This is a genomic window from Pseudolabrys sp. (assembly GCF_035943735.1).
Taxonomy (GTDB): Bacteria; Pseudomonadota; Alphaproteobacteria; order Rhizobiales; family Xanthobacteraceae; genus Pseudolabrys.
In genome coordinates this window covers 282,313-323,509 of record NZ_DASZBV010000006.1, presented here as the reverse complement: position 1 = coordinate 323,509, position 41,197 = coordinate 282,313, and the positions used below count along the sequence as shown (strand labels likewise).

The window sequence follows — 41,197 nt, the reverse complement described above, 5'->3', positions numbered from 1 at the left end:
GGCACGCTCCGCCCATTCATCTTCCGAGCCGATGCCCATTGGAGCCATCCTGTCATATTCGACCCCTGTCACATACGACAGTTTGTGCTTGACGGCAAGCGCCGATCCTGTCATAAGTGACAGCAGTCGAAAACGACAGGTTAGACCGATGGCCCAACACTTCCTCCTCTCCCGCGCTGCCAAGTCCCTCTCGCTGGCCAGCATCTTCACGATGAAGGATGAGGAAGCCGAAATGGCCTTCCGCCGGGTCCGTTGGGCCGATACCGATGGTGCGCCGGTCTGCCCGCACTGCGGCGGCACCGACGCCTATGACTGCCGCCGCCTGAAGGGCGCGCCGCGCTTCCGCTGCCGGGCTTGCGTGAAGGATTTCAGCATCACGTCCGGCACGCTGTTTGCCAGCCACAAGCTGCCCCTGCGCTGCTATCTCGCCGCCATCGCGATCTTCTGCAATGAGGTCAAGGGCAAGTCGGCGCTGGCGCTCTCCCGGGATCTGAATGTCTCCTACAAGTGCGCGTTTGTGCTGCTGCATAAGCTGCGCGAGGCCATGGCGGAGGAATTGAAGGGCCGCGTGGTCGGCGGCGAAGGCAAGGTGGCGGAGGTCGATGCCGGTTACTTTGGCGGCTACGTCAAGCCCGCGAACAAGCGCGAGCACCGCGCAGACCGGCGGCTCGCGGCCAATCAGTCCGGCAAGCGCAAGGCCGTCATCATCGTGCGCGAGCGCGGCGGAAACTCGGTCCCGGCGGTGTTCAAGTCGGAAAAGGCGGCGCTGAATTTCATCCGCTCGCGCATCGCCCACGGGACCCTCGTGAATGCCGATGAAAGCCCGAACTGGAACGAGTTGCATGCCCGCTTCGAAATGAAGCGCATCAACCACGAGGAAGCCTATTCGCAGGATGGTGCCTGCACGAATTGGGCCGAGGAATTTTTCAGCCGTATGCGCCGGGCCGAGATTGGCCACCACCACCATATCGCGGGCCAGTACCTCCTCCGCTATGCGCAGGAAGCCTCATGGCGCGAGGACAATCGCCGCGAGAGCAACGGCACTCAGGTTGACCGTCTCGCCGGGCTGGCGATGAAGCAGAAAAAGTCGGTCGACTTCACCGGCTACTGGCAGCGTCACGAGGTCTGAAATGCCGCGCGCTCACATTGCCACGAAACAGGCTACCTACACCCTCGACATGCTTCACCGCGAACTGGCGGGAAAGGTGCAGCAGAACAAGGCCGAGGCCGAACGGCTGCACGAGGCCATGAAGCACGTCGAGGCCGTGATTAAGCTTCTCAATCCGGCGCACAAGCTCAATCGCATTGCCGTGCGGCGGCGGAAGCCGAACCCGTATTTCAAGCGCGGGACGGTCTTTCGTGCAGCACTGGAGGTACTACGCCGCACAGATGGTCCGCTGACGGCTCATGACGTGGCGCTGGCCATGCTGGACGCCAAGGGCGTCAAAAACGCACCGGCAGAGGCCGTGCGCGATCTGGAAGGGGCTGTGCGGGCCAGCCTGCGCGGCAGCGATGCCGTTGTGGGGATCGGAAAGCATCCGACGCAATGGAGGCTCACAAATGACGCGGATAAGGCCTAATCGTTGGGCTGCGCCAGATCAGATTTCTTGATCTCGATTGACCTCATTCCGTGAGCAAGGATGAGCCATGCCCTCGCAGCGGAGATCAGACGGTTGGCGCGCCGTTTATCGCACTGACGTTCTGCCTCGGCTAATTTCGCTTCAGCTATCGTCTGACATTCGACAGATGTGTACATGCCCACGATGCTATCGATTGCGCGTGGCCGGCATCTGTTCAAAACAGACCACTAGAGGCAAAATAGGCCGGCACCTATCCTTGCATCCGTCGCGCGACGGTCTCGCTCGTCCGCAGTTCCGCCAGCATATGTCTTAATTGGCGTTCGGCGTCGGCGCATTCGTGACCATCGCGCTTAAGCGCCTCGATGGTGTTGCGTTGCTGGTCTATCTTTTCTCGCAATGACAGCAGTCGTTCCTTGGGTAGTTCGCTCATGTCATCCTCCCCGAGCGCCTAATTCGCTAAGGGGACTAGAGCACTCCGGTAGGGCTCTGTCTGTCAATACCTACCGTGGATCGAGTAATTTACGAGTGACCCTTGCTTCGGCCTCCCGGGCGAGGGCGCGCCATTGCGCGGCAAGGTCTAGCCAGCGTGCGCGGTTGGGGTCGCTCGCCGCCGTCTTCGCCATTTGCTCGGCTTCTTCGGCAAGTTTCTGGAAGTCATCCACAGTCTGCATATTTTTCTTATAAACGTGTCGGGTGTCCGACAGAAGCCCTTCGCGGATAATACTTCCTGAAAAGGGTCCACCCCTCATTTCGAAAGAGGCCAGAGAGGATGGAAAGGGGCCAGTACCCAAAATAGGTCGCGGCGGCCTAGAAGAAGCTTGTGGCGTTTGCGCCATAATACCGGGACCACGCACCTTCCGCGAACTGATCAATCATTTCGGCGGCGCCCGCGCCGCACTCGAGGCGCTGCCGCAACTGGCGCGCCGTGGCGGCGCGGCTGGCACGCGCATCTGCTCGCAGGCCGAGGCTGAAAAAGAATTGAGCGCCGCCCGCGCCCGCGGCATCGCCCTCGTCGCGCTCGGCGAGCCCGACTATCCACCGCGGTTGCAGATGATCGACGACCCGCCGCCACTGCTGGCAGTGGATGGCGAACACGCCATCCTCACGCGCCATCTCGTCGCCATCGTCGGCTCGCGCAATGCTTCGGCCGCCGGCATGAAATTCGCGGCCACGCTGGCGCGCGATCTCGGCGCCGCCGGTTACGGCATCGTCTCCGGGCTGGCGCGCGGCATCGACGCGGCCGCGCACCGCGCCTCGCTCGATAGCGGCACGGTGGCGGTGCTCGCTGGCGGACACGAGCGCATCTACCCGGCCGAGCATGTGCAATTGGCGCAGGCGATCGTAGCGCAGGGCGCGACTGTCTCGGAAATGCCGCTCACCTGGGAGCCGCGCGCCCACGACTTCCCGCGCCGTAACCGCCTGATCTCCGGCCTCGCCGTCGGCGTCGTCATCGTCGAGGCGGCGCGGCGCTCGGGCTCGCTGATCACCGCGCGCATGGCCGGCGAACAGGGACGCGAGGTCTTCGCCGTGCCGGGCTCGCCGCTCGATCCACGGGCCGAAGGCACCAACGGCCTTTTGAAGCAGGGCGCGATCATGGTGACCGCGGCCGACGACGTGCTCGCCGCGCTGGCCCCGATCCACGGCCGCGACCTCGATCAGCCGATGGAGGAGCCGGAACGCGAGACCGCGGCGCCGAGCGAGCCGAGCGAGGACGAGCGCGGCCGCATCATCGGCCTCCTCGGCCCCGCGCCCTGCTCGATCGACGACCTGGTGCGGCTATCGCGCTCGTCGCCGGCGATCGTGCGCATGGTGCTGCTCGAATTGGAGCTTGCCGGCCGGCTCGATCGGCACGGCGGTGGCCTGGTGTCGCTGGTGTAAGATACCGCCCGAATCGAGGGACCGCCGGTGAAGCCGATCCGAGGGGCCGTGCTGCTGCTCGCGCTGCTCTGCGCCCTGCCGGCGCGGGCACAGGAGCCGTTTGCCAATTTCGTGCGCGACCTGTGGCCGGACGCGCAGCAAAAGGGCGTCACGCGCGCGACCTTCGATCTGGCGATGCACGGCGTGACGCCCGACGAGCGCGTCATCGCGGCGACCCGCAAGCAGCCGGAATACGGCAAGCCGGTCGGCGATTACATTGCTGCTTTGGTCTCACGCAGCCGCATGACGCGGGGCGAAGCGAAGGCGCGCGAATGGGCCGGCACGTTCGACAAGATCGAGAAGCAGTTCGGCGTGGAGCGCTGGGTGCTGCTGGCGCTGTGGGGCATGGAGACCGACTACGGCGCAGCCAAGGATCGCTGGGACGTCTTCCGCTCGCTGTCGACGCTCGATTACGTCAACTATCGCCACCCCTACTTCCGCAACGAACTGTTCGTGGCGATGCGCATCATGCAGGACGGCCACCTCGCCCGCGCGCAGATGGTGTCGTCCTGGGCCGGCGCCATGGGGCAGACGCAGTTCATGCCGTCGAACTACGTCGACTACGCCATCGACTTCTCCGGCGACGGCCGCGCCGACATCTGGAACAACGTGCCGGATGTGCTCGGCTCGACCGCCAACTATTTGCACAAAGGCGGCTGGAAGCACGGCCTGCCCTGGGGCTTCGAGGTGAGCATTCCGCCGCGCTTCGATTACATGAAGAGCCGCGGCTCCTACGAGGACTGGCGCCGCGTCGGTGTGCGCCGCGCCGACGGCAAGCCGTTCCCGGCAAGCGGCAACGGCATCCTCTTCTTCCCCAGCGGCGCGAAGGGGCCAGCCTTCATCGTCACGCCGAACTACGACGTGCTCAAGGAGTACAACAACTCCGACGCCTACGCGATCGCCGTCGGTCATCTCGCGGACCGGCTTGCCGGCGGCGGCCCGTTCAAAAGCCATTGGCCTGCCGACGATCATCCCCTGTCGCGCGACGCCCGCATTGCCCTGCAGAAAAAGCTCGCCACGCTCGGCTATGACGTGAAGGATTTCGAGGGCCACGTCGATTTCGACCTGCGCGACAACATCCGCGCCGAGCAGAAGAAGCTCGGCATGGTGCCCGACGGCAATCCGACCCCGGCGCTGCTGGAGAAGTTCGGCATCAACCTCCGCTGACGCGGGTGACAGCGGACGATGCTGTCGTCATCATGCACCCCTCGCACGGCTGAGGGGTGACAAGCCATGTTGGAAACTGACAAGGTCTTTGCCGGCTCGATCCCGGAAAACTACGACCGCCATATGGTGCCGTTGATATTCGAGCCTTATGCCGCGGACCTTGCACAACGCGCCGCGTCCTTGTCACCAAGCGCCATTCTGGAAACCGCCGCGGGCAGCGGCGTCGTCACCCGCGCTTTGGCGCCAAGATTGTCGCCCGGCGCGCGCTATGTCGTCACCGACCTCAACCGGCCGATGCTCGACTATGCGGCGTCACAACAAGCGCGCGACAGCCGCATCACCTGGCGCCAGGCCGATGCCCTGACACTGCCGTTCGACGATGCGACGTTCGACGTCGTGTGTTGCCAGTTCGGCGCCATGTTCTTTCCCGACCGCAAATCCGGCTATCGTGAAGCAAAGCGCGTCCTGAAGCCGGGCGGACATTTTCTCTTCAGCGTTTGGGATCGTATCGAGGAGAATATCTTTGCGGACGATGTGACGAATGCTCTTGCCGAGATTTTTCCGAACGATCCACCGCGCTTTCTGGCGCGCACGCCGCACGGCTACCACGATACGGACCTGATCCGTCGCGAGTTGGAAGACGCGGGTTTCTCCAGCGTGGTCATCGAGACGCGGGCCGAACAAAGCCGCGCATCCTCGCCCCGCGTTCCGGCCGTTGCCTATTGTCAGGGGACTCTTCTGCGCAACGAGATCGAGGCGAGAGAGGCGGGAAAACTGGACGCCGCAACGGACCACGCGACACAGGCGATTGCGGAACGGCATGGCAGCGGCGAGGTTGCCGCCAAGATCCAGGCACACGTCATCATGGCTGCGGCCTAGCTTTGAATAGCCCCCTGCTCGTCAGGGCTGCACCACCACTCATGAGCAATCCGAACGGCGCGGGCCGTTCCGTCCTTTCGCGGCCACGCCAGACAGCGGCGCCGAGCGAGAGGCGGGTCGCCGCGCGCCTGGAACCGAACCCGCGGGCGAACCGGAGGTCGGTTTTGAACGCCGTCGGCTCAGGGACGTTGACCGCCGTGACGAGCCAACACATCCGTTCGCTTCCGCACGGAGAGTTTCGACATGTGCGGTTTCCCAAACTGCCTGGTGTTCATGACGTGCGACCTGCAAAGCGGATGCTGGGAATGCGACATCGAAAGCGACGAAAGTCGTTCGGCCCGGCGCCCATCCCGAGGTCTGACCCGTCAGGCCGGCGGCATTCGAAAAACCCAGCATCGAGCCGTCCAACCGCTTCCGGCAGAAGCGAGCGCAGAGTCGCTTTTGCATGGGACCAGCCGATAGGCCTCAATCGAGATCCGAAAGAGCCCAGCTGATCGGGCAGCCTTCGGTTCGGAACGCCAGCCCCGATGGCAAGCCGACCGGCCCTGTGGAGAATCGCGCCAAACCTGTGATGATCAGCGGCGGACCACCGGCCCGCCCTGACGCGCGGCGCTCTCCGCTTCCAGCCGCACCATCTCGAGGAGGTAGCCGATGGTGTCGAGCCCGGAGCGGCGGGCAAGGGCGGCAAGATCGGCGGACAGCGTCGCGACGTAGCTCGCGACCGCCGAGCGGCCGTTCGGTTCGAAACTGTTTTTCGGATTGTTTGTCGACACCCGAGTCCCGCTCCGTTCGACCTTACGTCGCCCTGCAACCGAAGATACACAACGCCGTGGAAAAGTTAATCCTATAAGTCGTATCATATCTAAAATACATCTTATGGTTGTAATCGAGCGTAAAAGATTACGGCCCCGTTTGTGCCAGATTTGACTGCTCTGAGCGCGCCCGCGTCGAGGCGCCCATTTGACTTGAAGGGGGCGCTTCCCCATGTTCCCGGCGGTACCGGCGCCGATTCCGCCCGTTACCGACCCTGGCTTTCGCCAGTAAACCATTGGATTTACATGAATATCGTCGTTGTTGAGTCGCCGGCCAAGGCGAAGACGATCAACAAATATCTGGGCCCCGACTACGAGGTGCTGGCCTCCTTTGGCCATATCCGCGACCTGCCGGCCAAGGACGGTTCGGTCGATCCCGAGCAAGACTTCCGCATGATCTGGGAGGTCGACGCCAAGTCGAACCAGCGCGTCAACGACATCGCCCGGGCGCTCAAGGGCGCCGACAAGCTCATCCTCGCCACCGACCCGGATCGCGAAGGCGAGGCCATCTCCTGGCACGTCCTGGAAGTGCTCCGCCAGAAGAAGGCGCTGACCAAGCAGCCGGTCGAGCGCGTCGTGTTCAATGCCATTACCAAGCAGTCGATCCTCGATGCGATGAAGCATCCACGCGCGATCGACACCGCTTTGGTAGACGCCTATCTGGCGCGCCGCGCGCTCGATTATCTCGTCGGCTTCACGCTCTCGCCGGTGCTCTGGCGCAAACTGCCGGGCGCCCGCTCGGCCGGCCGCGTGCAGTCGGTGGCGCTACGCCTCGTCTGCGACCGCGAGCTCGAGATCGAGAAGTTCGTCGCGCGCGAATACTGGTCGATCGTCGCCAGGCTCGCGACGCCGCGCAACGACGTGTTCGAGGCGCGCCTCGTCGGCGCCGACGGGCAGAAGATCCAGCGTCTCGACATCGGCTCCGGCGCGGAAGCCGAAGCCTTCACCCGCGATCTCGAGAACGCCGCCTTCAAGGTCGTCTCGGTCGAGGCCAAGCCCGCGCGGCGCAATCCGCCGCCGCCGTTCACGACCTCGACGATGCAGCAGGAAGCGAGCCGCAAGCTCGGCTTCTCGCCGGCGCACACGATGCGGCTGGCGCAGCGTCTCTACGAAGGCATCGACATCGGCGGCGAGACCGTCGGCCTCATCACCTATATGCGGACCGACGGCATCGACATGGCGCCGGAGGCGATCACGGCCGTGCGCGGCATGATCGGCAAGCAGTACGGCAAGGATTACGTGCCGGATGCACCGCGCCAGTACCAGAACAAGTCGAAGAACGCGCAGGAAGCCCACGAAGCCGTGCGTCCGACCGATCCGAACCGGCTCCCGAACAACGTGGCACGCAGTCTCGACCGCGATCAGGCCCGCCTCTACGAACTGATCTGGAATCGCGCGGTGGCGAGCCAGATGCAGGGGGCCGAGCTCGAGCGCACCACCGTCGATATCGCGGCGAAGGTGGGCGCGCGCAATATCGAGCTGCGCGCCACCGGCCAGGTGGTGAAGTTCGACGGCTTCCTCACGCTCTACCAGGAAGGTCAGGACGAGGCCGCCGATGACGATGAATCGCGCCGCCTGCCCGCCGTGAATGAGGGCGAGGCGCTCGCCAAGCAGGCGATCACCTCGACGCAGCATTTCACCGAGCCGCCGCCGCGCTATTCGGAAGCCGCTCTCGTCAAGCGCATGGAGGAGCTCGGCATCGGCCGTCCCTCGACCTACGCCGCCATCCTGCAGGTGCTGCAGGACCGCGGTTACGTGCGCATAGACAAGAAGCGACTGATGCCCGAGGACAAGGGCCGCGTCGTCGTCGGCTTTCTCGAGAGCTTCTTTCAGAAATACGTCGAATATGATTTCACCGCCAATCTCGAAGAGCAGCTCGACCGCGTGTCTAACAACGAGGTCGCGTGGAAGACGGTGCTGCACGACTTCTGGACCGACTTCATCGGCGCGGTGAACGACATCAAGGAGTTGCGCGTCACCAACGTGCTCGACGCGCTCAACGACCTGCTCGAGCCGCACATCTTCCCGCAGCCGGCGGACGGCAGCGATCGCCGCAAGTGCCCGAACTGCGAGACCGGCAAGCTCTCGCTCAAGCTCGGCCGCTTCGGCGCCTTCATCGGCTGCTCGAACTATCCGGAATGCAACTTCACCCGGCAGATGACGCCGGGTGCGCAAGGCGGCGTTTCCGGCACCAAGGTGATCGGCGAGGATCCGGCGACCGGCCTCGAAGTGACCTTGCGCGGCGGCCGCTTCGGCCCCTATCTGCAGCTCGGCGAAGCGTCGAAAGAGAAGGATGCGGAGAAACCAAAACGCGCCGGCATTCCGAAGGGCGTGACGCCCGACGACGTCGATCTGGAAAAGGCGCTCGGCCTGCTAGCGCTGCCGCGCGACGTCGGCCCGCATCCGGAAGACGGCGAGATGATCGTCGCCGGCATCGGCCGCTTTGGCCCTTACGTGAAACACGGCAAGGTCTACGCCAGCCTCGAGGACGGCGACGAGGTGATGACCGTCGGCCTCAACCGCGCCGTCACGCTCATCGCCGAGAAGAAGCTCAAGCCCGGCCGCAGCCGCTTCGGCGCCGATCCCGGCAAACCGCTCGGCGACCATCCCGACAAGGGCGGGCCGATCGTGGTCAAGAAGGGCCGCTACGGCCCTTACGTCAGCCATGACGGCGTCAACGCGACGCTGCCGAACGACATCACGCCGGAGATGGTGACGCTCGAGCAGGCGGTATCGCTGATCGATGCGCGCGCCGCGATGGGCGGCGGCAAGAAGAAGGGCAAGGCGAAAGCTGCGCCGAAGAAGGCCAAGGCGGACAAGGCGGAGGCCAAGCCCGAAGCGGCGGCTTCGACCGCCCGTCGCGCCGCGGGCCGCAAGACCGCCTCCGGCAAAGCGGTCAAGGCCGCCGCGCCGAAGAAGGCTGCGCCCAAACCCGCGCGCAAGAAGGCGGCGGACTGAGCCTCACTACACACTCCGCTCGTCCCCGCGCGTAGACATCGGGTTTACCCGATGTCTACCATTAACGGTGCGCAAGTCGGCTGTAGCCGACTTGCGATGGGGACCCAACTGTGAGTCAGCGCTGGATTCCCGCTTGTGCGGGAATGAGTGGTGAAATCAGCGCGCGCTGGCGAACCTTTCAGCCAATCATTACATTACCGACATCGAAGCGCCCCGCCGGCGCCGGACATTCATTTTGAGCAAAACCAAAAGCAACGCGACCTCCCTTCCGCCCAAGGCCGACATCCTCGCCTTCATCCGTGCCCAGCCGGGTAAGGTCGGCACCCGCGAAATCGCCCGTGCCTTCGGGCTGAAGAACGCGCTGCGCGCCGAATTGAAGCGCCTGCTGCGTGACCTCGCCGACGAAGGCGCCGTCGAGACGCGCCACAAGAAGCTGCATCATCCCGGCGCCCTGCCCTCGACCGTGCTCGCCGACGTCGTCGCGCGCGACAGTGACGGCGATCTCATCGCCACCCCGGACGAATGGGACGAGGAGGCGCACGGTGCCCCGCCGAAGATTCGCATCCTCGTGCCGCGCCATGCGCGCCGCGGCGAGGCCGCCGGCCTGGGCGACCGCGTGTTGCTGCGCGTCGAAGAGACCGAAGAGGACGCCGGCATCCGCCACCGCGGCCAGGTCATCCGCGTCATCGACCGGCCGAAGCACCGCGTGCTCGGCATCTTCCGCAAGGGCCCGCGCGGCGGCGGCCGACTCGAACCGGTCGACAAGAAGATGCTCGGCAAGGAGTTGATCATTCCGGAAGGCGCGACCGGCGACGCGCAGGATGGCGACCTCGTCGCGGTCGAGACGTCCCGCATCGGCCGCCTCGGCCTGGCCTCCGGCCGCGTCGTCGAGAGGCTCGGCTCGCTCTCGAGCGAACGCGCGGTCAGCCTCATCGCCATCAACGCGCACGGCATCCCGCACGTCTTCCGCCGCGAGACCATGGCGGAAGCGGAAGCCGCCAAGCCCGCGACGATGGCGCATCGCGAGGACTGGCGCGACGTTCCCTTCGTCACTATCGATCCGCCCGACGCCAAGGACCACGACGACGCCGTGCACGCCGAGGAGCGCGACGGCGGCTTCATCGTCAACGTCGCCATCGCCGACGTCGCGCATTACGTCACGCCTGGCTCGGCGCTCGACCACGAGGCGCTGGTGCGCGGCAACTCGGTCTATTTCCCCGACCGCGTCGTGCCGATGCTGCCGGAGCGCATCTCCAACGATCTCTGCTCGCTGCGCCCGCAGGTGGAACGCCCCGCCCTCGCCGTGCGCATGATCATCGGCGCCGACGGCCGCAAGCGCTCCCACACATTCCACCGCATCATGATGCGCTCGGCGGCCAAGCTCTCCTACGAGCAGGCGCAACTCGCCATATCGGGCCGCGGCGACGAAGAGAGCGAGCCGCTGGTCGAGCCGATCCTCAAGCCGCTTTACGCCGCCTACGAGACCCTGGTGAAGGCCCGCAACGAGCGCGCGCCGCTCGATCTCGACCTGCCCGAGCGCAAGATTCTGCTCAAAGGCGACGGCACCGTCGACCGCGTCATCGTGCCGGAGCGGCTCGAGGCGCATCGGCTGATCGAGGAGTTCATGATCCTCGCCAATGTCGCCGCCGCCGAGACGCTCGAGAAGGCCCGCGTGCCGCTGATCTACCGCGTCCACGACGAGCCGTCGCTGGAGAAGGTCAACGCCCTGCGCGAATTCCTGCAGACGCTCGACATCGCCTTCGCCAAGGCCGGCGCGCTGCGTCCCGAGGCCTTCAACCGCGTGCTGCGCCAGGTGAAGGGCCGCGACGCCGAAACCTTGGTCAATGAAGTGGTGCTGCGCTCGCAGTCGCAGGCCGAATACGCGTCCGAGAACTACGGTCATTTCGGCCTCAACCTGCGCCGCTACGCGCACTTCACCTCGCCCATCCGCCGCTACGCCGATCTCGTCGTGCATCGCGGGCTGATCCGCGCCATGAGCCTCGGCCCAGATGGGCTCGCCGAGAATGCCGATCCGAAGCTGCTCGGCGAGATCGCCGCTGCCATCTCCGCCACCGAGCGGCGCGCGATGCTGGCCGAGCGCGAGACCACCGACCGGCTGATCGCGCATCATCTCGCCGACCGCGTCGGCGCCTCCTTCGACGGCCGCGTCTCCGGCGTCACTCGCGCCGGCCTGTTCGTGAAGCTGCACGAGACCGGTGCAGACGGCTTCGTGCCGGCGCGCACCATCGGCGACGAATATTTCCATTACGACGAGGCGCGCCACGCCATGGTCGGCAAGCACTCGGGCGAGACCTACCGGCTGGGCGACAATGTCACGGTGAAGCTGGTCGAGGCCGCGCCGGTTGCCGGGGCGCTACGATTCGAGCTTCTGTCGGCCGGGCGCAAAGGCGGCGCGCCCCGCCGGCCGCGGTTCGAGGCGCGGCGGGAGAAGCGCGACGACCGGCGTCAGCGCGGCAGCAGGAAGCGGAAGGGACGGAAGCATTCATGAGGGACACTTCGCATCTCGGCCAGGTTTGGGCCGACCGGATGACCAGGTCCGAGCGCGACCAGTCATTTCCCGACAGCGTGCCGCGCGATGCCGCCACCCTGATGCTGATCGACCGCTCCGGGACGCTGCCGAAGGTGCTGCTCGGCCGCCGCCATCACGGCCACAAGTTCATGCCCGGCAAGTTCGTCTTTCCCGGCGGCCGGCTGGAGCCACACGACGCAGAAATGAGCTCCCTCAGCGACTTGCACCCTGACATTCAAGCTAAACTGAATGTTCGGGTCGCCTCCCCGAGCGCCGATTTCGCCCGCGCCCTCGCGCTCACCGCCATTCGCGAGACGGCGGAGGAGACCGGCCTCCTGCTCGGGGCCAAGCGCGACGAGCCGCCGTCCACCCCGGGCGAGATCTGGGCCGAATTCGCCAAGGCTAAAGTCCACCCCGACCTCGGCCAGATCCACTTCATCGCTCGCGCCATCACCCCACCGCGGCGGCCGAAGCGCTTCGACACCCGCTTCTTCACCGTCGATGCCACGGCCATCGCCCATCGCATCGAGGGCGTGGTCGGGCCCGATTCCGAGTTGGTGGAGCTGACCTGGACCCCGATCGAACAGGCGGCGCAGCACGACATGCCGACCATCACCGGCGTGGTGCTGGAGGAGTTACTGGCGCGGGTGGAAGGTGGCCTCAAGCACAGCCTGCCCGTCCCCTTCTACTTCATGGAAAACCAAGTCTACCACCGGGAACTGCTGTGAAGCCGTAGGCCCGCCTTTCCTTGACATTTGGGCCTTAGCCGCTAGTTTCCGCCGCCAAAGGCACCCCTGACATCGCCGCATTCCGTTTTCGAGGACTATAAGCCATGGCCAAAGCCATCAGCCTGAAGATCAAGCTCGTGTCGAGCGCCGGCACTGGCCACTACTACGTGACCAAGAAGAACTCGCGCACGCAGACCGACAAGCTCGTGAAGAAGAAGTACGACCCGGTCGCCAAGAAGCACGTCGAGTACCGCGAGGGTAAGATCAAGTAAGCCGCGCTTACGCGTCTGGCTCGCGATGAAGGGCGCCGCACGGCGCCCTTTGTGTTTTTCGCCCCGGCCAGTGACATTATCGCATCATGAAATTCATGCGGTCGCTAATTGGGCTTTCGCCTGCGCTTCAGTGGCCCGGCTGCGCCGGCACGAGGCGTGCGAAACGGTCGCAGGATGCACTCAACCGGTGCAAAACCCGCTGTATGGTGTAAATTGGTGTCCTGTATAAGGCCGCAGGATGAACGCGACGAGTCGAACGATGGATGCGCAGCTCACGGAAGGTCGCGACCGCAAGCCCGATCTTCAGCGAATGTCAGATAACGCACAGCGCGCCACCGACTTCCTGAAGGCGCTCGCGCATGAGAGCCGGTGGATGATGTTGTGCATTCTCGCGGAAGGCGAGAAGTCGGTCGGCGAGCTCGAGGAGATCCTGTCGCTGCGCCAGCCGACCGTGTCGCAACAGCTCGCGCGTCTGCGCGCCGACGGTCTGGTCGCCACGCGCCGTGAAGGCAAGGCGATCTACTACAGCCTCGCCAGCGAGGAAGCGCGCACGGTCATCGGCGCCGTCTACGAGGCTTTCTGCCGCAAGGCGCGCAAGCGCTGACGCTTCAGGGCGCCGGCAACAGCGCGCTGGTGCGTCCCGTCAGCCAATAGGCAACGAGCCCTCCCCATTCATGCGCGGCCAAATCGGTCCGCGCGAGGCCACCGCCGATACTGCGCGACAGCGCGAAGCGCCAGTGCGGCCTCGTGTGCCAGTCGACCGGATAGGCTTCCACCGCAAAGCCGACGCGGCGGAAACAGCCGATGGCGCGCGGCATGTGCTGTGCCGAGGTCACCAAGAGCCAGCGCTCGCCCGGCTTCGGCTGAATCAGCGCCTTGGTGAAAGCAGCGTTCTCAGCGGTGTTGCGCGAGCGCGTCTCGAGCATGACGCGATCGCGCGCGATGCCGAAGCTCTCCCACAGCGGCAGCACGAAGTCCGCTTCCGGCGGCGCCTGCGGAAAGAGCGCCGCATTGCCGCCGGAAAATACGATGCGCGCCTTCGGATAATCGCGCGCCAGCTTTGCGACGACCGTGACCCGCTCGGCGCTGTCGGCGAGCGCGACCTGCCCGCGCGCCTGCGAGAGGACGGGATTGATGGCGCCGCCCAGCACGATGATGCCGTCCGGCGCGCCGCGCGCCGGGTCCCATACGGGAAAGCGGTTCTCCAGAATGCTATCGAGCGTGGCGCCGACGGGAAGGAACCCGACGATCAGCAACAGGGCGATCGCCAGCACGCACAGCGAGCGGCCGAGCCGCCGATGGTGCGTGAACAGCAGGATCACGCCGGCGAGGCCGATCAGCAGAATGAGATTGGAGGGCAGCAGCAGGAAGGCGACGGTCTTCGACAGGACGAAGAACATCAGCGCGACTTCTTCCAGGCCTCGTAGCGCTTCTTGTTCTCTTCGTTCGGCGGATAGAGGCCGAGCAGCTGATGCCCCTTCTCCACTTCCTGCACCAGCCAGGTCTCGAGCAGTTCGTGCTCGGCGCCTTCGGTGGCGACGAAGTCGGCGAGATCCTTTGGGATCACCACCGCGCCGTCATCGTCGGCGACGATGATGTCGCCGGGAAAGATCGCAGTGCCGCCGCAGCCGATCGGCTCGTTCCAGCCGACGAAGGTGAGCTGGTTGACAGACGCCGGCGCGGCGACGCCCTGGCACCAAACGGGCAGTCCGGTGCCGAGCACGCCGTGCTTGTCGCGCATGACGCCGTCGGTGATCAGCGCCGTGACGCCGCGCTTGACCATGCGCATGCAGAGGATGTCGCCGAAGATGCCGGCGCCGGTGACGCCCATGGCGTCGGCGACGACGACGCAATCCGCCGGCATCGCCTCGATGGCGCCGCGCGTCGAGATCGGTTTCATCCAGCTTTCCGGCGTGGCGAGGTCCTCGCGCACCGGCACGAAACGCAGCGTGAAGGCGGGGCCGACCACGCGCTTGCCGGAGAAGCCGAAGGGCATCGCGCCCTTCATCCAGGCGTGGCGGATGCCCTTCTTCAAGAGCATCGTGGTGATGGTGCCGGTGGTGATGTTTTTCAGCGCATCAAGCGTAGCGGTCATGGGGCGGTCCGGTCAGGCGGGAGAAAGGCCGAGCCGCTCGTCGCGGCGGCGGAGCCAGGCGATGAGCGGGGTGGCGATTAGCACCATCCAGAGCTTGCCGACGATCTGTCCGCCGAGGAAGTCGAGCGAGCCGAAGGCGAGCCACAGGAAGACGATGGAGTCGACGACGAGGCCGGCAACGCTCGAGGCCATCACCGCGAGCACGAGGCGGCGGCGCGCCAGCGGCGTGTAGACGGCGAAGTCGGCGAACTCCGAGAGCAGGAAGGCGGCGGTCGAGGCGATGACCAGCGCGGCCGGCGCCAGCGCCCACGAGATCAGCGCGCCGACGACGATGGCGCCGAGGCCGAAGCCGGCGCCGAGCCGGCGCTGCACCAAGTCGCGCAGCACCAGGGCCGCGCCGACCATCATCACGCCCGAGGGCGCCATGAGCCCGGGCGCGACCGGCAGCACGCAGGGTCCGTTGGTAAGGCAAGCGGTGCCGACATGGCCGATCATCCAGTTCGCGGCCGGAATGGTCAGGCAGAACAGGACGAGGAAGGCGAAGCCCTCGCTGCGGCGTCGATTATCGTTGTCCATCACGTCTGTCGTCGTCTTTCGATATAGGTGGCATAGCCCTGCGCGCGCAGGCGGCAGGCGGGGCATTGGCCGCAGCCATAGCCCCAATCGTGGCGGTGCGTGCGGTCGCCGAGATAACAGCTATGGCTGTCCTCGATGACGAGATCAAGCAAGCCCTGCCCGCCCAGATCCTCGGCAATCGCGAAGGTGGCCGCCTTGTCGATCCACATCAGCGGCGTATGGACGGCGAGATCGCGATCGAGGCCGAGCGTGAGGGCCTTCTGCATGGCCTTTATGGTTTCGTCGCGGCAGTCCGGATAGCCGGAATAGTCCGTCTCGCACATCCCGGCGACCAGATGGGCGGCGCCGCGCCGATAGGCAAGCGCCGCGGCGAAGCTGAGGAAGATCAGGTTGCGCGCCGGTACGAAGGTGGTCGGCAAACCGTTCTCGGCAATCTCGATGGCGACGTCGCGGGTGAGCGCGGTCTCCGAGATCTCGGCCAGCGCGTCGATGCGGATGACGTGGTCGTCGCCGAGGCGGCTCCCCCACGCGGCGTCGAGGGCGGCGATGCCGGCGCGCAGGCGCGGCCGCACGTCGAGCTCGACCGCGTGCCGCTGGCCATAGTCGAAGCCGACCGTCTCGACGCGGGTAAAACGCGTCAACGCCCAGGCGAGGCACACGGAGGAATCCTGGCCGCCGGAGAAGAGGACCAAAGCGGTGTCGGGGGAGATCGTCATCGGCCGGGTTCTAGCCTGCCCGGCCCGGCTTTGTCGCCCCTCGCGGCGCCGGCCTCAATCCCACTTCGGCGACCAGGTCCAGTCGACGATGCGGTCGCCGCGGCGGCCGAGCCCGGCGATCTCGGCCATCTCCGCCTCGGTGAGGGCGAAGTCGAACAGCGCGATGTTCTCCTCCAAGCGCTCGACCTTGCTGGTGCGCGGGATGACGACGATCCCTTGCTGCACCAGGAAGCGCAGCGACACCTGCGCCGCGCTCTTGCCGTGCGCCTTGCCGATGCGGCCGAGCACCGCGTCCTCCGGCGCACCGCCGCGCGCGATCGGGCTGTAGGCGACGACCGCCATGCCGTGACGCCTGCAGGCGGCGATGACCTTCGACTGGTCGAGGAAGGGATGCATCTCGATCTGGTTGCAGACCAGCGGCTCCGGCGACACCTTGTTCGCCTCGTCGAGCAGCGCCACCGTGAAGTTGGACACGCCGAGCGCCCGCACCAGGCCTTCCTGTTTGAGCTTGGCCATGGCGCCGAGCGTCTCGGCAAGCGGCACGCGCGGGTTCGGCCAATGGATCAGCAAGAGGTCGATGTGATCGAGGCGCAGATGCGCCAGGCTCTCCTTGACCGAACGGTCGACGTCGCGCGCCGACAGGAGGCTCGGCTGGATCTTGGTGGTGACCATCACCTCGGCGCGTTTGCCGGAGGCGCGAACGCCATCGCCCACATCGTGCTCGTTGCCGTACATCTGCGCGGTGTCGATGTGCCGGTAGCCGAGCCGGATCGCCTGCTCGGTCAGCCGCGCGCAGTCGCGGCCGCGCAGCATCCATGTGCCGAGGCCGACGATCGGAATGTCGAAGCCCTTGGCTTTCACCACTTGCATCGGCTCACCGCGATCAGTCGTTGAGGAAGCCCAGCAAAAACAGCGCGCGCCGCGCCGTCTCGCGGTTGACGCAGGCCGACGCCATCGGGCTCGCCATCGTGCCCTGGTAGAAGTCCCAGTAGAAGGCGCATGTCTTCTCCCGATCGGCGAGCCAGGCGCGCTGCATCTCGCGCAGCTTAACGCGCTGCGTCTCGTCGAGTTTCTCGCGCAGGCGGCGGAAGGTCTCGTTGAGGATGTCGTCCCAGACTGCGTGCTCGCGGTCGACGCAGGCGTTCATGTCCGCGGTCGACTTCGTTTTGTCGTCGTTGAGGCATGGATTGGAGACGATGCCGATGCAGCGTTCGGCGTCGCTCGCCGGCTTGCCGGCCGGCGCCGCGGTCTTGATGCAATCCTCGATCTTTCGCGTCGCCTTGGCGTCCGGTGCCGCCCGTGCAGCGAGCGGCCACACGAGCAGCAGCGCGGTCGCGACGACCGCGGCGCGGATCACGGCGTATCCCACACCGGCGCGTGCGGCGGGTTGACCACGCGCATATTGGTGTCATTGAGCTTTTTCAATTCGGCCATCTCGGCGTCCGCCAACTTGAAATCGAAGACGTCGAGGTTGGCCTTGAGATGGTCCGGCTTGTCGGAGCGCGGGATGGCGCAGACGCCCATCTGCACCAGATAGCGCAGCGAGACCTGCGCCGCGCTCTTGCCGTGCGCCTTGCCGATGCGCTCGAGCGCGTCGGCGCCCGGCACCTTGCCGCGCGCGATCGGGCAATAGGCGACCACCGCCATGCCGTGCTTCTTGCTGGTCGCCAGCACCTTGTCCTGGTTGATGAAGGGATGCATCTCGATCTGGTTGCAGACCAGCGGCTCGCTCGTCGCCGCCCAGGCGTCGTCGAGCATCTTGGTGGTGAAATTGGCGACGCCGACATGCTTGGCGAAGCCGTCCTTCTTGGCCTGGCAGAGGGCGCCGACAGAGGTCTTGAACGGGATGTCCTTGTTGTTCCAGTGGATGAGCAACAGATCGACGTAAGGCAGTTGCAGGTTGGCGAGACTTTCGCTCAGCGACTGGCGAAATTTGTCCGGCTCGAGATGCGTCTCGCGCACCTTGGTGCAGATGAACACGTTCTCGCGCTTGATGCCGGACTGGCGCAGGCCCTCGCCGACGTCCTTCTCGTTACCGTAGAACCACGCGGTGTCGAGATGGGTGTAGCCGACCTGCAGCGCGGTCTTCACCGCCTGGACGCAGACATCCCCTTTCAGGGTCATGGTGCCAAGCCCGATCTGGGGAATCCGGGCGCCATGTGCTTCGACGAATTGCATCGCGATATTCTCCCTCGGCGGCAGTTTCTGGTCGGTGACGTTGCGGCGGAGAATGCCCGGTCGGTGCCCGGCTGCCAACCGGGGTCACTCCCGGTTGGCCCGCGGCCGGCGGCTCACCAAAATTTTTCGTGACATGGCCGCTGCAACAATCGCCGCAAGCTCAGACCTTTGCCCGATCTCCTGAGATTGGAATAATTAAAGAAAGCGAAATATGTCTTGCATCCGTCGCTTTTGACCCCTTGGTAAGCCCGCAAGGGCACTATTTAAGGCGGTACGACCCGCCCGGACTGGCAAGGCAATGCTCGGCGCACTGATCATCGTATTCCGCGAAGTCATCGAGGCAGGCTTGATCGTCGGCATCGTCATGGCGGCGACCAGAGGCGTCGACGGCCGGGGCCGCTGGATCGCGTTCGGCATTACCGGCGGGCTCGCCGGCGCCGCCATCGTCGCCGCCTTCGCCGGCGCCATTTCCGAGGCCTTCCAGGGCGCCGGCCAGGAGATGTTCAACGCCGCCGTGCTCGGCATCGCCGTGGTCATGCTGATGTGGCACAACGCCTGGATGTCGCGGCACGGCCGCGAGATCGCCGCCGAGATGCGGCGTATCGGCACAGACGTCAGCGAGGGCGCCAGACCGCTCACTGCGCTTGCCGTGGTCGTAGGCCTCGCCGTGCTGCGCGAGGGCTCCGAGGTGGTGCTCTTCCTCTATGGCATCGTCGCCTCGGGCACGTCGGTGGGCGCACTGTTCGTCGGCGGCCTGCTCGGCGTCGCCGCCGGCGCCGCCTTCACGGCGCTGACCTATTTCGGCCTGCTCGCCATTCCGCAGCGCTACATCTTTGCAGTGACGAGTTGGCTGATCGCGCTGCTCGCGGCCGGCATGGCGGCGCAGTCGGTCCAATTCCTCGATAATGGCGGCGTGCTGACCGTGTTCGACCGCACCGTCTGGGACACGTCGTGGCTGCTGACCGAAGACAGCATCCCCGGCCGGCTGCTGCACACGCTGATCGGCTACACGGCGCGGCCAAGCGGCATGCAGCTCATCGTCTACGCCGCTGTGCTCGTCGCGATGTATCTCTTGATGAAACTCGCGCGCCTGCCGGAGAAGCGGCGCGCGGCGACGGCCTAACGCCGACCGCCGAGTGCGGCGAAGGCCGTATCAGGCACGCGGTCGATCAATTTCAGAAGCGCGCGCGCCGGTCCCCGCGGCGAGCGCTTGCCCTGCTCCCAGTTGCGCACCGTCTCGAGCGGCACCTCGATGCTCTCGGCAAACGCCACCTGGGTCAGGCCGCAACGCGCGCGCACCTGGCGCACGAAGGCGGCCGGATCGGAGTGATCCATCCCCTTCTCGCTGCCATCGGCAAGGATTTCGACGATCCGCCCGTCGGCCTTCAGCCGCACCCGCATCATGGCTTCCCCTCCCGCAACCGAGATCGGCCAGAGGCCTAGGTGATTCGCAGAAATGGAACCTTAACGGCGCCCTGAGGGCCGACCGAGCCTACGGTCGGCCTTGACGCACCGCAGCATAAACGCATTCCGGTACCATCATGGCCTGCGATCGCCGTTCCACGATATTGCAAATTGCGAAAAGCGGCGCGCGGAAACCTGACGCATCTTTCAATTTAGAGGCGTCCGGTAACTCAGTGCCGCCGGTCCCCGCCTTGTGATGGCGATAATGCATTGCATCTTGGACGCGGGCCAATCGCGCTGCTAGTCTGGTTCCGACGCGACGTGACCGTAAGTCCGTCGCCGAGCTGCATCACCCACCTCTGAGGAGAGCCACGGTGATCACCATCCAGGTCAACGGAACTTCGCACCAGGTCGACATCGAGCCGGATACGCCACTCCTGTGGGTGTTGCGCGACATCGTCGGCCTGACCGGCACCAAATTCGGCTGCGGCATCGCCCAATGCGGCGCGTGCACAGTGCATCTCAACGGCAGACCGATGCGCTCGTGCTCGGTGCCGATCGGCGCGCTCGACGGCGCCAAGATCACGACCATCGAAGGCCTCTCGCCGGACAACAGCCACCCTGTGCAGCGCGCCTGGGTCGCGGAAGACGTGCCGCAATGCGGTTACTGCCAATCGGGACAGATCATGGCCACGGTCGCGTTCCTGAAGGACTTCCCCAATCCGACCGACGCGGAAATCGATGCCAACCTCACCAACATATGCCGCTGCGGAACTTACGAGCGCCTGCGTCGCGCCATTCATCGCGCCGCCGACATGTTGAAAGCCTGAGGAGGGCACCATGCACGGGACCCGCATCGCTCCGAAGTTGAGCCGCCGCCATTTCATCCTCACCGCCGCCACCGCCGCCGGCGGATTCATGATCGGCATCGGCGGCCTGCCGCGCGCCGCCCACGCTGCCGCCGTCACGGCGCAGCCGTGGAACGACGACAACGCCTCCGCGCCGAACGAAATCGACGCCTGGATCGCCGTCGATCCGGACGACTCCATCCTGATCCGCTACCAGCGCTCGGAAATGGGCCAGGGCAGCATGACCGCGCTGCCGATGATGATCGCCGAAGAACTGCAATGCGACTGGTCGAAGGTGCGCATCGAATACGCCTCGCCCAACCGCAATATCCGCGAGAACAAGGTCTACGGACCGATGTACTCGCACGGCAGCATGTCGGTGCGGTTCTCGCAGAAGAAGATGCAGCAGGTCGGCGCCAGCGCGCGCGAGCGCCTGATCCAGGCGGCGGCGACACGCTGGAGCGTGCCGGCGACGGAATGCGCGGCGGCCAACAGCGTGGTCACGCACAAGCCGTCCAGCCGCACCTTGCGTTACGGCGAACTCGCCGCCGACGCGGCGAAGGTCACGCTGGCCAAGGAGCCGGCGATCAAGACACCGGCGCAGTTCACCTTCATCCCGAAGGCGCTGCCGCGCATCGACGTCGTGCACAAGACCGACGGCTCGGCCAAGTTCGGCATCGACGCGCAGGTGCCGGGCATGGTGTTCGCCGCGATCACGGCGTGCCCGGTCCCCGGCGGCAAGCTCAAGAGCGTCGACGAGACCGTGCTCAAGGGCGCGCCGGGCGTATTGCAGGTCGTGAAGCTGCCCGACGCCGTGGCTGTGGTGGCGACCGACACCTACTGGCGCGCCAAGCGGGCGCTCTCCCGCCTGCAGCCGGAATGGGATGTCGGAGAGGCCGGCAAGGTCGACAGCGAGACGCTGTCGAAGCAGTACCGGGCAGCGCTGAATGATCAGATGCTGACCGCGCGCAACGACGGCGACGTCGACAAAGCGTTCCCGGGCGCAAAGAAGACGTTCGAGGCGATCTACGAGACGCCGTATTTGTCGCATTCGCCGATGGAGCCGATGAACGCGACGGTGCATCTGCAGCCCGACCGGCTCGACGTCTGGTTCGGGACGCAGGACCCCCTCGAAGCCCTCGAGGCGGCAGCGAAGGCCTCCGGCCTCAAGCCTGAACAGGTCTACGTGCACAACGCATTCGTCGGCGGCGGCTTCGGCCGCCGCGACGGCAACGACGAACTCGCGCAGGCCATCGCCATCGCCAAGGTGGTGAATCGTCCGGTCAAGCTGGTGTGGACGCGCGAAGAGGACACGCGACAGGACAAATTCCGGCCGCACGCCGTGGTCGCTTTCAAGGCCGCCACCGGCGACGACGGCACGCCAACCGCGTGGTCGATGCGGGTCGTCACCTCGTCGATCTTCCACTCGGTCGGCCGGAAGTGGCCGGCCAACAAGGTCGAGCCCCAGACCGTCGCCGGTCTGGAGGACAACGGCTACAACGTGCCGAACACGCGCGTTCAGTCGCTGGTCAAGAACACGCACCTGCCGGTGTGGTTCTGGCGGTCGCCCGGAGCCAATCAGCACGTCTTCGCCATCGAAAGCTTCGTCGACGAAATGGCGGCGGCGAACGGGATCGATCCCTACCAGATGCGGCGCAAGCTGCTCGCGGGGAAGTCTGACTGGCTGAAGGTGCTAGACACCGCCGCCGAGAAGGGCGACTGGGGCAAGCCGTTGCCCAAGGGCACCGGCCGCGGCATCGCCATCTGCACCGATACCGACAGCCTCTGCGCGCAGGTCGCCGAGGTCACCGTCACGCCCGATGGGAACGTGAAGGTGAACCGGGTCACGGTGGCGCTCGACACGCGCTACATGGTCAATCCGCAGACCATCGCCGAGCAGGCCGAAGGGTCGGTGATCTTCGGCCTGAGCGCCGCGCTCTACGGCAAGATCACCATCAAGGACGGTGCCGCCGTGCAGGGCAATTTCGACACCTACCGCATGGTGCGTCTGGCGCAGGCGCCGAAGATCGACGTGCATCTCGTGCCAAGCGGCGGCAAGAAATGGGGCGGCGCCGGCGAGCCGGCCGTCCCGCCGATCGCCGCGGCGGTGGCAAACGCCATCTTCGCCGCCACGGGCAAGCGCATCAGGACGTTGCCGATCAGCGATATCGACCTGCGCAGCTCGGTCTAGGCCGGGTTGACCCAACAAACCCTGCGCGCGGAGCGGCACCAAGCCGCCCGCGCGTCCATCGACAAGCCTTCCAGACAAATTAAAGCACGCAGGTCCCGCCCCGGCAGCCGCAGCTCTCAGGAGAGCCAGCCACGCGGTTGCCGGATTTCAAAAAGCGGACGACACCTGCCGGGGAGACCAGGGCCGTGACCATCGTTTCAAAGGCGCTTTTTGGCGCGTTCGCATTGCTGATGGCCGGCGCAGCCGCGCGGGCCGACGAGAGCGTCTCTGCTCCCAAAAGCCAGGGCGAATATCTGGCGCGCGCCGGCGACTGCGTCGCCTGCCACTCGGTGCCGGGCGGCAAAGCCTTCGCCGGCGGCCTCAAGATGGGCACGCCGCTCGGCGCCATCTACTCGACCAACATCACGCCGGACGGCGAGACCGGCATCGGCGGCTACACGCTCGCCGACTTCGACAATGCGCTCCGCCGCGGCATCGCCAAGGACGGGCATCGGCTCTATCCGGCGATGCCCTACCCGTCCTACGCCAAGCTCACCGACGCGGACGTGAAGGCCCTCTACGAGTTCTTCATGAAGCAGGTGCCGCCCGTGCACCAGGCGAATATCAAAAGCGAAATCTCCTCGCCGTGGAACATGCGCTGGCCGCTGGCGATCTGGGATGCGGTGTTCACGACCGGCGGAAGCTACATCAACAAGAGCGATCGCGACGCGGCCTGGAATCGCGGCGCCTATCTCGTGCAGGGCCTCGGCCATTGCGGCGCCTGCCATACAGATCGCGGCTTCGCCTGGCAGGAGAAGGCGCTCGACGAGTCCGGCTCGGATTATCTGTCGGGTGCGGAGCTCGACGCCTGGTACGCGCCGGACCTGCGCGGCAATCCGCGCGTTGGTCTTGGCGGCTGGTCGAAGGCCGACATCGTCGCGTTTCTCAAGGACGGCCATAACCGGCACGCCACCGCCTTCGGCTCGATGATCGACGTCGTCAACAACAGCACGCCCTATCTCTCGGACGACGATCTCAATGCGATCGCGGAGTACCTCAAATCGTTGCCGGCGGCCTCGGCGCAGGCTGCGGTTGCCTATAACGACGCCACCACGGCGGCGCTGCACAGCGGTCACGCGAAAGAGCCCGGCGCGGCAGTCTTCACCGGCACCTGCGCCAACTGCCACGGCTTCGACGGCAAGGGCTTTGCCCCTTACCTCCCGCCACTTGCCGGCAACCCGGTCGTCCTCGACAAGAACCCCTCATCGCTCATCAACCTCGTCTTGAACGGCTCGAACCCGCTGGTCGTGAAGGGCACGCCGGACTCCTACCGCATGCCGCAATTCCGGCAGCAATATTCCGATCAGGAGATCGCCGACGTCGTCACGTTCATCCGCAACGGCTGGGGCAATCAGGCGCCGGCGGTGACGGCGGCGGAGGTCGCCAAGCTGCGCAAGCAGACCGATCCGAGCAGCGATCAGGTCATCGTGCTGAAGATGCGGTAGGGCCCCTACCGCGTCTTCTCGAATATCTCGCGTCCAATCAGCATGCGGCGGATCTCGCTCGTGCCGGCGCCGATCTCGTAGAGCTTGGCGTCGCGCAAGAGACGCCCGGTTGCGGTCTCATTGATGTAACCGGCGCCGCCGAGGCACTGGATTGCTTCGAGCGCCATCCAGGTCGCCCGCTCCGCCGCGTAGAGGATCGCGCCGGCGGCGTCCTCGCGCGTCGTGCGCCCCTCGTCGCAGGCGCGCGCCACGGCGTAGACGTAGGCCTTGGCAGCATTCATCGTCACGTACATGTCGGCGAGCTTGCCCTGCATCATCTGGAAGCGGCCGATCGGCTGTCCGAACTGCTGGCGCTGGTGCATGTACGGCACAACCACGTCCATGCACGCCTGCATGATGCCGAGCGGACCGGCGGCGAGCACGACCCGCTCGTAATCGAGACCGGACATCAGCACGTTGACGCCGTTGCCGATGGCGCCGAGCACGTTGTCCGCCGGCACCTCGCAGTCGGTGAACACGAGTTCCGAGGTGTCGGAGCCGCGCATGCCGAGCTTGTCCAGCTTCTGCGCCGGGGCAAAGCCCTTCATCCCCTTCTCGACAATGAAAGCGGTGATGCCGCGCGAGCCGGCGGTCGGATCAGTCTTGGCGTAGACGACGAGCGTGTCGGCGTGCGGCCCGTTGGTGATCCACATCTTCGACCCGTTGAGGATGTAACGGTCACCCTTCTTGTCGGCGCGCGTGCGCATCGAAACGACGTCGGAGCCGGCACTCGGCTCCGACATCGCCAGCGCGCCGACGTGCTCGCCGGACACCAGCTTCGGCAGATATTTGCGCTTCTGCTCCGCTGTGCCGTTGCGCCTGATCTGGTTGACGCAGAGATTGGAATGGGCGCCGTAGGAGAGGCCGACCGCGGCCGAGGCGCGCGACACCTCCTCCATGGCGAGGCAGTGCGCGAGGTAGCCGAGGCCGGAGCCGCCGTACTCCTCTTCGACGGTGATGCCGTGCAAGCCGAGCGCGCCCATCTCCGGCCACAGGTCGCGCGGGAACTGGTTGGAGCGGTCGATCTCGGCGGCGCGCGGCGCGATCTTGTCGGCGGCGAAATCGGCGACCGACTTGCGCAGCATGTCGTTGTCGGCGCCAAGACCGAAATCGAAGCCGCTCCACGCGTTCGGAATCATGCACCCGCCTCCAGAGGCGCCTCGTCGACGCCATCGCAACCCGCGGAAACTCTAGCCGCTCGTTGTCAGGCTGTCAGCGCCGCACGACCGCCGGGCTTCGACCCCGCGATGAGCCTGTCGATCGCCTTGGGCGGCGCCGGCCGCGCGAACAGGAAGCCCTGCATCTCGTCGCAGCCGGCGAGCCGCAGCAGCACACGCTGCTGCTCGGTCTCGACGCCCTCGACGGTGATCGAGAGGCCGAGCGCGCGGCCGAGCGCAACGATGGCCTGGATGATGACGCCACCGTTGCCGGACTGGCCGAGCACCGCGACGAAGCTCCGGTCGATCTTGAGCTTGTCGAGCGGGAAGCGCTGCAGGTAGCTGAGGTTGGAATAGCCGGAGCCGAAATCGTCGAGTGCGATGCGCACGCCGAGCGCGTGCAGGTCCCCGATGCGCCGGATCATCTCGTCGGGATTGTCGATCAGCACGCCCTCGGTGATCTCGAGCATCAGGCGCGACGGCGGCACGCCGCTGTCTTCGAGCGCCGAACGTACCGTGTCGATGATGCTGCGGTCGCGCACCTGCAGCGGCGACAGGTTCACCGCAACGTAGAGTTCCGGCCAGCGCTTGGCCTCCTGCAGCGCCTTGCGCAGCACAAAGGCGCCGAGCGTGTCCATCAGCCCCATCTGCTCGGCGACGGGCACGAAGGCCGCCGGCGAGATCGGACCCTTGGTCGCGTGCGTCCAGCGCAGCAGCGCCTCGACGCCGAGCACGGCGCTGTTGTCGGCGGAGACGATCGGCTGGTAGTGCAGTTCCATCTCGTTGGCGGTGATGGCGCGCGGCAATTCGCGATGGATGAAACGCTGCTCCGCCGAGAGCGTGTCGAGCGACGGCTCGAAGGCGACGATCGTGCCCGGCCCCTTGCTGTCGGCGGCGCGCAGGGCGATCTCGGTGCGCCGCGCCAGTTCGCCGCGTGTGGCGCCGTGCCCCGGCGCCTGCGCGAAGCCGCAATGCGCGCTCAGCCTGACCACCGTGTCCACCCAGTAAGGACGCGCCAGCGCCTCGATGGCGGCGCGCAGCACCGTTTCCGCATCGATCTCGCCGACCGCCGTGAAGATGACGGCGAATTCGTCGGCGGCGATGCGGCCGCAGACCGCCTGCGGCGGCAGCGACTCCTTCAGCCGCCCGGCCGCCGCCACGATCAATTCATCGCTGCCGAGCACGCCGTGATGCGCGGTCACGTCATCCATGCCGTCGACCTCGATCAAGGCGAAGGTGGTCACCTCGTCCATGGTGCGTTCGGCGAGTGCGAGGTCGAGCAGTTCGAGCACCTTGGCGTGATTGGGCAGCCGCGTAAGCTTGTCCTCGTCGGCGGCGCGGCGCGCCATCTCCTCGCTGGCGGCGAGATCGCGGCCGGCGCGGCGCAGTTGCCACAGGGAGAAGGCGGCGAAGCCGACGAGCACGGCGGTGATGCCGGCGATCAGCGGCGCCAGCCGGTTCATCGCCGTCATCATCGGGTGCGGCCGCTCCCAGCTGAAGAATCCGGCGATGCGGCCGTCGGCGTCGATCACCGGCTGCGACTCGCCGGCGTCAGAGCTCGGCTCCGCCTCGAAAGTCAGCCCGCGGATGTTGACACTGTGCTCGACGGTGCGGACGAAGCGCGGATCGAGCGCGCCGGTCTGGCCAAACCAGGTGCGGAAATCGGCGATCGCGCCGCGCAGCGCCGTGCGCTGGTCGGCCCCCAAGCGCTCGTCGCTCTGCCGCGCGAGGCTGTAGCCGACCCCGGTGGTCACAATGCTGGCGCCGAGCGCGAGCAGCGCCAGGACGACGATCAGCCGCGACCCCGACAGCATGCGCCGCGCGCGCGCCTGCGACGCTCCAGCGGTCTGGATGTGGCTCGCCAACGGCTTCCCCCCGTCCTCACCGCAAAGGGATAGTTCGTCAGCCTTAATGGTCGGTCAGGAAACAGGGTGAACGAAGGGTAATCCTCAGCGCAGCCCGAACCAGAAGGTGGCGATGCTCAGGAAGGAGAAGAACCCGACCACGTCGGTGACCGTGGTCACGAACGGGCTCGAGGCCACCGCCGGGTCGAAGCGCAACCGGTGCAGCCCGAGCGGGATGAGGATGCCGCCGAGCGCCGCCGCCGCCATGTTGCAGATCATGGCGAGCCCGATGACCAGACCGAGCCCCGGCACCCGGAACCAGACATAGGCCGCCGCCCCGGTGATGACGGCGAAGGCGAGCCCGTTGAGCAGGCCGACGAACAGCTCGCGGCGGACGACGCGCCAGGCATTGGCGTCGCGCAGGTCCTGGGTCGCCAGCGCGCGCACAGCCACCGTCATCGTCTGGGTGGTGGCGTTGCCGCCCTGGCTGGCCACGATCGGCGCCAGCACCGCCAGCGCCACCATCTTCTGCAACTGTCCCTCGAACAGGCCGAGCACCGAAGAGGCGAGGAAGGCGGTGCCGAGATTGATCAGCAGCCAGTTGAAGCGGCTGCGGGCGATGGTCCAGACCGTGTCCGACAATTCCTCGTAGCGGGCGACGCCGCCGAGCGCCTTGATGTCCTCGTCCGCCTCCTCCTGGATGACGTCGGCGACGTCATCGAAGGTGATGACGCCGACCAGGCGGTTGGCGGTATCGAGCACCGGCGCCGCCACCCAGTTGTAGCGCTGGAACAGCCGCGCCACCTCTTCCTGGTCCTGGTCGGCGCGGATCAGCGGCCGCTCGTCCTCGAGGATGTCGGCGATCGGCATCGGCCGCTTCGAGCGCAGGAGCTTGTCGAGCGGCACGGCGCCGACGAAATGGCCGCGCTCGTCCATGACATAGACTTCATAGAAGCGGTCGGGCAGTTCCACCGTCTCCCGCATGTAGTCGATCGCCTGACCGACGTCCCAGTGCGAGGCCACGGCGATGAACTCGGTCTGCATCCGCCGGCCGGCGGAGTCTTCCGGATATTCGAGGCTGCGCGCCAGCGCCACGCGTTCCGGCGGCGGCAGTTGATCGAGGATTTCGGTGCGCTCCTCCTGCGGCAGGTCGGCGAGGATCGCCACCGCATCGTCGGAGTCGAGGTCGCGCACGCCTTCGGCAACCGTGCGCGGCAGCAGTTCCTCGAGGATCTCGCCGCGCACCGCATCGTCGACCTCGGTCAGCGCCGTGAAGTCGAAGTCAATGCCGAGCAGTTCGACGAGGCGCGGCCGCAGCTCGCTGTCGAGCGCCTCGACAAGGGCGCCGAGATCGGCCTCGTGCAGGTCCGCGGTAAGCTCGCGCAATTCGTCGACGCGGCCGGCCTCGATGGCCTGCGCCACACGCGTCACGAACTCTTCGCGGATGGCGCCCTCCTCGTCGCGCAGCGACGGCACGCCGGTCTCTTCAGCAAGCATGCGACAGCCCCTGCACAAGCAGTGCGACCGCGCCGCTTGTACGACGCGTCCCCCGGTCCGGCAAACGCTAAACACGTGACTTCGAGATTGACGCGCCGGCGCGCTTGCGGCGCGCGAACCGTTGCTGTCAATTGCCGGCCGAAAGGAATAGTTCAGTGATCCGTCTCGCCGTCGCGCTGCTTTTCGCCGCGCTGCCCCTGCCCGCCCTCGCCGCCCCCTGCTCCAACCCCGACGCGCTGGGCATCGCGCGCGTGCTGACCGTCGACGCCACGGCGACGCCGCGCGTCGGCCGCAAGGAGTTCGCCGAGACGCTGCCGCTCGGGCCGAAGGAGTTGGTGCTCACCTTCGACGACGGCCCGTGGCCGACAACGACGCCGGTGGTGCTGAGGGCGCTGAAGGAGCAATGCGTGCAGGCGACGTTCTTCGTCCTTGGCCGCAACGTCGCCGCGCATCCGGAGCTCGTGCGGCGCGAGTTCGCCGAGGGACATTCGATCGGTCACCACACGTTCAGCCATCCGCTGCTCGACCACATGGCGCCGGCCGCGGCCTGGGAGCAGATCGTCAAGGGCGTCCGCGCGGATGAGCAGGCGCTCACCGGCGCGGCGCGGGCGCAGGCGACCACGCCATTCTTCCGCTTCCCCGGCTTCGCCTCGACCCCGGCTTTGCTCGACCGCGCGCAGGCGGCAGGCCTGGTCGTGTTCGGCGCCGATGTCTGGGCCAGCGACTGGCGCAGCCAGACCCCGGACGAGGAACTGAAGCTGCTGCTGGAGCGCATCGAGAAGGTCGACCACGGCATCGTGCTGCTGCACGACACAAGGGCGCAGACCGCGCGCATGTTGCCGGCCCTGCTGCGCGCGCTGAAAGCCCGCGGCTACCGGATCGTTCACGTGGTCGCAGCCGGGCCCAGCCGGCCGCTCGAATGAGCCGGCCCGCTAAGTTGTGGACATGTCACAATTGGTTAATGTTCGGTTAATGCAGCGTTTCGTACTCAAGAGGCAGCCGTCCCGGCGCGACTCGTTGGTCGCTCTCTGGCCGGCAGGGGGACTATGCGTACCATCACTGCCTTTCTCTGCCTGCTGGCCATCGCCACGGGGCCCGCTCTCGCGCAATCGTGCCCGGGCAACCCGGACGCCATCGGCACCAGCCGCACCATCACAGTCGATCCGAGCGTGCTGCCGCAGATCGGCACCATGCAGTACGAGACCAGCCTGCCGCTCAACGACCACGAGGTGGTCATCACCTTCGACGACGGCCCGCTGCCGCCCTATACCGGCCGCATCCTCGACACGCTGGCCGCGAACTGCGTCAAGGTCGACTACTTCCTCGTCGGCGAGATGGCCAAGACCTATCCGGCGCTGGTCCGCCGCATCTACAATTCCGGGCACGTGATCGGCACCCACAGCCTCGACCATCCGCTCACCTTCAACCACATGAAGGTCGAGCGCATCGCGGACGAGGTCGACGGCGGCATCGCCGCGGTGCAGGCGGCGGCAGGCGACCCGCGCGCCGTGGCCCCGTTCTTCCGCGTGCCGGGCCTGCTGCACAACAAGACCGTCGACGGCTTCCTCGCCTCGAAGTCGCTCACCGTGTGGAGCGCCGACGAGGTCGCCGACGACTGGCATCACGGCATCACGCCCAAACAGATCGTCAAGCTCGCCATCAGCCGCATCGAGGCGAAGAACCACCGCGGCGTGCTGCTCCTGCACGACATCCATCCGGCGACGGCGATGGCGCTGCCGATGCTGCTGAAGGAGCTGAAGGCGCGCGGCTACCACATCGTGCAGGCCGTGCCGGCCGGCGAACGCATCGCCTCGGTGCCGGAACTGCCGGCGAAGACGCACGAGGCCGGCGGCTGGCCGCGCGTGGTGAAGACGTCGGTCGAGCATTCGGCCAAGGTGCGGGTTGCCCGTCACCACCACCGCCGGCATCACAAGCCGGCGACCGACAGCGCCGACGCAGCCATCGAAAAGGCCGCCGCCAGCCGCAAGAAGGCGCAAACCGCCGATTCCGGGCAGAACTGGTTCAACCTGTGGCGGTAGCCGCGGGCGTCGCCGGCGCCTGACCCTGCCCGATCCGAAGAGCGTCAGGCCGCACGACGGTTGTCCGTCGGCGGCACGCCGTTTTCCGGCATCCAAAGAATTGGTGCGGTCGAGAGGACTCGAACCTCCACGGGTTGCCCCGCTGCCACCTCAAGGCAGTGCGTCTACCAATTCCGCCACGACCGCATGGGGAGGAGGACGCGATCTCGCGCGTCCTGCGAAGACGGCGCTGCTGTAACAAATAGCTTCCCGACGGACAAGGCCCGCGAACCGTCCGCAGGGGAAAAAGGCCTGCGGATTCCCCCTGCCCGATCAACCGATTAGGCGCGGCGGGAAAAGTGCCGCCTCAGCGCATGTCGGCTGGCCGCGGCAACAGGCGGGCGACCTCGACGGCGATGCGGTTGCCGTTGACGACCACGGTTCCCTCCGCCACCGGGAGGTTGTTGGCCAGGATCCGGACCGGGTCCTCTTCTGAGGACTCCAGCTCAAGGATGGCGCCGCGGCCGAGCCGCAGCACCTGGTGGATCGGCATGGAAGTGGTGCCGAGCACCACAGTGATATCGACGGCGACCTTGTCGAGTGTGGCCACGTATGCTTCCCGTGCTCTGCGGTGTTCTGGCAAAGACTCTTCTTTGCGCCTATGTCGAGGTCACCACGGCATGGTGAACGGGTGGTTAATATTCGCGACGAATTGACGGTCGGCCTGCCGGCGCCCGCGGACGCGGCGCCGGTGGAATGGCTGATTTCCGACGGGCCGGTCGCCTACGCCGAGGCGCTCGCCGCCATGGATGCGCGCGCGGCGGCGATTGCCGCAGGCAGCGCGCCGGAGCTGGTCTGGCTGCTCGAGCACCCGCCGCTCTACACCGCCGGCACCAGCGCCAACCGCGCCGACGTCATCGACGCGCGCTTCCCGGTGTTCGAGGCCGGACGCGGCGGCCAGATGACCTATCACGGCCCCGGCCAGCGTGTGGCCTACACGATGCTCGACCTCAAGCAGCGCGGCCCGGACGTACGCCGCTTTGTCGCCACGCTCGAGGAATGGCTGATCCGCACGCTTGCCGCCTTCAACGTGCGCGGCGAGCGGCGCGAAGACCGCGTCGGCGTCTGGGTCAGGCGGCCGGACAAGGGCGACGGCTTCGAGGACAAGATCGCGGCCATCGGCATCCGCGTGCGTCATTGGGTGACGCTGCACGGCGTCGCCCTCAACGTCGAGCCCGACCTGTCACACTTCACCGGCATCGTGCCCTGCGGCGTGCACGAAAACCGCTATGGCGTCACCAGCCTCGCCGACCTCGGGCACGTTGTTTCCATGGCCGAGGTCGACATGGCATTGCGAACCGCGTTCGAGGGACTGTTTGGCCCCACGGTGCGCGTTCAGGCTGCCGCGGCGACCGGCGGCGCCAGCCGCGCCGCGATATAGCGCCGCTCCTGCGTCAGCCCGCCATAGCCGTAGGCGTCGCCGCGCACGTCGTGCACGTGCACGTAGCTCTCCTCGTGCAGTGGCCCGAGCAGCCGGCCCATCGCCTCGAACGCAGCGGCGACGAAGGCCGCCTTCTCGTCCTTGGTGTTGGTGCCGTCAGTGATGTGGATGTCGAGCCAGAAGCTCGCCAGCCATTCCTCGGTCAGCGACTTGCCGCCGCAAAACCAGTCGTCCGACGACACGCGCGTGACGATGACGGCCGTGACCTTCGGATCCTTCTTCAGGATCGTGGTCGACAGACGGGCGACCTCGGCGGCGATCGCGGGCCTGTCGAGCACCTTCTGGTGCGGCGTGGCAACGGTAACGGTGATCAGCGGCATGACGGTGGCCTCCATGTGATGAGGCCAATCTAGCGCCGGCGTAGTCATTGCGAAATGCAATAGACAATGATATCAATGATAACGATGCAAAATCATGCCCCTGCCCTCGACGTCGACGCCGTGCGCGCCTTCACCTTGGTCGCCGACCTCGCGAGCTTCACCCGCGCGGCGCAGACCGACGGCACGACGCAGTCGGCAGTCAGCCTCAAGCTCAAGCGGCTGGAGGCGCGGCTCGGCGTGCGGCTGGTCGAGCGCACCCCGCGCTCGGTGCGGCTGACAGCCGATGGCGCCGCCTTCCTGACACGGGCGCGCGACCTGCTCGCCGCGCACGACCGGGCGCTCGCCGGCGCCGAAGCGCCGGAGCGGCGGCTGACGATCGGGTTCAGTGACCACGCCGCCGGGCTCGACCTCGCCCCGCTGATCGCCCGGGTCAGCGCGGTCGACGCCGCCCTGCATCTCGACGTGCGCATCGGCATGTCCAACCAGATCGCCGACGCCTTCGAGGCCGGCGGCCTCGACGCCGCCGTCATCCGCCGCGACAAGGGCCGCCGCGGCGGCGAACCGCTGGTCGAGGACACCTTCGGCTGGTTCGCCACGCCCGGTTTCCGCCGCCGCCCCGGCGACAGGTTGAAGCTCGCGATGCTGGCGGCGCCATGCAGCGTGCGCGCGCAATCGATCCGCGCGCTGGACAAGGCCGGCATTGCCTGGATCGAGGCGTTCACGGGCGGCGGCATCGCGGCGGTGGCCGCGGCGGTGATGGCCGGGCTGGCGGTGGCGCCGCTCGCTGCGCGCGTGGCGCCGGCCGGCACGCTCGATATCGGACCGGCGCTCGGCCTGCCGTCGCTCGGGCGTTCGACGGTGGCGTTGTATTCGCGGGTGAGCGACGCGCGGGCGCGCGCCGCCTTGCGCACCCTCGCCGCGACCTTCCGCGGTATCGCTGCGAAGCGCTAGGCGGTCGGGAGCACGGAGAAGCGCTCGCCGACGCGGCGTGGCCGCATCTCGGCGGCATCGGCGGAGCGGACGTCGAGCGCATCGACGCGCGCGGCGTAAGGCCCGCGCCGGCAAGTGCCGATCATCTTCTCAACGATGTCCGGCGCACCGCTGAAAACAGCTTCGACCGAGCCGTCGTGGGAATTGCGGACCCAGCCTTCGAGACCGGCGGCGAGCGCCTCGCGCTCGACGAAGGCGCGATAACCGACACCCTGCACGCGGCCACGGACCGAGACATGCCTGATGACCTGCGCGCCCATCGTCGGATCATAGCCGACGCCGGTGCGCGCGTCAGCGTTGCGAACGCGTTGCAGCGTCGATGCGGTCGATCTCTCGTTCATAGTCGCTCGGAGTCCGGTCTTCCTGATCTTCGTCGTGCACCGGATGCTGGTCGACGCCGCCGTCGATCTTCGGCGTCGTGCCGCCGCCGACGGTGTCTTCCGCCATACGGCCGCCGTCGATCTGCGGCAGATCGTCCGGCCGTGTCGTTTCCTGGTCGGTGCGGCGATCGTCCGCGGGCATGGCGTCCGCGGCATCGGGAGCGTTGATCTGCCGTGCCGGGGCACGCATCTGCTTCTTCCCAGCCATGGTCGGTCTCCCTCGCGAGTCGGGCTAACGCTCGCAGGCAAGCACGGTTCCGTTACGAGCCGACAACCTCGCCGCCGTTGGGATGAAGCACCTGACCGCTGATGTAGGAGGCGTCCTCGCTCGCCAGGAACACGTAACAGGGCGCGACCTCGTTCGGCTGGCCGGGACGCTGCATCGGCACGCTTGAGCCGTGCCTGGCGACGTGCTCCGGCTCGAACGACGCGGGAATGAGCGGCGTCCAGATCGGGCCCGGCGCCACCGCGTTGACGCGGATGCCGTCCTTCGCCAGGGCCTCCGCCAGCGAGCGCGTCAACGTGACGATGGCGCCCTTGGTGGCGGCATAATCGATCAGCGTCTTGTGCCCCTGATAGGCGGTGACCGACGTCGTGTTGATGATCGTGCCACCGGGAGGCATGTGCCGCAGCGCGTGCTTGGCCATGAAGAACATGCTGAAGATGTTGGTGCGGAAGGTGCGCTCGATCTGGGCGGCTTTGATGTTTCGCACGTCCTCGATTTCGTGCTGCTCGCCGGCATTGTTGACCAGGATGTCGAGCCGGCCGAACTGTTCCACCGTCGCCTCGACCGCCGCCATGCAGAAGTCTTCCTGACCGACGTCGCCGGCGAGCAGGATCGCCTGGCTGCCCTCGCGCGCGACCAGGTCGCGCGTGACGTTGGCGTCTTTGTGTTCCTCGAGATAGACGACGGCAATGCGGGCGCCTTCCCGCGCCATCGCAACCGCCACGGCGCGACCGATGCCGCTGTCGCCGCCGGTCACAATTGCAACTTTGCCCCTGAGCTTGCCGACGCCGGGAAACTTCGGTTCGAAATCCGGCTGCGGCTGCATCGCGCGCTCGCTGCCGGGCTGATGGTCCTGCGTTTGCGCAGGCAGCGGGTTCACGGACATGGAACCTCTCCGCCGTATGATTTTATACGGAGCGAACGCGGCGTCCGCCAAAGCGTTCCTGAGTCACGCGAATTCGAGGATGACCGCGTCGACGGCGAGGCTGTCGCCGGGCTTGGCGTTGATCTTCTTGACCGTGCCGTCGATCTCGGCGCGCAGCACGTTCTCCATCTTCATCGCCTCGACCACGGCGACGGTCTCGCCCGCCTTCACTTCCTGGCCCTCGGCGACGGCGATGGAAACGACGAGGCCCGGCATCGGGCACAGCACATGCTTGCCGGTATCGGCCGCCTGCTTCACCGGCATCAGCCGCGCGTAGGCCGCCTCGCGCTCGGTGTAGACGTAGGCTTTCGTTTCGACGCCGCGGAAGCTGAGCGCAAAGCCGTTGGCGAGCGGTCGCACCTGCACGGCAACGTCATGACCGTCGATGCTGCCGGTCCACAAAGGATCGCCTGGCTTCCAGTCCGACGACAACAGGCGCGCGCCCTTCTCGCCGGCGAGATGGACGGCGATCGTCTCGCCGTCGCGCTTGATGACGAGGCGGTGTTCGTCGCTGCCGAGCCAAACGGCGCGGGCGCTGTCGCGCACCACGTCGTGGCCGTTCATCTGCCCGGAGATCTGCCGCTTCCGCTCGCCGAGCACGAGATCGATCGCCGCGGCGACCGAAGCGATGACCGCGGCACGCTCGCCCTCCGGCGCGTGCGCGTGGAAACCCTGCGGAAACTCCTCGGCGATGAAGCCGGTCGACAGCTTGCCCGCGCGCCAGCGCGGATGCGCCATCAGCGCCGACAGGAACGGGATGTTGTGGCGGATGCCGTCGATGACGAAGGCGTCGAGCGCCTCGCCTTGTGCGTCGATTGCCGCCTTGCGCGTCGGCGCATGCGTGACCAGCTTGGCGATCATCGGATCGTAGTAGATCGAGATCTCGCCGCCTTCGTAGACGCCGGTATCGTTGCGCACGGTGACGCCGCCGGCGCTGGTCTCCTCCGGCGGCCGATAGCGCGTCAGCCTGCCGGTCGAGGGCAGGAACTTGCGGTACGGGTCCTCGGCATAGACGCGGCTCTCCACCGCCCAACCGTTGAGTTTCACGTCGCCTTGCTTGAGTGAAAGCTTCTCGCCGGCAGCGACGCGGATCATCTGCTCGACAAGATCGATGCCGGTGATCAGCTCGGTCACCGGATGCTCGACCTGCAGGCGCGTGTTCATCTCGAGGAAGAAGAAGCTCTTGTCCTGTCCGGCGACGAACTCGACGGTGCCGGCGCTGTCGTAGCCGACGGCCTTGGCCAGTGCGACCGCCTGCTCGCCCATCTTCCGGCGCGTCGCCTCGTCGAGCAGCGGCGACGGCGCTTCCTCGATGACCTTCTGGTTGCGGCGCTGGATCGAGCATTCGCGCTCGCCGAGATAGATGACGTTGCCGTGCTTGTCGCCGAGCACCTGGATCTCGATGTGGCGCGGATCGACGATGAACTTCTCGATGAAGACGCGGTCGTCGCCGAAGGACGACTTCGCCTCCGAGCGGGCGCGGGCAAAGCCCTCCGCCACCTCGACGCGCGAATGCGCGACGCGCATGCCCTTGCCGCCGCCGCCGGCGGACGCCTTGATCATCACCGGATAGCCGATCTCGTCGGCGATGCGCATCGCGGCGTCGTGGTCCTCGATGACGCCGAGATGGCCGGGAACGGTCGAGACCTTGGCGGCGGCCGCCGCCTTCTTCGACTCGATCTTGTCGCCCATGGCGGCGATCGCCCTGGGGTTCGGGCCGATGAACACGATGCCGGCTTTCGCCAGCGCCGTCGGGAAGGCCTCACGCTCGGAGAGGAAGCCGTAGCCGGGGTGCACCGCCTCGGCGCCGGTCGCCTTGCAGGCGGCGACGATCTTGTCGATGACGAGATAGCTCTCGGCCGCGGCCGGCGGGCCGATAGGTACGGCGGTATCCGCCATCTCGACGTGCAGCGCATCCTTGTCGGCGTCGGAGTAGACGGCGACGGTCTCGATCCCCATCCGGCGGGCGGTCTTGATGATCCGGCAGGCGATTTCGCCGCGGTTGGCGATCAGAATGCGCTTGAACATACAGACTCTTAGGTCCCTCGCCCGGCAGGCCTCGGACCTTGCGGCACTGCAGTAGAAAAATCAATCTGCCGCCCGGCGGCTGCTTGTCGCCGGGCCGCAGAGGCAAGCTGTCACTGCGGCGCGCGCACCATCGCGAGGCCACGCGGCAGGCGCCGCGCCTGCATCGCGAGCACCTGACCGGCAGCGGCGCCGAACAGAAGCTTCGAGGTCAGGCTCACGGCGTAGGGCAAGAGATGCGTGAAGGCCGGGCTGACGAGCGGCAGGATGATGAAGAAATTGACGAACCAGACGCCGCAGAGCGCCGCGAGGCTGAAGGCGCGCACGCTCCGGCCGGAGGCCAGCCGACGCGCGACCACGGCGAGCAGCATGCCGAGCGCCAGGGACAGGATCATGTGCACGGCGACGCCGGCACCCGCCGCGGCGCCGGGATAGAGCGCACCGACGCCAGCAGCCGTGGTCACGCCTTGCGCGATCACCGCGGCCTTGCCGCCGGTCATTGCAGCGTACAACGCAACCCATGCAATCTCGGCCACGCCGCCGGCGGCGCCGGCAACGGCGCCCGTCATGATGGTTGCGCCAAGATTCTCTGTCGCGATGGAATTCGCCATGGAGATATTCCCTCTGCTGTGTGCCGCCATGATGAACAGGGTGCGCAGCAGCGAGGGAATGCTCCTTGATGGAAATCAAAAGCGCGGCGAGAACCCGCTTTCGCCGCGATCAGAATTGCAATGCGGCAGTGAGGTCGCCCATCGGCGGCTCGCCGTGCGCCCGCAAAGCCGCGTCGCGCTCGACGATGCCCTTGAGCACCGGCAATTCGTAGCGGCGGGTGATGAAGCGCAGGATCGAGGTGGTGTCGTACTGCGTGTGGTCGACGAAGCCCTTTTTGGCGAAGGGCGAGACGATCAGCGCCGGAACGCGCGAGCCCGGGCCCCAGCGGTCGGCTTTCGGCGGCGCCACGTGGTCCCAGAAGCCGCCGTTCTCGTCATAGGTGACCACGACGAGCATGTGCGTCCATTGCGGGCTCTTCTCCAGATGCGCGATGACGTCGGCGATGTGCTTGTCGCCCGACTCCACATCGGCGTAGCCGGCGTGCTCGTTGAGATTGCCCTGCGGCTTGTAGAAGGTGACCTGCGGCAGCTTGCCGGCGTCGATGTCCTTGATGAAATCGACGCCGTTCATGCCGCCGTCCTTCAGGTGCTCCTTGCGCGCCTCGGTGCCGGGCGCATAAGCGGCGAAGTAGTTGTACGGCTGATGGTGGAACTGGAAGTTCGGCACCGGGTGGCCGTTCTTGCCGTCGAGCACGGCCTGCCACGCGCCCGAATACCACGCCCAGCTCACGCCCTTGAGGCTCAGAAGATCGCCGATGGTGACCTCGTGCTGCGGCGGCAGCACGTTCGGTTTCGACGGATCGGCGAAGCGCGCGTCGCCCCCTTCCGCCGGCTTGATGGCGCTCGGCTGGTATGGCGGTTGCATCGTGTTGACGGCATAACCGTCGGGCGAGATCTGGCCGTTGTTGACGAATTTCGGGATGCCCTGCATCGCCGACTTGGGCGAGTTGTCGGCGATCTTGAGCGTGACGCCGTCCGCCTCGACCGCGGCGATCAGCTTCTTCGCCGGGCTGTTCTCGGCGTCGGGATAGACCGGCGTGCAGGCGCAGGCGAGCCACTGGTGATTGAGGAATGAGCCGCCGAACGCCGCCATGAAGAAATTGTCGGCGAGCGTGTACTGCTTGGCGATAGTCCAGAGCGGCAGCTTGGAGCCGTCATAGTGGCCCATCACCAGCGAGCCGGAGTCGGCATAGGCGACGAACTTGTCGTTCTTGCCGCCGTCGATCTGCATCTGGTTCTGGTAGAACAGATGCCACAGGTCGTGCGTGACGACGCCAAGCTGGGTGTTCAGACCTTTCGCATCGTCGATCGAGAACGGCTGGTTCGGCAGGTGCTCGGTCTGCGCCTGCGTCACCACCGGCGTGACGCCCTTGCCGGTCAGGTTATTCCACACCGGCGGCAGCTCTTTCAGCGGCGTGCCGTCGCGATCAAGCTGGATGGCCTCCCCGGGTTTGACGTTCTGCAGGCCGTTGGCGCCGGGGAACGAGCCGTAGAGATTGTCGAAGGAGCGGTTTTCCGCGTAGATGACGACCACCGTCTGGATCGCGTCGATGCCTCGACCTTGCGCATGAGCCGAGCCGGCGGCGAGGCCGGCCAGAATTGTCGTGGCAAACGCGAGCGACAGAATGGACCGCTTCATGAACCCCCCTGCAGGTGAGCGCCAAGCTGCGCGGCACTCTAGACCGTCTTCTATGGCAGTTACATGAACCGTTCCACAGCGGCGGCGCAGGGCTGTCAGATGGTCGTCATCAATCCTCTGCACATTGCACCCCTCGACCGATGGCCCGATTTCCCCGTCTTCTGATCGTGATCGGCGTAGCCGGCCTGTGCATCGCCGCGGCGCTGGCGCGCGCTGAAGACATCACACTGACCCGGCCGCAGGCCTATGCCCGCGCCAGCGCGCTGGAAGCGCTCGGCCGCAAGCTGTTTTTCGATCCGGCCCTGTCCGCCTCAGGCCAGATGGCCTGCGCCACCTGCCACGATCCGGCGCACGGCTTCTCGCCGGGCAACGACCGCGCCGTGCAGCTTGGCGGCAAGGACATGCGCCAGCCGGGCCTGCGCGCCGTGCCTTCGCTCACCTATCTGCAGGCGGTGCCGCCGTTCACCGAGCACTATTACGACTCCGACGACGAGGGCGACGCCAGCGTCGACAACGGCCCGACCGGCGGCCTGACCTGGGACGGCCGCCTGGACCGCGGCCGCGCGCAGGCCGCCTTCCCGCTCACCTCGCCGTTCGAGATGGCGAACGAGAACGCCGCCGCGGTGGCGTCGCGCGCGCGCAAGGCCGGCTACGACGCCGAACTCAGGGCGATCTATGGCGCGGACGTTCTTGCCGATCCGGACAAGACCTTCGCTGCGCTGACGCACGCGCTCGAGGTCTACGAACAGAGCCCGCGCGACTTCTATCCGTATTCGAGCAAGTACGACGCCTATCTCGCCGGCCGCGCGCAGCTCACGCCGCAGGAGGCGCGCGGCCTGGCGCTGTTCAACGATCCGCAAAAAGGCAACTGCGCGAGCTGTCATCGCAGCGCGCCGGACTTCAACGGCGCGCCGCCGCAATTCACCGACTACGGCTTCATCGCGCTCGGCCTGCCGCGCAATGCGGCGATCCCCGCCAATGCCGACCCCGCCTACCGCGACCTCGGACTGTGCGGGCCGTTGCGCAGCGATTTCACCGGCCGCGCCGAGTACTGCGGTCTGTTCCGCACCCCCTCGCTGCGCAATGTCGCGCTGCGCAAGACCTTCTTCCACAACGGGCTCGTCCACTCGCTGCGCGAGGCGGTCACCTTCTATGTCGAGCGCGATACCGAGCCGGGCAAATGGTACCCGCGCGGCACCGACGGCCGCGTCGCCAAGTTCGACGACCTGCCGGCGCGGTATGTGACGAACGTCAACATGGACCGGCCCTTCGGCGGCCAGCCGGGCGATCGACCGGCGCTGTCGCCACCCGAAATCGATGACTTGGTCGCCTTCCTGAAGACGCTGACCGACGGCTATAGGCAGACAAAATGACGCAGCAAGAACGTTCCGCCATCGCCGACCGCCACGAAAGGCGCATCCTGCCCATCAGCCGCGCGGTGGGCGCATGCTGCTCTTTTGCGTTGCCGCCTGTTCCGGCGGCGCCGGCCCATATATAAGGTCCGGGAAATTCAGAACGGCACACTGTTTGGAGGTCTGCGATGACTTTGGCGATTGGCGATACCGCACCCGATTTCGAGGCGGAAACCACCGAGGGCAAGATCCGCTTTCACGAGTGGCTCGGCAATTCCTGGGGCGTGCTGTTCTCGCACCCGAAGGATTTCACGCCGGTCTGCACGACCGAGCTCGGC

At 66.6% G+C, this 41,197-nt stretch carries 41 protein-coding genes, 1 tRNA gene and 1 pseudogene (1 of these 43 cut by a window edge); 20 read left to right on the top strand and 23 right to left on the bottom strand.

What is annotated here, in order from left to right; translation table 11 throughout:
* Positions 1–148: 148 nt before the first annotated feature.
* Both VGV41_RS04605 and VGV41_RS04600 read left to right on the top strand, forming a co-directional pair.
* On the top strand, positions 149–1,129 hold the full coding sequence (locus tag VGV41_RS04605; protein ID WP_326862477.1) for an IS1595 family transposase: 981 nt from the start codon (positions 149–151) through the stop codon (positions 1,127–1,129).
* A 1-nt stretch (position 1,130) separates the two neighbouring features.
* Positions 1,131–1,580 (top strand): hypothetical protein, encoded by a 450-nt coding sequence (locus tag VGV41_RS04600; protein ID WP_326862476.1) that lies wholly within the window; start codon positions 1,131–1,133, stop codon positions 1,578–1,580.
* Positions 1,581–1,830: 250 nt separating this feature from the next.
* Here the strand turns inward: VGV41_RS04600 and VGV41_RS04595 are convergent, their stop codons facing one another.
* Together VGV41_RS04595 and VGV41_RS04590 are read right to left on the bottom strand one after the other, a co-directional pair.
* Positions 1,831–2,010 carry a hypothetical protein gene (locus VGV41_RS04595; protein WP_326862475.1) on the bottom strand — a complete coding sequence of 60 codons (180 nt, stop codon included), beginning with the start codon at positions 2,008–2,010 and terminating at the stop codon, positions 1,831–1,833.
* Between the two features lie 70 nt (positions 2,011–2,080).
* Positions 2,081–2,251 carry a hypothetical protein gene (locus VGV41_RS04590; RefSeq protein WP_326862474.1) on the bottom strand — a complete coding sequence of 57 codons (171 nt, stop codon included), beginning with the start codon at positions 2,249–2,251 and terminating at the stop codon, positions 2,081–2,083.
* 172 nt (positions 2,252–2,423) lie between these two features.
* Here VGV41_RS04590 and dprA point away from each other — a divergent pair.
* From dprA to VGV41_RS04575, 3 genes and pseudogenes are all read left to right on the top strand, one after another.
* Positions 2,424–3,458, top strand: a pseudogene (gene dprA, locus VGV41_RS04585) (DNA-processing protein DprA); the annotation flags it as partial.
* A 27-nt stretch (positions 3,459–3,485) separates the two neighbouring features.
* The gene (locus tag VGV41_RS04580) at positions 3,486–4,664 is read left to right on the top strand and encodes a lytic murein transglycosylase (RefSeq protein WP_326862473.1); all 1,179 of its coding nucleotides are present in this window, start codon (positions 3,486–3,488) and stop codon (positions 4,662–4,664) included.
* Between the two features lie 66 nt (positions 4,665–4,730).
* The gene (locus VGV41_RS04575) at positions 4,731–5,543 is read left to right on the top strand and encodes a class I SAM-dependent methyltransferase (protein WP_326862472.1); all 813 of its coding nucleotides are present in this window, start codon (positions 4,731–4,733) and stop codon (positions 5,541–5,543) included.
* A gap of 575 nt (positions 5,544–6,118) precedes the next feature.
* Here VGV41_RS04575 and VGV41_RS04570 read toward each other — a convergent pair.
* A complete protein-coding gene (locus VGV41_RS04570) occupies positions 6,119–6,316 on the bottom strand; it encodes a hypothetical protein (protein ID WP_326862471.1) in 198 nt (65 codons plus the stop codon).
* Positions 6,317–6,601: 285 nt separating this feature from the next.
* Here VGV41_RS04570 and topA point away from each other — a divergent pair, with 285 nt between their 5' ends.
* The 5 genes from topA to VGV41_RS04545 all read left to right on the top strand — a co-directional run bounded on the left by topA (position 6,602) and on the right by VGV41_RS04545 (position 13,447).
* Positions 6,602–9,313 carry a type I DNA topoisomerase gene (topA, locus tag VGV41_RS04565; protein WP_326862470.1) on the top strand — a complete coding sequence of 904 codons (2,712 nt, stop codon included), beginning with the start codon at positions 6,602–6,604 and terminating at the stop codon, positions 9,311–9,313.
* Between the two features lie 235 nt (positions 9,314–9,548).
* The gene (rnr, locus tag VGV41_RS04560) at positions 9,549–11,822 is read left to right on the top strand and encodes a ribonuclease R (RefSeq protein WP_326862469.1); all 2,274 of its coding nucleotides are present in this window, start codon (positions 9,549–9,551) and stop codon (positions 11,820–11,822) included.
* Positions 11,819–12,571, top strand: coding sequence for an NUDIX hydrolase (locus VGV41_RS04555; RefSeq protein ID WP_326862468.1), 753 nt, complete (start codon positions 11,819–11,821; stop codon positions 12,569–12,571). Before rnr ends, VGV41_RS04555 begins: the two co-directional genes overlap by 4 nt.
* A gap of 104 nt (positions 12,572–12,675) precedes the next feature.
* Positions 12,676–12,843, top strand: a complete 168-nt coding sequence (gene rpmG, locus VGV41_RS04550) for a 50S ribosomal protein L33 (RefSeq protein WP_326862467.1) — start codon at positions 12,676–12,678, stop codon at positions 12,841–12,843.
* A gap of 310 nt (positions 12,844–13,153) precedes the next feature.
* Positions 13,154–13,447, top strand: coding sequence for a metalloregulator ArsR/SmtB family transcription factor (locus tag VGV41_RS04545; RefSeq protein ID WP_326862465.1), 294 nt, complete (start codon positions 13,154–13,156; stop codon positions 13,445–13,447).
* Positions 13,448–13,451: 4 nt separating this feature from the next.
* Here the strand turns inward: VGV41_RS04545 and VGV41_RS04540 are convergent, their stop codons facing one another.
* From VGV41_RS04540 to VGV41_RS04510, 7 genes are read right to left on the bottom strand one after another with little or no spacing between them, the layout of a single operon-like run.
* The gene (locus tag VGV41_RS04540) at positions 13,452–14,243 is read right to left on the bottom strand and encodes a YdcF family protein (RefSeq protein WP_326862464.1); all 792 of its coding nucleotides are present in this window, start codon (positions 14,241–14,243) and stop codon (positions 13,452–13,454) included.
* Positions 14,243–14,938 (bottom strand): ribonuclease activity regulator RraA, encoded by a 696-nt coding sequence (locus tag VGV41_RS04535; protein WP_326862463.1) that lies wholly within the window; start codon positions 14,936–14,938, stop codon positions 14,243–14,245. Before VGV41_RS04535 ends, VGV41_RS04540 begins: the two co-directional genes overlap by 1 nt.
* A gap of 12 nt (positions 14,939–14,950) precedes the next feature.
* Positions 14,951–15,514 carry a VUT family protein gene (locus VGV41_RS04530; protein WP_326862462.1) on the bottom strand — a complete coding sequence of 188 codons (564 nt, stop codon included), beginning with the start codon at positions 15,512–15,514 and terminating at the stop codon, positions 14,951–14,953.
* Positions 15,514–16,230, bottom strand: coding sequence for a 7-cyano-7-deazaguanine synthase QueC (gene queC / locus VGV41_RS04525; RefSeq protein WP_326862461.1), 717 nt, complete (start codon positions 16,228–16,230; stop codon positions 15,514–15,516). The genes VGV41_RS04530 and queC overlap by 1 nt, the downstream gene beginning before the upstream one ends.
* A 54-nt stretch (positions 16,231–16,284) precedes the next feature.
* Positions 16,285–17,100 (bottom strand): aldo/keto reductase, encoded by an 816-nt coding sequence (locus VGV41_RS04520; RefSeq protein WP_326862460.1) that lies wholly within the window; start codon positions 17,098–17,100, stop codon positions 16,285–16,287.
* A gap of 13 nt (positions 17,101–17,113) precedes the next feature.
* The gene (locus VGV41_RS04515) at positions 17,114–17,587 is read right to left on the bottom strand and encodes a lysozyme inhibitor LprI family protein (RefSeq protein ID WP_326862459.1); all 474 of its coding nucleotides are present in this window, start codon (positions 17,585–17,587) and stop codon (positions 17,114–17,116) included.
* Positions 17,584–18,408, bottom strand: a complete 825-nt coding sequence (locus VGV41_RS04510; protein ID WP_326862458.1) for an aldo/keto reductase — start codon at positions 18,406–18,408, stop codon at positions 17,584–17,586. Before VGV41_RS04510 ends, VGV41_RS04515 begins: the two co-directional genes overlap by 4 nt.
* 298 nt (positions 18,409–18,706) lie before the next feature.
* Between VGV41_RS04510 and VGV41_RS04505 the strand changes: the two genes are divergently transcribed.
* Positions 18,707–19,531 carry an FTR1 family iron permease gene (locus VGV41_RS04505; RefSeq protein ID WP_326862457.1) on the top strand — a complete coding sequence of 275 codons (825 nt, stop codon included), beginning with the start codon at positions 18,707–18,709 and terminating at the stop codon, positions 19,529–19,531.
* On the opposite strand, the gene VGV41_RS04500 is transcribed toward VGV41_RS04505, so the two are convergent.
* A complete protein-coding gene (locus tag VGV41_RS04500; protein WP_326862456.1) occupies positions 19,528–19,812 on the bottom strand; it encodes a helix-turn-helix domain-containing protein in 285 nt (94 codons plus the stop codon). The genes VGV41_RS04505 and VGV41_RS04500 overlap by 4 nt on opposite strands.
* Before the next feature lie 374 nt (positions 19,813–20,186).
* Here VGV41_RS04500 and VGV41_RS04495 point away from each other — a divergent pair, with 374 nt between their 5' ends.
* The 3 genes from VGV41_RS04495 to VGV41_RS04485 all read left to right on the top strand — a co-directional run bounded on the left by VGV41_RS04495 (position 20,187) and on the right by VGV41_RS04485 (position 24,335).
* Positions 20,187–20,642: a (2Fe-2S)-binding protein gene (locus tag VGV41_RS04495; RefSeq protein ID WP_326862455.1), complete on the top strand. Its 456-nt coding sequence runs from the start codon at positions 20,187–20,189 to the stop codon at positions 20,640–20,642.
* Positions 20,643–20,652: 10 nt separating this feature from the next.
* Positions 20,653–22,851, top strand: a complete 2,199-nt coding sequence (locus tag VGV41_RS04490) for a xanthine dehydrogenase family protein molybdopterin-binding subunit (protein ID WP_326862454.1) — start codon at positions 20,653–20,655, stop codon at positions 22,849–22,851.
* Between the two features lie 185 nt (positions 22,852–23,036).
* Positions 23,037–24,335, top strand: a complete 1,299-nt coding sequence (locus tag VGV41_RS04485; RefSeq protein WP_326862453.1) for a cytochrome c — start codon at positions 23,037–23,039, stop codon at positions 24,333–24,335.
* A gap of 5 nt (positions 24,336–24,340) precedes the next feature.
* Here VGV41_RS04485 and VGV41_RS04480 read toward each other — a convergent pair whose 3' ends face one another.
* From VGV41_RS04480 to mgtE, 3 genes are all read right to left on the bottom strand, one after another.
* Positions 24,341–25,513: an isovaleryl-CoA dehydrogenase gene (locus VGV41_RS04480; protein ID WP_326862452.1), complete on the bottom strand. Its 1,173-nt coding sequence runs from the start codon at positions 25,511–25,513 to the stop codon at positions 24,341–24,343.
* Between the two features lie 65 nt (positions 25,514–25,578).
* On the bottom strand, positions 25,579–27,396 hold the full coding sequence (locus VGV41_RS04475; protein WP_326862451.1) for a bifunctional diguanylate cyclase/phosphodiesterase: 1,818 nt from the start codon (positions 27,394–27,396) through the stop codon (positions 25,579–25,581).
* Positions 27,397–27,480: 84 nt separating this feature from the next.
* Positions 27,481–28,872: a magnesium transporter gene (gene mgtE / locus VGV41_RS04470; RefSeq protein WP_326862450.1), complete on the bottom strand. Its 1,392-nt coding sequence runs from the start codon at positions 28,870–28,872 to the stop codon at positions 27,481–27,483.
* Positions 28,873–29,027: 155 nt separating this feature from the next.
* Between mgtE and VGV41_RS04465 the strand changes: the two genes are divergently transcribed.
* Complete coding sequence (locus tag VGV41_RS04465; protein ID WP_326862449.1) at positions 29,028–29,795, top strand: polysaccharide deacetylase family protein; 768 nt, start codon at positions 29,028–29,030, stop codon at positions 29,793–29,795.
* Positions 29,796–29,918: 123 nt separating this feature from the next.
* On the top strand, positions 29,919–30,911 hold the full coding sequence (locus VGV41_RS04460) for a polysaccharide deacetylase family protein (RefSeq protein WP_326862448.1): 993 nt from the start codon (positions 29,919–29,921) through the stop codon (positions 30,909–30,911).
* A 101-nt stretch (positions 30,912–31,012) separates the two neighbouring features.
* Here VGV41_RS04460 and VGV41_RS04455 read toward each other — a convergent pair.
* Positions 31,013–31,097, bottom strand: a tRNA-Leu gene (locus tag VGV41_RS04455).
* Between the two features lie 160 nt (positions 31,098–31,257).
* The gene (locus tag VGV41_RS04450; RefSeq protein ID WP_326862447.1) at positions 31,258–31,500 is read right to left on the bottom strand and encodes a FliM/FliN family flagellar motor switch protein; all 243 of its coding nucleotides are present in this window, start codon (positions 31,498–31,500) and stop codon (positions 31,258–31,260) included.
* A gap of 51 nt (positions 31,501–31,551) precedes the next feature.
* Between VGV41_RS04450 and lipB the strand changes: the two genes are divergently transcribed.
* Positions 31,552–32,331 (top strand): lipoyl(octanoyl) transferase LipB, encoded by a 780-nt coding sequence (gene lipB / locus VGV41_RS04445; RefSeq protein ID WP_326862446.1) that lies wholly within the window; start codon positions 31,552–31,554, stop codon positions 32,329–32,331.
* Here the strand turns inward: lipB and VGV41_RS04440 are convergent.
* On the bottom strand, positions 32,286–32,711 hold the full coding sequence (locus VGV41_RS04440) for a 4-oxalocrotonate tautomerase (RefSeq protein WP_326862445.1): 426 nt from the start codon (positions 32,709–32,711) through the stop codon (positions 32,286–32,288). The genes lipB and VGV41_RS04440 overlap by 46 nt on opposite strands.
* An 84-nt stretch (positions 32,712–32,795) precedes the next feature.
* Here VGV41_RS04440 and VGV41_RS04435 point away from each other — a divergent pair, with 84 nt between their 5' ends.
* Positions 32,796–33,662 carry a LysR family transcriptional regulator gene (locus VGV41_RS04435; protein WP_326862444.1) on the top strand — a complete coding sequence of 289 codons (867 nt, stop codon included), beginning with the start codon at positions 32,796–32,798 and terminating at the stop codon, positions 33,660–33,662.
* Here VGV41_RS04435 and VGV41_RS04430 read toward each other — a convergent pair.
* From VGV41_RS04430 to VGV41_RS04405, 6 genes are all read right to left on the bottom strand, one after another.
* Positions 33,659–33,961 carry an acylphosphatase gene (locus tag VGV41_RS04430; RefSeq protein WP_326862488.1) on the bottom strand — a complete coding sequence of 101 codons (303 nt, stop codon included), beginning with the start codon at positions 33,959–33,961 and terminating at the stop codon, positions 33,659–33,661. The two genes, VGV41_RS04435 and VGV41_RS04430, sit on opposite strands and share 4 nt — an antisense overlap.
* A 31-nt stretch (positions 33,962–33,992) precedes the next feature.
* A complete protein-coding gene (locus tag VGV41_RS04425; protein WP_326862443.1) occupies positions 33,993–34,289 on the bottom strand; it encodes a hypothetical protein in 297 nt (98 codons plus the stop codon).
* 52 nt (positions 34,290–34,341) lie between these two features.
* A complete protein-coding gene (locus VGV41_RS04420) occupies positions 34,342–35,193 on the bottom strand; it encodes an SDR family oxidoreductase (protein WP_326862442.1) in 852 nt (283 codons plus the stop codon).
* A gap of 63 nt (positions 35,194–35,256) precedes the next feature.
* A complete protein-coding gene (locus VGV41_RS04415; protein ID WP_326862441.1) occupies positions 35,257–37,260 on the bottom strand; it encodes an acetyl/propionyl/methylcrotonyl-CoA carboxylase subunit alpha in 2,004 nt (667 codons plus the stop codon).
* Positions 37,261–37,370: 110 nt separating this feature from the next.
* Entirely contained in the window at positions 37,371–37,868 is a 498-nt protein-coding gene (locus VGV41_RS04410) for a hypothetical protein (RefSeq protein WP_326862440.1), read from the bottom strand.
* A 109-nt stretch (positions 37,869–37,977) separates the two neighbouring features.
* Positions 37,978–39,507, bottom strand: coding sequence for an acid phosphatase (locus VGV41_RS04405; RefSeq protein WP_326862439.1), 1,530 nt, complete (start codon positions 39,505–39,507; stop codon positions 37,978–37,980).
* A 140-nt stretch (positions 39,508–39,647) separates the two neighbouring features.
* Between VGV41_RS04405 and VGV41_RS04400 the strand changes: the two genes are divergently transcribed.
* Together VGV41_RS04400 and VGV41_RS04395 are read left to right on the top strand one after the other, a co-directional pair.
* On the top strand, positions 39,648–40,880 hold the full coding sequence (locus VGV41_RS04400; protein ID WP_326862438.1) for a cytochrome-c peroxidase: 1,233 nt from the start codon (positions 39,648–39,650) through the stop codon (positions 40,878–40,880).
* A 167-nt stretch (positions 40,881–41,047) separates the two neighbouring features.
* Positions 41,048–41,197, top strand: the beginning of a protein-coding gene (locus tag VGV41_RS04395; RefSeq protein ID WP_326862437.1) for a peroxiredoxin. 513 nt of this gene lie beyond the right edge of the window; 150 of the gene's 663 nt are visible here — the first part of the coding sequence; it begins with the start codon at positions 41,048–41,050; its stop codon lies off the right edge, out of view.

Bases quoted from the DNA above. Each gene is read 5' to 3' on its own strand.
- rpmG (WP_326862467.1), top strand. From the start codon at position 12,676: ATGGCCAAAGCCATCAGCCTGAAGATCAAGCTCGTGTCGAGCGCCGGC.
- VGV41_RS04460 (WP_326862448.1), top strand. From the start codon at position 29,919: ATGCGTACCATCACTGCCTTTCTCTGCCTGCTGGCCATCGCCACGGGG.
- VGV41_RS04405 (WP_326862439.1), bottom strand. From the start codon at position 39,507: ATGAAGCGGTCCATTCTGTCGCTCGCGTTTGCCACGACAATTCTGGCC.
- lipB (WP_326862446.1), top strand. From the start codon at position 31,552: ATGTCGAGGTCACCACGGCATGGTGAACGGGTGGTTAATATTCGCGAC.
- VGV41_RS04420 (WP_326862442.1), bottom strand. From the start codon at position 35,193: ATGTCCGTGAACCCGCTGCCTGCGCAAACGCAGGACCATCAGCCCGGC.
- VGV41_RS04430 (WP_326862488.1), bottom strand. From the start codon at position 33,961: ATGGGCGCGCAGGTCATCAGGCATGTCTCGGTCCGTGGCCGCGTGCAG.
- VGV41_RS04510 (WP_326862458.1), bottom strand. From the start codon at position 18,408: ATGCAATTCGTCGAAGCACATGGCGCCCGGATTCCCCAGATCGGGCTT.
- VGV41_RS04490 (WP_326862454.1), top strand. From the start codon at position 20,653: ATGCACGGGACCCGCATCGCTCCGAAGTTGAGCCGCCGCCATTTCATC.
- VGV41_RS04425 (WP_326862443.1), bottom strand. From the start codon at position 34,289: ATGGCTGGGAAGAAGCAGATGCGTGCCCCGGCACGGCAGATCAACGCT.
- mgtE (WP_326862450.1), bottom strand. From the start codon at position 28,872: ATGCTTGCTGAAGAGACCGGCGTGCCGTCGCTGCGCGACGAGGAGGGC.
- VGV41_RS04410 (WP_326862440.1), bottom strand. From the start codon at position 37,868: ATGGCGAATTCCATCGCGACAGAGAATCTTGGCGCAACCATCATGACG.
- VGV41_RS04500 (WP_326862456.1), bottom strand. From the start codon at position 19,812: ATGATGCGGGTGCGGCTGAAGGCCGACGGGCGGATCGTCGAAATCCTT.
- VGV41_RS04555 (WP_326862468.1), top strand. From the start codon at position 11,819: ATGAGGGACACTTCGCATCTCGGCCAGGTTTGGGCCGACCGGATGACC.
- VGV41_RS04520 (WP_326862460.1), bottom strand. From the start codon at position 17,100: ATGCAAGTGGTGAAAGCCAAGGGCTTCGACATTCCGATCGTCGGCCTC.
- VGV41_RS04415 (WP_326862441.1), bottom strand. From the start codon at position 37,260: ATGTTCAAGCGCATTCTGATCGCCAACCGCGGCGAAATCGCCTGCCGG.
- VGV41_RS04595 (WP_326862475.1), bottom strand. From the start codon at position 2,010: ATGAGCGAACTACCCAAGGAACGACTGCTGTCATTGCGAGAAAAGATA.
- VGV41_RS04540 (WP_326862464.1), bottom strand. From the start codon at position 14,243: ATGTTCTTCGTCCTGTCGAAGACCGTCGCCTTCCTGCTGCTGCCCTCC.
- VGV41_RS04400 (WP_326862438.1), top strand. From the start codon at position 39,648: ATGGCCCGATTTCCCCGTCTTCTGATCGTGATCGGCGTAGCCGGCCTG.
- queC (WP_326862461.1), bottom strand. From the start codon at position 16,230: ATGACGATCTCCCCCGACACCGCTTTGGTCCTCTTCTCCGGCGGCCAG.
- VGV41_RS04600 (WP_326862476.1), top strand. From the start codon at position 1,131: ATGCCGCGCGCTCACATTGCCACGAAACAGGCTACCTACACCCTCGAC.
- VGV41_RS04530 (WP_326862462.1), bottom strand. From the start codon at position 15,514: ATGGACAACGATAATCGACGCCGCAGCGAGGGCTTCGCCTTCCTCGTC.
- VGV41_RS04440 (WP_326862445.1), bottom strand. From the start codon at position 32,711: ATGCCGCTGATCACCGTTACCGTTGCCACGCCGCACCAGAAGGTGCTC.
- VGV41_RS04435 (WP_326862444.1), top strand. From the start codon at position 32,796: ATGCAAAATCATGCCCCTGCCCTCGACGTCGACGCCGTGCGCGCCTTC.
- topA (WP_326862470.1), top strand. From the start codon at position 6,602: ATGAATATCGTCGTTGTTGAGTCGCCGGCCAAGGCGAAGACGATCAAC.
- VGV41_RS04545 (WP_326862465.1), top strand. From the start codon at position 13,154: ATGTCAGATAACGCACAGCGCGCCACCGACTTCCTGAAGGCGCTCGCG.
- VGV41_RS04575 (WP_326862472.1), top strand. From the start codon at position 4,731: ATGTTGGAAACTGACAAGGTCTTTGCCGGCTCGATCCCGGAAAACTAC.
- VGV41_RS04590 (WP_326862474.1), bottom strand. From the start codon at position 2,251: ATGCAGACTGTGGATGACTTCCAGAAACTTGCCGAAGAAGCCGAGCAA.
- VGV41_RS04535 (WP_326862463.1), bottom strand. From the start codon at position 14,938: ATGACCGCTACGCTTGATGCGCTGAAAAACATCACCACCGGCACCATC.
- VGV41_RS04480 (WP_326862452.1), bottom strand. From the start codon at position 25,513: ATGATTCCGAACGCGTGGAGCGGCTTCGATTTCGGTCTTGGCGCCGAC.
- VGV41_RS04605 (WP_326862477.1), top strand. From the start codon at position 149: ATGGCCCAACACTTCCTCCTCTCCCGCGCTGCCAAGTCCCTCTCGCTG.
- VGV41_RS04505 (WP_326862457.1), top strand. From the start codon at position 18,707: ATGCTCGGCGCACTGATCATCGTATTCCGCGAAGTCATCGAGGCAGGC.